56 protein-coding genes, 3 tRNA genes, 1 riboswitch and 1 other annotated feature are annotated in these 51,647 nt (G+C 47.1%); of the genes, 47 read left to right on the top strand and 12 right to left on the bottom strand.

The annotated features are described in order from the left end of the window. The first annotated feature begins 111 nt into the window (after positions 1-111). From DW835_RS15200 to DW835_RS15185, 5 genes are read left to right on the top strand one after another with little or no spacing between them, the layout of a single operon-like run. Complete coding sequence (locus DW835_RS15200) at positions 112-921, top strand: hypothetical protein (protein WP_118731393.1); 810 nt, start codon at positions 112-114, stop codon at positions 919-921. Between the two features lie 38 nt (positions 922-959). Next, positions 960-1,259 (top strand): Dabb family protein, encoded by a 300-nt coding sequence (locus tag DW835_RS15195; protein ID WP_172594715.1) that lies wholly within the window; start codon positions 960-962, stop codon positions 1,257-1,259. Positions 1,260-1,278: 19 nt separating this feature from the next. Beyond that, on the top strand, positions 1,279-1,452 hold the full coding sequence (locus tag DW835_RS18100; protein WP_182430329.1) for a hypothetical protein: 174 nt from the start codon (positions 1,279-1,281) through the stop codon (positions 1,450-1,452). A gap of 3 nt (positions 1,453-1,455) precedes the next feature. After that, entirely contained in the window at positions 1,456-1,986 is a 531-nt protein-coding gene (locus tag DW835_RS15190; RefSeq protein ID WP_347559395.1) for a GNAT family protein, read from the top strand. A 36-nt stretch (positions 1,987-2,022) separates the two neighbouring features. Then, positions 2,023-2,580: an NUDIX domain-containing protein gene (locus tag DW835_RS15185; RefSeq protein WP_118731391.1), complete on the top strand. Its 558-nt coding sequence runs from the start codon at positions 2,023-2,025 to the stop codon at positions 2,578-2,580. Between the two features lie 214 nt (positions 2,581-2,794). Here DW835_RS15185 and DW835_RS15180 read toward each other — a convergent pair whose 3' ends face one another. The 6 genes from DW835_RS15180 to DW835_RS15155 form a co-directional block, all read right to left on the bottom strand. Then, on the bottom strand, positions 2,795-3,625 hold the full coding sequence (locus DW835_RS15180) for a hypothetical protein (protein ID WP_118731390.1): 831 nt from the start codon (positions 3,623-3,625) through the stop codon (positions 2,795-2,797). Positions 3,626-3,824: 199 nt separating this feature from the next. Further along, on the bottom strand, positions 3,825-5,420 hold the full coding sequence (locus DW835_RS15175; protein ID WP_118731389.1) for an extracellular solute-binding protein: 1,596 nt from the start codon (positions 5,418-5,420) through the stop codon (positions 3,825-3,827). Then, positions 5,417-6,295, bottom strand: coding sequence for a carbohydrate ABC transporter permease (locus DW835_RS15170; RefSeq protein WP_118504078.1), 879 nt, complete (start codon positions 6,293-6,295; stop codon positions 5,417-5,419). The genes DW835_RS15175 and DW835_RS15170 overlap by 4 nt, the downstream gene beginning before the upstream one ends. Positions 6,296-6,312: 17 nt before the next feature. After that, positions 6,313-7,206 carry a sugar ABC transporter permease gene (locus DW835_RS15165; RefSeq protein WP_118504076.1) on the bottom strand — a complete coding sequence of 298 codons (894 nt, stop codon included), beginning with the start codon at positions 7,204-7,206 and terminating at the stop codon, positions 6,313-6,315. A 62-nt stretch (positions 7,207-7,268) separates the two neighbouring features. Then, the gene (locus tag DW835_RS15160) at positions 7,269-8,375 is read right to left on the bottom strand and encodes an ABC transporter ATP-binding protein (RefSeq protein ID WP_118504074.1); all 1,107 of its coding nucleotides are present in this window, start codon (positions 8,373-8,375) and stop codon (positions 7,269-7,271) included. A 29-nt stretch (positions 8,376-8,404) separates the two neighbouring features. Then, positions 8,405-9,154: an FRG domain-containing protein gene (locus DW835_RS15155; protein ID WP_022153391.1), complete on the bottom strand. Its 750-nt coding sequence runs from the start codon at positions 9,152-9,154 to the stop codon at positions 8,405-8,407. A 197-nt stretch (positions 9,155-9,351) separates the two neighbouring features. On the opposite strand from DW835_RS15155, the gene DW835_RS15150 reads away from it, so the two are divergent. The 9 genes from DW835_RS15150 (at position 9,352) to DW835_RS15115 (ending at position 16,494) form a co-directional block, all read left to right on the top strand. Beyond that, the gene (locus DW835_RS15150; RefSeq protein ID WP_118731388.1) at positions 9,352-10,890 is read left to right on the top strand and encodes an alpha-amylase family glycosyl hydrolase; all 1,539 of its coding nucleotides are present in this window, start codon (positions 9,352-9,354) and stop codon (positions 10,888-10,890) included. Positions 10,891-11,027: 137 nt separating this feature from the next. Beyond that, complete coding sequence (locus DW835_RS15145) at positions 11,028-11,690, top strand: epoxyqueuosine reductase QueH (protein WP_118731387.1); 663 nt, start codon at positions 11,028-11,030, stop codon at positions 11,688-11,690. A gap of 160 nt (positions 11,691-11,850) precedes the next feature. Further along, positions 11,851-13,617, top strand: coding sequence for an arginine--tRNA ligase (argS, locus tag DW835_RS15140; protein WP_117466683.1), 1,767 nt, complete (start codon positions 11,851-11,853; stop codon positions 13,615-13,617). Positions 13,618-13,625: 8 nt separating this feature from the next. Next, positions 13,626-13,726, top strand: a riboswitch (cyclic di-GMP riboswitch). Positions 13,727-13,821: 95 nt separating this feature from the next. Then, entirely contained in the window at positions 13,822-13,956 is a 135-nt protein-coding gene (locus DW835_RS18655; protein WP_255713338.1) for a hypothetical protein, read from the top strand. Next, the gene (locus tag DW835_RS15135) at positions 13,943-15,283 is read left to right on the top strand and encodes an ATP-binding protein (protein ID WP_118538356.1); all 1,341 of its coding nucleotides are present in this window, start codon (positions 13,943-13,945) and stop codon (positions 15,281-15,283) included. Before DW835_RS18655 ends, DW835_RS15135 begins: the two co-directional genes overlap by 14 nt. Positions 15,284-15,288: 5 nt before the next feature. Then, positions 15,289-15,456 carry a response regulator gene (locus tag DW835_RS15130; protein ID WP_145985593.1) on the top strand — a complete coding sequence of 56 codons (168 nt, stop codon included), beginning with the start codon at positions 15,289-15,291 and terminating at the stop codon, positions 15,454-15,456. A 215-nt stretch (positions 15,457-15,671) separates the two neighbouring features. Further along, positions 15,672-15,893: a hypothetical protein gene (locus tag DW835_RS15125; RefSeq protein ID WP_117466689.1), complete on the top strand. Its 222-nt coding sequence runs from the start codon at positions 15,672-15,674 to the stop codon at positions 15,891-15,893. Positions 15,894-16,007: 114 nt separating this feature from the next. Next, positions 16,008-16,232: a hypothetical protein gene (locus DW835_RS15120; protein ID WP_022153385.1), complete on the top strand. Its 225-nt coding sequence runs from the start codon at positions 16,008-16,010 to the stop codon at positions 16,230-16,232. Positions 16,233-16,242: 10 nt separating this feature from the next. Then, complete coding sequence (locus DW835_RS15115; protein ID WP_117466691.1) at positions 16,243-16,494, top strand: zinc-ribbon domain-containing protein; 252 nt, start codon at positions 16,243-16,245, stop codon at positions 16,492-16,494. A gap of 379 nt (positions 16,495-16,873) precedes the next feature. On the opposite strand, the gene DW835_RS18505 is transcribed toward DW835_RS15115, so the two are convergent. Beyond that, complete coding sequence (locus DW835_RS18505) at positions 16,874-17,155, bottom strand: transposase (RefSeq protein WP_118731386.1); 282 nt, start codon at positions 17,153-17,155, stop codon at positions 16,874-16,876. A gap of 88 nt (positions 17,156-17,243) precedes the next feature. On the opposite strand from DW835_RS18505, the gene DW835_RS15100 reads away from it, so the two are divergent. From DW835_RS15100 to DW835_RS15070, 7 genes are all read left to right on the top strand, one after another. Then, positions 17,244-17,972: a LytTR family DNA-binding domain-containing protein gene (locus DW835_RS15100; protein ID WP_117466695.1), complete on the top strand. Its 729-nt coding sequence runs from the start codon at positions 17,244-17,246 to the stop codon at positions 17,970-17,972. Further along, complete coding sequence (locus tag DW835_RS15095; RefSeq protein WP_118545576.1) at positions 17,965-19,251, top strand: sensor histidine kinase; 1,287 nt, start codon at positions 17,965-17,967, stop codon at positions 19,249-19,251. The genes DW835_RS15100 and DW835_RS15095 overlap by 8 nt, the downstream gene beginning before the upstream one ends. 409 nt (positions 19,252-19,660) lie before the next feature. Beyond that, positions 19,661-19,813, top strand: coding sequence for a cyclic lactone autoinducer peptide (locus tag DW835_RS15090; protein WP_117466699.1), 153 nt, complete (start codon positions 19,661-19,663; stop codon positions 19,811-19,813). Further along, complete coding sequence (locus DW835_RS15085) at positions 19,814-20,422, top strand: accessory gene regulator B family protein (RefSeq protein ID WP_118731385.1); 609 nt, start codon at positions 19,814-19,816, stop codon at positions 20,420-20,422. A gap of 282 nt (positions 20,423-20,704) precedes the next feature. Next, on the top strand, positions 20,705-21,283 hold the full coding sequence (locus tag DW835_RS15080) for a hypothetical protein (RefSeq protein WP_118731384.1): 579 nt from the start codon (positions 20,705-20,707) through the stop codon (positions 21,281-21,283). 67 nt (positions 21,284-21,350) lie between these two features. Further along, positions 21,351-21,650 (top strand): hypothetical protein, encoded by a 300-nt coding sequence (locus DW835_RS15075; protein ID WP_118731383.1) that lies wholly within the window; start codon positions 21,351-21,353, stop codon positions 21,648-21,650. 30 nt (positions 21,651-21,680) lie between these two features. Further along, positions 21,681-22,337 carry a hypothetical protein gene (locus DW835_RS15070; protein ID WP_117466709.1) on the top strand — a complete coding sequence of 219 codons (657 nt, stop codon included), beginning with the start codon at positions 21,681-21,683 and terminating at the stop codon, positions 22,335-22,337. Between the two features lie 140 nt (positions 22,338-22,477). On the opposite strand, the gene DW835_RS18090 is transcribed toward DW835_RS15070, so the two are convergent. The 4 genes from DW835_RS18090 to DW835_RS15055 all read right to left on the bottom strand — a co-directional run bounded on the left by DW835_RS18090 (position 22,478) and on the right by DW835_RS15055 (position 24,158). Beyond that, on the bottom strand, positions 22,478-22,633 hold the full coding sequence (locus DW835_RS18090; protein ID WP_176865097.1) for a hypothetical protein: 156 nt from the start codon (positions 22,631-22,633) through the stop codon (positions 22,478-22,480). 115 nt (positions 22,634-22,748) lie between these two features. Then, a tRNA-Met gene (locus DW835_RS15065) sits at positions 22,749-22,822 on the bottom strand. Between the two features lie 22 nt (positions 22,823-22,844). Continuing rightward, positions 22,845-22,917, bottom strand: a tRNA-Val gene (locus DW835_RS15060). Between the two features lie 125 nt (positions 22,918-23,042). Further along, the gene (locus tag DW835_RS15055; protein ID WP_118504061.1) at positions 23,043-24,158 is read right to left on the bottom strand and encodes a DUF362 domain-containing protein; all 1,116 of its coding nucleotides are present in this window, start codon (positions 24,156-24,158) and stop codon (positions 23,043-23,045) included. Between the two features lie 157 nt (positions 24,159-24,315). Here DW835_RS15055 and DW835_RS15050 point away from each other — a divergent pair, with 157 nt between their 5' ends. From DW835_RS15050 to DW835_RS14960, 19 genes are all read left to right on the top strand, one after another. After that, positions 24,316-26,040, top strand: a complete 1,725-nt coding sequence (locus DW835_RS15050; RefSeq protein ID WP_243037206.1) for a DEAD/DEAH box helicase — start codon at positions 24,316-24,318, stop codon at positions 26,038-26,040. A 110-nt stretch (positions 26,041-26,150) separates the two neighbouring features. Beyond that, complete coding sequence (locus tag DW835_RS15045; protein ID WP_118731382.1) at positions 26,151-27,758, top strand: hypothetical protein; 1,608 nt, start codon at positions 26,151-26,153, stop codon at positions 27,756-27,758. 159 nt (positions 27,759-27,917) lie between these two features. Next, complete coding sequence (gene ispF / locus DW835_RS15040) at positions 27,918-28,454, top strand: 2-C-methyl-D-erythritol 2,4-cyclodiphosphate synthase (RefSeq protein ID WP_118731395.1); 537 nt, start codon at positions 27,918-27,920, stop codon at positions 28,452-28,454. A 167-nt stretch (positions 28,455-28,621) separates the two neighbouring features. Further along, positions 28,622-28,975: a BlaI/MecI/CopY family transcriptional regulator gene (locus tag DW835_RS15035; RefSeq protein ID WP_347559394.1), complete on the top strand. Its 354-nt coding sequence runs from the start codon at positions 28,622-28,624 to the stop codon at positions 28,973-28,975. 267 nt (positions 28,976-29,242) lie between these two features. Then, positions 29,243-29,497 (top strand): type II toxin-antitoxin system HicA family toxin, encoded by a 255-nt coding sequence (locus DW835_RS15030; protein ID WP_118504022.1) that lies wholly within the window; start codon positions 29,243-29,245, stop codon positions 29,495-29,497. Beyond that, the gene (locus DW835_RS15025; protein ID WP_118731381.1) at positions 29,494-29,826 is read left to right on the top strand and encodes a type II toxin-antitoxin system HicB family antitoxin; all 333 of its coding nucleotides are present in this window, start codon (positions 29,494-29,496) and stop codon (positions 29,824-29,826) included. Before DW835_RS15030 ends, DW835_RS15025 begins: the two co-directional genes overlap by 4 nt. 67 nt (positions 29,827-29,893) lie before the next feature. Further along, positions 29,894-30,133, top strand: a binding site (T-box leader). Positions 30,134-30,178: 45 nt separating this feature from the next. After that, positions 30,179-30,898 carry a serine O-acetyltransferase gene (gene cysE / locus DW835_RS15020; protein WP_347559396.1) on the top strand — a complete coding sequence of 240 codons (720 nt, stop codon included), beginning with the start codon at positions 30,179-30,181 and terminating at the stop codon, positions 30,896-30,898. Between the two features lie 2 nt (positions 30,899-30,900). Then, positions 30,901-32,310, top strand: a complete 1,410-nt coding sequence (gene cysS / locus DW835_RS15015; RefSeq protein WP_118731394.1) for a cysteine--tRNA ligase — start codon at positions 30,901-30,903, stop codon at positions 32,308-32,310. Beyond that, entirely contained in the window at positions 32,295-32,735 is a 441-nt protein-coding gene (locus DW835_RS15010; protein WP_022312152.1) for a ribonuclease III domain-containing protein, read from the top strand. The genes cysS and DW835_RS15010 overlap by 16 nt, the downstream gene beginning before the upstream one ends. 27 nt (positions 32,736-32,762) lie before the next feature. Further along, positions 32,763-33,506 (top strand): 23S rRNA (guanosine(2251)-2'-O)-methyltransferase RlmB, encoded by a 744-nt coding sequence (rlmB, locus tag DW835_RS15005; RefSeq protein WP_118538386.1) that lies wholly within the window; start codon positions 32,763-32,765, stop codon positions 33,504-33,506. A gap of 27 nt (positions 33,507-33,533) precedes the next feature. After that, positions 33,534-34,151, top strand: a complete 618-nt coding sequence (gene sigH, locus DW835_RS15000; RefSeq protein ID WP_022312154.1) for an RNA polymerase sporulation sigma factor SigH — start codon at positions 33,534-33,536, stop codon at positions 34,149-34,151. Positions 34,152-34,387: 236 nt separating this feature from the next. Beyond that, entirely contained in the window at positions 34,388-35,779 is a 1,392-nt protein-coding gene (locus tag DW835_RS14995; protein WP_182430328.1) for an efflux RND transporter periplasmic adaptor subunit, read from the top strand. A 13-nt stretch (positions 35,780-35,792) separates the two neighbouring features. Continuing rightward, the gene (locus DW835_RS14990; RefSeq protein ID WP_118731378.1) at positions 35,793-38,855 is read left to right on the top strand and encodes an efflux RND transporter permease subunit; all 3,063 of its coding nucleotides are present in this window, start codon (positions 35,793-35,795) and stop codon (positions 38,853-38,855) included. After that, complete coding sequence (locus tag DW835_RS14985) at positions 38,848-39,483, top strand: TetR/AcrR family transcriptional regulator (protein WP_182427050.1); 636 nt, start codon at positions 38,848-38,850, stop codon at positions 39,481-39,483. The genes DW835_RS14990 and DW835_RS14985 overlap by 8 nt, the downstream gene beginning before the upstream one ends. A 77-nt stretch (positions 39,484-39,560) precedes the next feature. After that, positions 39,561-39,633 (top strand) — tRNA-Thr (locus tag DW835_RS14980). A gap of 191 nt (positions 39,634-39,824) precedes the next feature. Continuing rightward, the gene (locus tag DW835_RS14975) at positions 39,825-41,072 is read left to right on the top strand and encodes a hypothetical protein (protein ID WP_118731377.1); all 1,248 of its coding nucleotides are present in this window, start codon (positions 39,825-39,827) and stop codon (positions 41,070-41,072) included. A 71-nt stretch (positions 41,073-41,143) separates the two neighbouring features. Next, positions 41,144-42,013 carry a hypothetical protein gene (locus DW835_RS14970; protein ID WP_118550615.1) on the top strand — a complete coding sequence of 290 codons (870 nt, stop codon included), beginning with the start codon at positions 41,144-41,146 and terminating at the stop codon, positions 42,011-42,013. Between the two features lie 84 nt (positions 42,014-42,097). Then, positions 42,098-45,187: an AAA family ATPase gene (locus DW835_RS14965; protein ID WP_118731376.1), complete on the top strand. Its 3,090-nt coding sequence runs from the start codon at positions 42,098-42,100 to the stop codon at positions 45,185-45,187. A gap of 55 nt (positions 45,188-45,242) precedes the next feature. Beyond that, positions 45,243-45,929: an HAD family phosphatase gene (locus DW835_RS14960; RefSeq protein WP_118538396.1), complete on the top strand. Its 687-nt coding sequence runs from the start codon at positions 45,243-45,245 to the stop codon at positions 45,927-45,929. Positions 45,930-45,932: 3 nt separating this feature from the next. Here the strand turns inward: DW835_RS14960 and DW835_RS14955 are convergent, their stop codons facing one another. Then, the gene (locus DW835_RS14955) at positions 45,933-46,226 is read right to left on the bottom strand and encodes a cupin domain-containing protein (RefSeq protein ID WP_182430327.1); all 294 of its coding nucleotides are present in this window, start codon (positions 46,224-46,226) and stop codon (positions 45,933-45,935) included. A 161-nt stretch (positions 46,227-46,387) separates the two neighbouring features. Between DW835_RS14955 and DW835_RS14950 the strand changes: the two genes are divergently transcribed. The 7 genes from DW835_RS14950 (at position 46,388) to pgsA (ending at position 51,603) form a co-directional block, all read left to right on the top strand. Further along, positions 46,388-47,566 carry an ATP-binding protein gene (locus tag DW835_RS14950; RefSeq protein WP_117466748.1) on the top strand — a complete coding sequence of 393 codons (1,179 nt, stop codon included), beginning with the start codon at positions 46,388-46,390 and terminating at the stop codon, positions 47,564-47,566. 106 nt (positions 47,567-47,672) lie between these two features. Then, entirely contained in the window at positions 47,673-48,551 is an 879-nt protein-coding gene (locus tag DW835_RS14945; RefSeq protein WP_118504002.1) for a YicC/YloC family endoribonuclease, read from the top strand. A 17-nt stretch (positions 48,552-48,568) separates the two neighbouring features. After that, on the top strand, positions 48,569-48,847 hold the full coding sequence (locus DW835_RS14940; RefSeq protein ID WP_117466758.1) for a DUF370 domain-containing protein: 279 nt from the start codon (positions 48,569-48,571) through the stop codon (positions 48,845-48,847). Further along, positions 48,837-49,472: a guanylate kinase gene (gene gmk, locus DW835_RS14935; RefSeq protein WP_118504000.1), complete on the top strand. Its 636-nt coding sequence runs from the start codon at positions 48,837-48,839 to the stop codon at positions 49,470-49,472. Before DW835_RS14940 ends, gmk begins: the two co-directional genes overlap by 11 nt. A 28-nt stretch (positions 49,473-49,500) precedes the next feature. Next, positions 49,501-49,713 (top strand): DNA-directed RNA polymerase subunit omega, encoded by a 213-nt coding sequence (gene rpoZ / locus DW835_RS14930; protein WP_347559393.1) that lies wholly within the window; start codon positions 49,501-49,503, stop codon positions 49,711-49,713. Positions 49,714-49,718: 5 nt separating this feature from the next. Next, positions 49,719-51,047, top strand: a complete 1,329-nt coding sequence (gene rimO / locus DW835_RS14925) for a 30S ribosomal protein S12 methylthiotransferase RimO (RefSeq protein ID WP_117466752.1) — start codon at positions 49,719-49,721, stop codon at positions 51,045-51,047. 1 nt (position 51,048) lies between these two features. Next, entirely contained in the window at positions 51,049-51,603 is a 555-nt protein-coding gene (pgsA, locus tag DW835_RS14920) for a CDP-diacylglycerol--glycerol-3-phosphate 3-phosphatidyltransferase (RefSeq protein WP_117466760.1), read from the top strand. Positions 51,604-51,647 lie beyond the last annotated feature (44 nt).

Raw genomic sequence — 51,647 nt, 5'->3', positions numbered from 1 at the left:
AAGAAAAGTAAGAATAAGCCCCGGAGAAGTCAAGAAGCCGGGGCGTAGGAGAAAGAAAAGTAAGAATAAGCCCCGGGGAAATCAAGAAGCCAGTGTGCAGAAGGAGGAAAAGTGAAAACTACACGCGAAAATATACAAAACAGAATAGAAGAAATTAATAAGGAATTAGAAAAGATAACAAAATTGGACAAAAAATTTCCGCAAGGAGAATTGCAATGCTTCAAAAATGAAAACCGCTACAAATGGAAAGTAAAAGAGGAAAATGGAATACGCTATCTTCCGAAAACCGAAAGAAATCAGGCAGAAATACTGGCATTGAAGAAATACTATGAGTATAGAAAAAAGGAATTGGAGAGTGAAGCAGCGGGATGGGAAGCCTACTTGAAGAAGACAGACAAGATTAAAATAAACTCCGAACATCTATTAAATCATCCGGAATATGGAAAATTGCTGGCTAAGAATTTCAGACCATTGGATAAGGAACTAGAGCGGTGGCAGGAGGAACCCTATGAAAAATGTACAAAGCATCCGGAAAATTTATTGGTACAAGGAACGCATGGGAAGATGTTGCGGTCTAAATCAGAAGCAATTATTGACAGAGCACTATATCAAAACAAAATACCATTCCACTATGAAGAAAAACTGATTTTGGATGGAATAATGTTATATCCGGACTTCGTGATGCGACATCCCTTTACGGGACAATATTTCTATTGGGAGCACTTTGGGATGATGGATAATCCGGATTATTGCAATCATGCTTGTGACAAAATAAAGCTATATTGCCGACATGGTATCATTCCTTCGGTAAATCTGATTCTCACCTATGAAACAAAGCAGTGTCCTCTGAATGCAGACAAAGTAGAAATGATCTTGCAGGAATATTTTGGTTGTAGCAAATGGGATGCCGTGGTAGGATAAAACATATCAGTAATAGTAAAATAAGGGGGATATGCAAAATGAAGCACCTGATCATTGTAAAATTTAAAGAGAATATATGGAACCGGGAGGATGCGGCGAGCAGGGAGATGCTTGCGGACATCAAGAAGATCTTCAATCGGACGAAGCAGATAGAAGGCGTTCATACGGTGAACATTTATGAAAATGTGACGCCGAGACCGAACCGTCATGACCTGATGATCGAAATGGAGATGGATCCGGAGGCGCTGCCTGTGTACGATGCTTCTGCGACCCATCAGGAATGGAAGGCAAGGTACGGGAAGTATATTCAGACTAAGACCATTTTTGATTACGAATAAAAGTATATAATTTTATGAAATGGTGAAAACCAGAATAAAAGAAAATCAGCATGAAAGAATACCAACATCTGATCGGCAGGATAATCATTGTGGCAGCTATTGTGATTGCGGAAGATTGACCGCACATGCGCTGGAGCAGCTGGATGGAAGTATTGGTGCAGGTTTTAATACGATTGCAAGTCAGATCTATTAACAGATGACAGAAGGGCTGGAGGCAGCTATGGAAGAATTTGATATCAGAGAAGCTACGCCGGAAGATGCGGAGAAGATCATCGCATATTTAGCGCAGGTAGGTGGAGAGACAGATTATCTGTCCTTTGGAAAAGAAGGGCTTCCTATTTCGACAGAAGAGGAAGAGAAATTTATACAGAATATAAATAAGGAGGAACATTCCGTTCTCTATGTAGTATGGAAAAATGGAGAGATTATCGGAGATGCCAGTCTAAGCGGATTTTCCAGAAGGATGAGCCACCGCGCCGAATTCGGAATCTCTGTGGTCAAGTCGGAATGGGGGCAGGGAATTGGCAGTGCTCTATTGCAAAAGATTATTGATTATGCAAAAGAACATACGATAGAACTGATCAATCTGGAAGTTAGAAGCGATAATATACGAGCTATTCATGTCTATGAGAAATATGGCTTCCGGAAAATCGGGACCTCGCCGGCGTATTTTAAGATCGACGGGGAATACTACGATTTTGATCTGATGGTATTAGATCTTAGATAGGAAAGCTACAAAGAAACACAAAGGAGCCATAACACCATGGAATTTTTTGACATCGTAGATGAAAAAGGCATTCCCACAGGGGAGAGCATAGAACGCACACAGGCACATAAAAAGGGTATCCGTCACAGAACTGCCCATATCTGGATCATAAGAGAACAGGATGGGAAGGCACAGTTGTTATTGCAGAAACGCTCTGCAGAAAAAGACAGCTTTCCGGGGAGGTTCGATACTTCTTCCGCTGGACATATTCAGGCGGGGGACGAGCCGGAGGAATCTGCAATACGGGAACTTCACGAAGAACTGGGAATCCAGGCATCTAAAGAGGAACTGCAATTCGCCGGATGTTTTGATATTCAATACGAAAAGGAATTTCATGGAAAAATGTTTCGGGACAACGAGGTTGCATTCGTCTATATGTACACTAAGCCGGTAGATGCTGCGAAGCTTATCCTGCAAAAAGAGGAAGTGGAGAGTGTGGAGTGGTTCGATATGGAGGAACTGGATACCGCATTGCAGCCGCCTAGAGATCAGCGATTCTGCGTTCCCATGGAGGGATTCCAAATCGCGAAACAATGGCTGGAGAGCAGAAAATAAAGGTTGATCGCTTCGCATAGATAGTAGAGCCAGAGAAGGAGATCGCTGAGACGCTGATGGAGGCAGAAGAATTCCGACAGGCAGAGAGAAGATAGGTATGCGCAGGTGTACCTGGCAACAGATAAGTAAAGCATATAAGTGGACAATAAAAAAGAACTGTCTTCCTGGGAAGCCAGTTCTTTTTATTGCCAATATAGCTTAATATCTGATGAAATTACTTCACAGTCACGGAAGTGATGTGAGGGTTCACACCTTCGTACCAGTACAGGAAGCCTTCCATATCAACAGTGTCACCGATCTTTAAGTTCTTTACTGCGTTGTAAACATCGGTGGTGTTGTCGCACAGATAAGACTCAACGGTGAAGGTATAGGTCTGACCATTCAGAGAAACGTTGAAGTACAGGTCGTTACCGTCTTCACCGGAACCATCGTAGTTGTACAGGAAAGCAACGTCATTGCCGGTGGCATCCTGGCTGGCTTCTACAGTCATACCCTTGAAAGCTACGAACTGGTTCTGATAGTTGATCAGATCATCAGTACCTAACAGATCGGTAACATCGGTAACGGGAGCAATGTAGCTGCCCTCTTCGATCTCGAAGGTAGCACCTTCAGCGATCTCTACTTCACCGGACCACTCGGTCTTATAACCGGTTACTTTGATCTTGGTACCGGGTACCAGCTTTGCATAATCCTCTTCAGAACATACAGAATTGTAAATGAAGTAAGCACCGTCCTGATCCTGGGTGTACAGGGTAGCCTTGTCTTCCCACCAGGACTGTTTTGCCTGAACATAAGCCTCGATCACAACTTCGGAATCGAGATCAGCAGCCATGTACTCTTCGTAGGTCATAACACCCTCGGACTTCTCGTCAGCAACAGCTTCAGCAGCCTCGGTAGAAGCTTCTGTAGCAGCAGCTTCGGTAGCAGCCTCAGTGGTGGCAGCAGCGGTAGATTCAGCAGCAACGTCTGCATTGCTGTTTCCACATGCAGCGAGAGACAGAACCAGAGCCATAGCCATGGTTAATGCAAGTGTCTTCTTTTTCATAATAATCCTCCATTCCTGCGCTTGTGGCGCATATGGGTCTGTGCAGATACACAGACATCTCCTCAATTTATCCGGCGCATTCAGACACCGAACAGTTCCATTATACCTGAAATGCAAGATAAATCAAGATTTTTTGCAAAAAGAGCCCCATGCGCAGGATAATACCACCAGATATTATCTTACGAATGGGGCTGAAAAATTACTTCTTTCTGTTTTTTAAATATTCCCGCCCTACATACAGGAGGATCAGAACCCAGGTGACTACAAGTGTGCTTAACAGGATCACGGAAGCCCGGGGCATGGCACCCAGTTCCTTTTTACCGAAGGAGGCATCACTTCCCTGACCGAGACGGTACAGGCTCTCCACATCGCTGTAAAGCTTCTGCATGTAGGCATCGTCCACAGTTTCTTTTCTGCGGGTGGACTTCACCACGTTTTCAATCAACTGTCCGGAAGCATCACGTAAGGATGCGGAACCGTTAAATACCGGTGTAACGAAGGTGTTGTCTACGTTGTCAAGCAACAGCTTGGAAGCCTCAATTTTCACCGCATAATGCGTACTGTTATCCGCACCGCATTCGGACAGATACTCCTGATACTCTGCGGAGTTCTGTGCTTTAGAGGTTACAGGTACATAGCCTTCTGTCTCGGAATAAGCGATCTGCACATCGTTGGTGAGCAGATACTGGGCAAACAGCCAGGATGCCAGTACTTCCTGGGAGTCTGATTTATTGAAGACGCAGACGGAAGGACCCTGGGAGATCATTTCGGGTTGCTCCGGGTCAAACTGGGGAATCATCCGCACGGCGGTCTCAAACTGCACCAGAGAATCCTCGCTGATATCCGACAGCGGAGCGTCCGTACCCATCCAGGTGGCTCCGGCAGTGGAATCAATGGCGAAAATACATTGCCCGGCATTCAGGAAGTTCGCAGGATAACCGGAGATCTTGAAGGTGGAAAAGGCACCGCTTTTTACATGTCCGGCAATATCGTACAGGAGATCCGTGGTGGTATCGTTGAAAAGTTCAATGTTGCCGTCAGCTGTGGAATATCCCGCGTTCTTTTGCTTTAACATCTGGATCATCATGTTGTCGGTGGACTTGTAGATAAATGGGATCAGTACATTCTGCCCGTTGACCACATAGGTGCCGTCCGCATTTTGGGCGGTGGCAGCCTCGGAGACTTCCCAGATGAAGTCCCAGGTCAGTACATCCGGCAGAGTATATCCAAGATTTTCCACGTAGGTCTTATTCACGTAGCAGGCCTCGGTGGAACGCATGTAAGGAACGGCATAGTAATGACCGTCGATGGAGCATTCATTCAAAAACTGAGGAATGACTTCTTCTCTGGCAGGACCGTCATAGGCAAGATCTGTGCCGCCCAGACCGTATTTTTCATCGGCAAACAGGTCATCCAGAGGAACTACAGTATTCTGCCCGGTGAGGTAGGTGGCAATGTGATCCGGGTAGGTGATACAGACATTGGGTGTCGTATTGGTGGAAATATTGGTAATGACATCGTTGTAAATTTTGCCGTAATCCGTGTATAGATTCAGGTTCACCGTGATATTGGGATACAGGGCTTCAAAATCCGCAATGGCTTTCTTGTAGATTTCCGTCTGGGTTTTGTTGGTATCATTTTTCGCCCAGAAGGTGATCTCATAGTTCCTGGAAGTATCGAACTCCTCAGGAACAGTGAATTCCGGCAGGCCTTTCGAACCATGGCAGCCGGTCAGGGACAGAGACAGAGTGCCCACGGCACATAATAATGCCAGTTTTTTGCTGAATCGACTCATCCTTTGGTACCTCCTCTGGCAACGCCTGCCATGACTTTTTTACGGAATACGAGGAACAACACCACCAGAGGGACGGAAATCACGACCACCGCAGCCATCATGGCGGGGATGTTCTCTCTGCCGAAACCATTCTCACGGATCTCCTGGATGCCGTTGGATACCAGATAGTAATCCGGATCATCGGTGATCAGTCTGGGCCACACATAGGAGTTCCAGCATTCAATAACCTTTAGGATCACGATGGTGATCAGCGTGGGCTTGCAGATGGGCACCATGACCTTGCGCAGATATCGCAGATCGGAAGTACCGTCTACCTTGGCGGCATAATACAGCTCGTCCGGAATCTGTGCGAAATTCTCCCGCAGCAGATAGATATAAAATACGCTGGTCACGGAAGGCAGGATCAGACCGGTGAAGGTATTGCGCAGATCCAGATTCGTGATGGTGGTGAAATTCGTAATGACCACCAGTTCATTGGGAATCATCATCAGAGATAAAAATAACGTAAAGATCAGATCTTTTCCGGCAAAGTTCAACCTTGCAAAAGCGAAGGCTGCCAGGGTGATGACCACCAGCATGATGGCAGTGGTGACCACGGTGAAAAACAAAGTGTTCCACAGGTATCTTCCCAGAGAAACAGTGGTAAAAGCGTCCACGTAGTTCTGCAAAGTGGGAGACAGGGTGAAAAACTTCGGAATATATTCTGCATTATAGGAGCCGTAGCTTTTTACGGAGGTCAGTACCATCCAGTAAAAGGGGAACAGTACGATCAGTGCCCACAGACACAGAAAAAGGTAGACGATCCCATTGCGGATATTGCCGCGGATCCGGGTGCGTTTCTCGATTTTTTCATAATCAGATGTAACATCAGACATCACAAAGACCTCCTTTCTTATACATAGTGGACATGCTTTTTGCTGACCAGCAGATTGATGCAGGTGATGGTCAGGACGATGGCAAACAGCAGGATCGCCGCTGCGGAAGCATAGGAAGGATAGCCGCCGCTGTCACCGTAGAGCATATCGTAGACGTAGCCGACAATGGTATTCATCTCTGCGGCATTTAAGTTCGTGCCGAACAGCGCCACGGCATCACTGTAGGCTTTGAATGCGCCGATAAAGCCGGTGATGATCAGGTAGAATACCATGGGGGAGATCATGGGCAGTGTGATCTTGGTGAACATCCGGAAACGGGAAGTGCCGTCCACTCTTGCCGCATTGTAGTACATGGGGTTCACACTGGCGAGAGCACTGGTCAGGATCAGAATCTTAAAAGGCATAACGATCCAGATGGTGTAAAAGCACAGCACGAACATTTTCGCCCAGTAGGGTCCGTCGATGAAATCCACGGAGCTGCCGCCGAAAAACTGGATCAGCAGATTGATCAGACCGTCGGAGTAAGGGGTCTTTTTGAAAAGAATCATGAAGACCAGACCGACCGCCAGAGTATTGGTTACGTAGGGCAGGAAAAATATGGTCTGGAACAGATCCCGCAGCGGTTTGACGGAGCTTAAGGCAGCGGAGATCAAAAGCGCCAGTCCGGTGGAGACCGGAACGGTGATGATGACCAGAATGAAGGTATTTTTCAATGCCTGTAAAAAGTACGGATCGTGGAGCACATAGGAGTAATTGTACATGCCTACGCCATAAAAGGTCTGGGATGCGGAATTGTAACCCTCTTCAAAGGAGTACACGAATACGTCGATCAGAGGATAGATCATAAAAGCACCCAGAAACAGGAATGCCGGCAATAGATAGAGCCAGGCTTTCAGATTTTGTTTTTCCATAAGAAACCTCAATTCTTTCTGCAACCCATGAATAGCGTCGGACTACAGAATCGGATAAAATATTAAAAGCGGATGCGTTCTTCGGTGTCGGTGCAAAAGAGGAATACTTTTGCGGGTTTTAAGGCGAAATGCACTTTTCCGGTGGGAAGAGATTTCCCTCCGTCGGCATCAATAATGGAACGGATGGTAGCGTTCTGGGACTTTTCATGGGTGGAAACAATGCTCACATCCCGGCCCATGACCTCCAGACGCACCAGATCGCAGGAGAGCGGTCCGTCCTCTTTTAATACAAAACCTTCCGGACGAATGCCGACATGCACAGTCTGATCCGCTACCCCGGGAGCAGGCAGAACAGCTTCGGAGCCGATGTATAACTGTCCGCTCTTCACTTCACCGTCAAAGACATTGATGGGAGGTGTGCCGAGGAACTTCGCAACGAACAGGTTCACGGGATCGTCGTATACGTTCTGGGGCTTGCCGATCTGCTGCACGATACCGTCCTTCATTACGACGATCATATCGGAGATGCTCATGGCTTCGTCCTGATCGTGGGTAACGAAGATGGTGGTAATCTGCGTCTCCTGCTGGATCCGGCGGATCTCTTCTCTGGTCTGGAGACGAAGTCTGGCATCCAGATTGGAAAGAGGCTCGTCCAAAAGCAGGACTCTGGGGAGCTTGACCAAGGCTCTGGCAATGGCCACACGCTGCTGCTGACCGCCGGAGAGCTCGTTGGGCTTGCGTTCTAACAGGTGGTCGATCTGTACCAGCTTTGCCGCTTCCAGCACTCGCTTGCTCATTTCCTCTTTGGAAAGTTTGTCGGCACCCTTCAGGTTCTCTAAGGGGAACTGGATATTTTTCTCCACGGTGAGATGGGGGTAGAGGGCATAGTTCTGGAAGACCATGCCGACACCGCGGTTCTCGGGAGGAAGTCCGGTGACATCATCTTCTCCGAAAAAGATCTTGCCCTCGGTGGGCTTCAGCAGACCGCAGATCAGATTCAGTGCCGTACTTTTGCCACAGCCAGAGGGACCTAAAAGTCCGATCAGCTTGCCGTCGGGGATCTCGAAGTCGAAGTCATTCACGGCAATGACATCCTCGCGGTTCTTCCTGCCGCGGACAGGACCGCGGGCGGGGAATTTCTTGGTCAGATGCTGTAATACGATTTTCATGTGTATATTTCCTTTCTTAATTAATGAATCTAAATCCCATAGGAGTCCTTCAAATCGCTGGATATATGATCCAGGTCGGGGTATACGAAGCTCTCGGAGATGCCGAATACCCGCAGGCTTTCAATAAAGTATTGTTTCCGCCCGGAGGGGATAATGATCTTATACAGCATATTTTCATCGCAGATATCTTCCAGACGTTCCAGAGAGTTATGTACGGTGAAGTTGGAGTACTGGGAGTACATGCGGAGGTTATTCTCTGTGGAGCTGCAAGCCAGGATCTTGTTTTTCAATTCCGGATTGTGGTGGTTGTGTTTGAAGGCAGGCAGCAGCATTTCCTGTGTGGTGTCCGCATCAATGGGATAGATGCAGTTGCCGAATCCTTCCTTCTCGTTCAACAGCCCCGGTGTTAGTACCCAGACACAGGCATCGGTGTCCGGAGTCTCTCTGTAAGTTTCCGTGGCGAAAAATACGGCGATCAGGGGAGACTGGGTCCAGTCTAACATTCTCGTGGGCAGACCGTAGTGCTGCATCAGGGAGACCCAGCCGGCGTAATTATGTTTGTCGGGAGGATTGTCCAGGATCTGTCTCGCCCGGATATAGAAATCATTGGCAATATAGCGTTCGGAGTCCAGTCTTTTCTGGCTTCGTTGGATGGAAGGGATCAGAGTCAGATCCGCATTCTCTTCCCCGCGGAACCAGAGGCGGACGCCGTGCTTTTGGCGTAACGTACTGACGAACTGCAGGAGTTCATCGATGGTGCTTACTTTTTGTGTTAACATGATAGACCTCGTTCTTATTTTATCCTAGTTGGATGCCTACGGATTGTTTTGTGCTATTCGCATATCGGGGCATCAAGCTACTTTATTATAGATGGTTTTTCGCAGTTGTACAAGTAGCCATTCTGTGATATGGTAAAAGAAAGAATACGGAAAACGTTTTTTATAATAAAAATAAAGCACACAGGAAGGAGTACACTATGGCAAAATGGCTTGATAATGCAATCTTTTATGAAATTTATCCCCAGTCTTTTCTGGATACCAATGGTGACGGTATCGGCGATTTTCAGGGTATCATAGAAAAACTGGATTATATTAAAGAACTGGGATGCAATGCGATCTGGATGAATCCCTGTTTTGCATCACCCTTCGGAGATGCAGGCTATGATGTGGCGGATTACTATCAGGCAGCTCCCAGATACGGCACCAATGCGGACCTGAAGCGTCTGTTTCACGAAGTACACAAGCGGGATATGCATATCCTGTTAGACCTGGTGCCGGGACATACATCTGTGGCACATCCCTGGTTCAAGGAGTCCTGTAAGGCAGACCGCAATGAATTTACCGACCGTTATATCTGGACCGACAGCACCTGGGGACAGCTTGAGAACATGGGAAGTCTGTGCGGTATCTCCGAGAGAGAGGGCTCTGTGATCGTGAACTTTTTCGCACACCAGCCGGCGCTCAATTACGGATTTTATAAAAAGACACAGGACTGGCAGCAGGATCCCGATGATCCGGGGCCTAAGGCAACGCTTGCAGAGATGGAAAATGTCATGCGGTTCTGGATCGGCATGGGCTGTGACGGTTTCCGCGTGGATATGGCAGGTTCTCTGGTGAAAAACGATGAGGACGGCAAGGGAAACATTGCTCTGTGGAGAAAGGTAAGAACGTTCCTGGATGCGGAGTTCCCCGAGGCAGTGCTGGTATCTGAATGGGGAGAACCGGACAAGTCCCTGCAGGGCGGCTTCCATATGGACTTTTTACTACATTTCGGACCGTCTCATTATAACGATCTGTTCCGCTGCGAGGAGCCTTTCTTCTCCGGAAGAGGTAAGGGTGATGTGGCAGCCTTCGTAGAGAAATACAAGGAAAATTATGAAAAGGCACAGCGCAAAGGTCTGATCTGTATTCCCTCCGGCAACCACGATATGGATCGCCTAGCGAGAAGCATTCATGGGGAGGAGTTAAAGGTGGCATTTGCATTCCTTCTGTCCATGCCCGGTGCACCGTTCCTGTATTACGGTGATGAGATTGGTATGCGCTATGTGGAAGATCTGCACTCCGTAGAGGGCGGTTACGGACGTACCGGCTCCCGCTCACCCATGCAGTGGGATCATACCACCAACGCCGGTTTCAGTGCGGCACCGAAGGAAAAGCTTTATGTCAAACAGGACGAAGCCACTGACCGTCCCACGGTGGAGGCGCAGATGGCAGATCCGGATTCCCTGTACCATGAGATCCAGAAGTTAATTAACATCCGTCAGGCGCACAGCGCCTTGCAGAGCCGCGGAGAGATTGAGTTCGTCTATGCTGAGGCTGATCAGTATCCGTTGGCCTACCTGCGCAGTGACGACAAGGAGAAGATTCTGATCATTATCAATCCGGCGGACAGAGAGGTCAGCTTCGACGGAGACTATGCGGTAAAGGAAGCTTTGTATACCTTAGGTGGGGAAGCTGCATTTGCAGGCGGAAAGGTTACTGTGCCCGGAGGCAGCGCCGGATTTTATCTGCTGTAGTTCGTGGAATGTATTTTAAAAGAAGTGGATGATCAGTCTGGCGTAGCGGAGGAGCTTTCGAAAAAATGATTGCGGCATCTCTAAAAAAATATGCTATAATGAGCGTAATGCTAGAGTATAAATGAAAAGAGAACCGTATGAATCAGGTAAATTATCAGAAAGAATTAGAGAAAATTTTAAATACTTTACATGAGAAGGGCGAGGCAGCGTCGGATTACCGGCCGCCCCGCCTGTTTCTGCATAGCTGCTGTGCACCCTGCAGCAGTTATTGTCTGGAATATTTGTGCCGTTATTTTTTGATCACGGTATTTTATTACAATCCCAACATTTCCTTTTCGGAAGAATACCAAAAGCGCGTGGCGGAGCAGAAGCGTCTGATCGACGCTTATAATAAAGAAGAAAAGGGCTGGCCCATCGACATCGTGGAGGGAGATTATGAACCGGAGCGTTTTTATGAGATGGCGAAGGGCTATGAGAACTGTCCCGAAGGGGGAGAGAGGTGCCTGCGCTGCTTCGACCTGCGGCTGCGCAGGACTGCGGAGCTGGCGGCAACTGGCGGTTATGACTATTTTGCCACGACCCTGACCATCAGCCCTCTGAAAAATGCAGCGAAGATCAATGAGATCGGGCAGGCACTGTCCGGGGAATATGGTATCCCCTGGCTGCCCTCGGATTTCAAGAAAAAGAACGGGTATAAGAGATCCATCGAACTGTCCGCAGAGTATGAGCTGTACCGGCAGAATTACTGCGGCTGTGCCTTTTCCAAGGCGGAGCGGGAAGCACAGATTGCAAATGCGTAATTGCGTCTTGCGGGATGAGGAATTTTAGGATATAGTAGAAATATTGAAAACAGCGCAGAAGCGTGAGAGATAGAAATTGTGACTGCACAAGATATTCCGGTACATTACAGGAAGTAACGGAATACCGGCAGATTACTGAAAGGTATGAGGATTGACTGACATGAAGAAATTTTTAGAAATGCTGACAGAGGAAATGCAGCAGGCATTTACCGCAGCAGGCTATGACGGAAGCTTAGGAAAAGTAATGCTTTCCAACCGTCCTGACCTGTGCGAATATCAGTGTAACGGCGCCATGGCGGGAGCCAAGCTGTATAAAAAAGCCCCCATCATGATCGCAAACGACGTGGCAGAGCAGTTAAAAGACAGCAAGGTATTTTCCGAAGTGGTGGCAGTAGCCCCCGGATTCCTGAACCTGAAGGTCAGTGAGGCATTTTTGCTCACCTATTTACAGGGCATGGAGGCAAATGAAAAATTCGGTCTGGAGAAGCCCGAACATCCCAAGAAGATCATTATCGACTACGGCGGCCCCAACGTGGCAAAACCTCTGCATGTGGGACATTTACGTTCCGCAGTGATCGGTGAGAGCGTAAAACGCATCAGCCGCTATGTGGGACATGAGGTTATCGGTGATGTGCATCTGGGTGACTGGGGATTACAGATGGGTCTGGTCATCACCGGTTTACAGGAGAGACAGCCGGAACTGGTATATTTTGATGAGAACTACGCCGGGGAATATCCCGAGGAAGCTCCGTTTACCATCAGTGAACTGGAGGAAATCTATCCCGCAGCCAGCGCCAAGTCCAAGGAAGATCCCGAGTACAAGGCAAAGGCCATGGAAGCAACCTTCAAATTACAGAGCGGTGTCAGAGGATATCGTGCTCTGTGGAAGCACATTATCAATGTGTCTGTGAACGACCTGAAGAAGAATTATTCCAAATTAAACGTAGAATTCGATCTGTGGAAGGGAGAGAGCGATGTCCATGACATCATCCCGGAGATGGTCGCTTATATGAAGGACAACGGCTATGCACACTTAAGTGAGGGTGCGTTGGTAGTGGATGTCAAGGAAGATACCGACACCAAGGAGATCCCTCCCTGCATGATCTTAAAGTCCGACGGGGCCTCTCTGTACAATACCACAGACCTGGCTACTATTATGGAGCGTATGAAGCTGTATCATCCCGACGAGCTGATCTACGTGGTGGACAAGCGTCAGGAATTGTACTTCGAGCAGGTATTCCGCTGTGCCCGCAAGACGAAATTGGTAGAACCCGAGACCGAGCTGAAGTTCTTGGGCTTCGGTACCATGAACGGCAAGGATGGCAAACCCTTCAAGACCAGACAGGGCGGTGTTATGCGTCTCGAGAACCTGATCAAGGATACCCAGGATGAGATGTACAAAAAGATCAAGGAAGGCCGCGATATGGAAGATGCCGAGGCGAGAAAGGTAGCGGACGTGGTAGCTATCTCCGCGTTAAAATACGGTGATCTGTCCAATCAGGCATCCAAGGATTATGTTTTTGATATCGACCGTTTCACCTCCTTCGAGGGAGATACCGGCCCCTACATCCTGTATACCATTGTGCGAATCAAGTCTATTTTGAATAAATACAAGGAGCAGGGCGGAGACCTGACCGCTGTAAAATTACAGCAGCCCGGTAATGCGTCCGAGAAAGAGCTTGCCATGGAACTGGCACAGTTCAATACCATGATCGCTACCGCTGGAGAAGAACTGGCACCCCATAAGGTATGTGCCTATATTTACGATCTTGCCAATGCGTTCAACCACTTCTACCATGAGACCAAGATCTTAGGTGAAGAGAATGAGGAGCGTAAGCAGGGACTGGTAGCACTTTTAGTGCTGACCAGAGATATCCTGGAGACCTGTATTGATATGCTGGGATTCGAAGCTCCGGAGAAAATGTAATAAAAATAATATCTATTTAGTAAACCCGCTGAAAAACGGGGACACAAAGCCAGATGGGTCTAAGGTCTGAACATAGAGAAAAATCAGACTATGACAGCCGGTTGCAGCAGATTCCTGAGTGTAGGGGAGTATGTTTATCGTGAGCCGTCTGTCAGTGCACATTTTTGGCAGACGGCTTTTATTGTGCCGTAGAAGGGGAAAACGATGTCTTTAAACTATGAGCAGAACGAAAATGACATCCTGAATAAATTATTGCCGGAATATAGACAGCATTCTGTACAAAGAAAAAGCAATCCAGAAGCAGTTACAGGACACATTGGAGAAAGTGAAGCTGAGTAACGAGATCATTTCCTCCATCGCCAGAACTTACCAGTATATTTCACGGATCGATATTCAGGCAGATTATTTCGAAGAGATCAATAACCGGGATACCGAGCATCTGAAGTTCACGAAATCGGGAAAGCTGTCGGAAAGCAATGAAAAGGTATGCAGACAATACGTGGCGGAGGAGTATCAGGAGGCATTTTTCAAATTTGTGGATCTGAAGACCCTGCCGGAACGCATGAAGAATGAAGAGACGTTAGTCCTAGAATACCGGATGAAGGATGGCGACTGGCACAGACTCCGTTTTGTGGAAAAAAAGAGAGACGAAAACGGTGTACTGACCCATGTGCTCTGCCTGATCCGCAGCATCAGCGATACCAAGAAGTGGGAACATGAACTGATGTATCAGGTGGAGGAAGCCAGGAAGGCAGCAGCTTTGAAGGCCCGTTTCCTGTCAAATATGAGTCATGATATCCGGACACCCATGAATGGCATTATCGGCACGCTGAATCTGGCAAACCGTTATCCGGATGATCTGGAGGTACAGAGAAAGTGCCGGGAACAGATCATGACTTCATCGAAGTATCTGGTCTCTATCGTGAATGATATTCTGGATATGAACAAACTGGAGTCGGGAGGTGTAGTGGAACAGGAGATTCCGTTTAATCTGGCAGAACTGCTGAACCGGGTTAACCTCGGCAAGCAGAAGCAGGCGGCAGAAAAGAATGTGGAATATATTGTTGACTGGGAACAGAGTGATATCCGCCATATGGATCTGGCAGGGAATCCGATCTATGTGGAGAGACTGCTGACCAATATTTCTGATAATGCGGTTAAATTTACCGGACCGGGCGGCAGTGTGCGTGTCTGGTGTGCAGAAAAATATGCGGACGAGGAGCGGGTAGTCTATGAATTCGGCTGTGCCGATACTGGTATCGGCATGAGTGAAACCTTTCTGGAACATGCTTTTGAACCGTTCACGCAGGAGAATGAGACCAGCAGATCCAGGTACGAAGGCACAGGACTGGGACTTGCCATTGCAAAGAAAATCGTGGACAGGCTGGATGGAGACATTGCCATAGAGAGTAAAAAAGGCGTCGGAACTACTGTGACCATGACACTTCCGTTCAAAATCGGGGAACCGGTGGAGAAGGAGAAGAACGTAAACTATGAGGAAATCCCGGTGGAAGGTCTGCGGGCGCTGTTAGCAGAGGACAATGAACTCAACATGGAGATCACAAAATTCATGCTGGAGGATTACGGGATCCACGTAGAGTGCGCTGCAGACGGAGAAGAGGCGGTACAAAAGTTCAAAAATCTGAGCTGGGATATTACGATGTGATCTTCATGGACATTATGATGCCGAAGCTAAATGGCTGGGATGCCACCCGCAGGATCCGGTCCATGAAACGGTCGGATGCCGGAAATGTCCCCATCATTGCCATGAGCGCCAATGCCTTTGCGGAAGACATTATCAACAGCCGATGGATGAAAAGAAGCTGTTGGAAACAGTGAAGGAATGCATTATGTTCCGGGACCATTCCTGAAGAAACAGCATAGAAACAGCCTAGAAAAGGGCAGAGGATATCCTCTGTCCTTTTCCTATATTAGGATGACTTATCGTGCAACATTACGTACTGAAAATGGTGGGACAACCGGATATAATAGCTACAAAGACAGGAGTTTTTTCTGTGAAGCATGTGGCCTACATTATGGAAAGGAGAAAAATTATGATTTCATTTATATTGTGTCTGTTGCTGTTAACCATTTTATTCGGAATCGCATATAAGATTACCGGGGCAATTTTAAAGGCCTGTGTGTGGCTGCTGATCCTGTTGCCCATCGGCCTCATCCTGTCGGGCGTGGGAGTGATCTTCTGCTGTACAATCATTTTAATACCGGTAGGGATCGGAATTATCAAGGCCGGGATCCGGATGATATTGCCGGGGTAAAGAAATAAAATGATAACAGACTGCCTGATGTGTGGTAAAATAAAGTTATCGCATATCAGGCAGTTTCATTATTATTGATATATAGTATTGATAAATCAGGAAAGGTGATGGCATATGGAGATCAAAAGTATACTGATCAAAGATACAACGAGAGAAGAGCGGATCCGCATTATACAGGAGGGTTTGAACCAGTGCGGTGGAGCCTGTGACTTCTGCAACGGTTGTGATAATCTGGGCGGTGGTTCCGTGGATACATTTTATGAACCGTACATTAACGGGGAGAAGGAACTGCGGCAGCTGAATGAGGAATACAGAAGCAACATGGGACTGGTGAGATAGGAGACGGGCTATGTTTTTCATACCGTGTATTAAGTGGAATAAGCACTATTATGTGCGGACAAGCTGCTGTAATACGCTGTATGAACTGGATCCGGAGATGGGAAAGGCCATTGCCCGGGGAGAGCAGGTACTGATTCGCCCGGAGCATTTGCAGAGAATTTCAAAAGTGACCTATGGGTATAACTATAAACATTGCAATTACTGTGGGTATGAGACAGCAGAAAATTTTGAGTATTGCCCAAAGTGCGGTAAGAAATTTTAAAAGCGAGAGGGGACGTGAATCTGTCTCGATTTCAAAAGGGAGTGTTACTCACAAGGACCATTGTCTTTCCAGGCACCTTTCCATTTTGGTTTTTCTGTGGAACGTTTTGGTAGATTCATAGTGTTCATCAGGCGGTCCACTCTGCCGAGACTGATGTTTATGCCATAATCACGTTCTAATACACGACGGATCTTGTAAGCACCAAGAGAGTTATCGTAATCAGTATAGATTTGTAAAAGGTGCTTACGAATCAACGGATTTTCTTTTGTACGAGGTGCTAAATCTGAATAAAAGTGCTTGTAATAAGTACTGCGATTTATGCGAAGAACTCGACAAAGAGTTTTGATATCGTATTGATGACGCAGCTTATGCACGGCATCTAATCGTTGCTTGAGTGTGGCGTGAATATGGCAATCGCTTTTTTTAGTATTTGGTTTTCTTCTTCCAGCTGAGCCATACGTTTTTGAAGCTCTTTCACCTGCTTTGCAGTAAGAACTTCACCGTCATCAGTTTCAACAGTTGAATACTGTTTGACCCATCTGGAAAGAGCAGTTTGAGATATGCCGTACTCTTTGATAAGAGAGGCCTGAGTTTTACCATTGTGGTAAAGCTCAACGAGGGTTCGTTTGAAATCCTCATCGTAATGTTGTTTTGTGGACATAAAAGATACCTCCTTTTGGTGTCTATGTTAATAGTAAGTCTATTTAACCAATGTGTCCACTTTTATAAGTATAATGCAGGTAGTACACATGATAAGAATTGCTGTTTGTGATGATGAAAATGTAATTGTGAATCAGATAGAGCATATAATTTCTGAAGTATGCAAGCGGGAAAGCATTCCCGTGAATATTGATGTTTTTTACAGTGGTAGGGAACTCAAAAGGCAGGTTACATCAGGAACAAAGTATGACATCATCTTTTTGGATATTCAGATGAAGGGTGGCGATGGCATCACTGCGGCTGAAAATATACGGAAGGTGGATGATAATGTACTTCTGATTTATGTATCAGGCTATGATAAATATATGATGGAATTGTTCCGGTTGGATGTATTTGGATTTATAAAGAAACCAATCGATGAGGAGATATTGACAAAGACATTTCTGGAAACTTATCAGAGAGTCTGCAGTAAAATGGTCTATTTTACCTTTTCTTATAAGCATGAAGAATATAAAATTCTATGTAAAGAGATTTTATACTTTGAAAGCAATGCCAGGAAAGTTACAATATATACGCAAAACGGGGAGCATTACACATTTAACGGGAAACTGTCAGAGATAGAACAAAAAATGTCAGATGGGAAAATACCTTTTTTGAGAGTACATCAGTCTTATCTGGTAAATTATTATTTGATTAGATCAAGGACAAAAATAGAAATAACGTTGGTAAATGGGAAGAAACTGCCTATAAGCGAAGAACGGCAGAAATACTTTAACCAACAATATAGCCATCTTCTGGGAGGGGAAATCAATGTATAATCAAATAGAAGATATTCTATTAAATATTTCTATTGTTATCGCAACCGTATGGATTGTAAAAAGATTTTGGGGAAGCTTTTTTGAAGAAAAGCAGAATAGTATACTTTCTGTTTCTCTGTGGATTGTTTATTGCATATTCCAATTTTTCTTTGGTTATCATAATGGGCGCCTGCAAATTTTTGCAACCATTCTGAACATTTTACTGATTCTGTCCATAGCGATGGTTGCCTACCAAAGCCGTGGAAAGGAAAAATACTTTTTATTGGCTACATTCTATGCAGGCTGGTCGTTGATTGAGGTCTTTGTCTTTTCCCTAATCAATAGCTTTGACATAGGGGAAAGCCAGCAAAGGGATATTATTGGGTTGGTATTATCGAACATCCTGATGATCCTTTCTGTATATGCACTGTCGATGGTGGCAGAAAAAAGAAAGGAGAGTCCGGTACCGGGAAAATATTATTTTTTTCTCCTGTTGGTGCCAGTGGGAAGCATAGTCATTGCAATCAATGAATTTTGCTCAGAAGGAAAGTCCTTTTTTGCTGTTATCACTATCAGCATTCTTATCTTATTTAATGTCATTATTTTTGAATTGTATGTAAAAATAAATAAAGTTTTTGCTTATGAAAAAGAACATACAGTTTATGCCCAGCAATTTGATATGATCGAAAAAATTACGGTATCGCAAAAAAAGATGTTGGAGGAATTTTATGAGGACAGGCACAATCTGCTGAATAAACTTATTGTTTTAAAAAACAGCGTTGAAAACAGTGATAAAGAGTCTGTAATCAGAAACCTGAATCAGATTATCAAAAACAGCAATATTTCCGAAAACATTTCCAATACCGGCAACAGTACCATTGATTGTCTGATTAATTTCAAATATGCCGTTGCTAAGGAATACGGGATTACATTTCAGTTAAAAATATTTATTCCAGAGGAGCTTTCCATGGAACCATGTGATATTGGCATAGCACTGGGAAATGCACTGGATAATGCAATAGAAGCTGTCCGGGACTGCAGGCAGCACCAAAAGGTGATAGAAATATCCATGGGAGTGAAAAAGCAGGCGCTGGTCATGCTGATAAAGAATCCATATGAGCATGTCTTAAAAAACGACAGAAGCGGAAAATATCAATCCACAAAAACAGAAAGCGGCAGACATGGATATGGATTAAATTCCATAGCAAGAATTGCAGAAAAGTACCAGGGCGAAATTCTAGTGGAAGCACAGGATTCTGTATTTTGCCTGACCGTTGTTATGAATTTGCCGGAAAATTGACAGCTATTGCCGTATTTTTGACATATTAGGGATTATTTTGAGGGGAATATGATACCTGACTTTGGGAGTTGAATCTTAAAATATGGTGCTAAGCCACGGATTAAAACCTGTGGCTTAGCATTTTTTCTGATGTCTCCGTCGTTTAAAAAGTAGGAACTTAACGGCAGGCCGATAAGTGCTGAAAATTCTTTTATAAATTTAGAACCCCGTGCAAGGTTGATATACTTTCGGTCTGATATTTTACAACTCGGAACTCATGGATAAAATTAAAGATATCCTAAAGACGGATGACCGTTGTCATGAATCTACTGGAAAATTGACAGCTATTGCCGTATTTTTGACATATTAGTGATTATCTTGCGGGGAATATGATATGATTACAAAATAGTTCATTAAGGGGGTATACATAATGAAGAAAAATGAAAAGAAAACTGTATTAGCAAAAGCATTAACATCCGTTGCTGATGGAATGTTATCAAAAGCTGCAAACAGCAGATGTGCACTCATATACCATCAGCCTAAACAGCCGGAAGAAGTGAGGAAATTCAGGAAAAACAAATAAATGAGAAAAGTAGCAAAGTTGTTGACAGATTATGTTATCAAAAAGAGCATGGTTGATGAAGCAGATCGGGAAGTCTATGAATATGGATTTGTCATAACCTTGGAAGTTGGGTTGTTTTTGGTTGCAAGCTTGTTCATCGCACTGAAACTCGATATGGTCTTAGAAGGGATATTTTTCTTTGTGATTTTCTCACCATTGCGTTCCTATGCAGGTGGTTTGCATTTGGAAAAATTCTGGATATGCTTTGTTTTGTCATGCTTAACATATATTACTACTCTGCTTGTAGTTAAGAATCTCTGTTTACATGAATTTGTTTCACTTATTGTATTATTCGCCCTGGAAGTATTTGTGTATGTGTTATATCCAGTTGAGAACAGAAACAGGGAGATAAACGAAGAAGAGAACAAGTGTTTTAATATAAAGCTGATGAAATATTTATGCTTGGATTTTTTTATCGGAATAGTTTGCACTATATTTGAAAAGGATAGCTACTTCTTGGAGCTAAATATAATATTTTTAATAGTTGTAATCACAATGCTGATAGGGAAATGCAGAAATCATTTGAAAAATGTATGTAAAAGCTATGTTCCAGGAAAAGGTCTCTGGTAGCTGGGTCAATGTGGAATCATGGGAAGATTCGAGCAATACCATAACAGCATCTGGCTTGGAAATATATCTGGTTTCCAGAGGTACATATCGAGTTACAATGACGTGTAGTGTTAATGGAGAAATTAAAACGGCAACATCGGCAGAAAAGAATTATCAGTTTGTAGAAAAATGTAATGTGTATTGCAGGTGGGGAAATCTGCTTTGCAACTATGGATGGGAGTGGTGCCCATGAAGAGTCTATAATGGCGAGAAATTTGAGAAGTGAAACGGAGGAGATTTTGAATGAAAATATTGACAAAAGTTATGGATTTACTTGCATTATCGGTTATCTTGTCTTTTATGATTTTGATGTTTTCAGGATGCCAGATGGCTTCCGGTACTCTTTCCGAAAAGGAAATTACTGTGTTTAACACAGAATTTTTCAATGGTGACATAACGAACATGAACAATATGCTGTTATCCAGCGAGTATAGTCAACCAGATGAAATTAACTTGTTTGAGTTATTTTATAATGGCGTTGGAGGAGCGTTTGGCGAAGTATCGGAGGATGAACTGTCAATGCTGACAGAGTTATGTAGTGATGCCCCGTATTTGGATATCATAAAAATCACAGCAAATGAAATGGATGCTTTTTTGCAGGAAAAAATGGGAATAAGTCTGGCGGAGACAAAAAAGACAGGCTTGGACAGTTTCTATTATTTGGAGCAATATGACAGTTACTATCTGATTATGGGAGACTCGAATTTTGATTGGTGTATGGTTACTTCCGGAACTTGGGAGTCAGATAACAAACTCATACTGAAATACGAAAAAGAGTATGAGGGGGGGGCAATGGGTGGTCATTTTACAAAAGACGGATGATGGTTATTTGTTTATTTCTAACCAGAAGGCAGATTAAACAAGTTCAGACGAGAAAGAGAGGTATTTTATGAAGAGAAAAGAGGAAGCAATGAAAAAGTATATAATGTATAAACCATCATCTACAACTTATGATTATATTTGGGGTGCCTTTTTCTCAAGCTGTAGTGGTAATGGAACAAAAGATCATTCTACGCAGCCTGCTTTGAAAGCTTTAAGTTGCACAGATATTGCAACTGGTGCGGGAGGACATCGTTACGGGCTATGTCAAATGGGTGCCGCATTGCGTGCAAAAAATGGTGATTCCGCATCGAATATTTTGTTGTATTATTACACTGATTGCAGGATCATATCCTGCACATTAAAATAGAAAATGTGCCAGAAAGAGATTAAGACGAGTATGGGTAAGATGAAAAATAAGGTTTTGCCGGTCTCTGTTCTTGTGTTGTTTATGCTGATGTGCATCAATGCGTGTGGAATATCGAAATCCAGGGATAGTGCTGATATGGTCTCAGAGCTTAATAACAGGATTATAGAAAAGGTAGCAGAGAATTACGAAGAAGGTAACATCAGTGCATTAGATATTGTTATAGTTCGGATTGATTTTGGTTCTTTCTCGCAAGATAATGCCAGTGAAATATTCGTGTTATGCAAGATTTTGAATACCCCTCATGTTGCAGGATTGGATAAAACGGTGGGTATCCTTTTAGATGCTGATTCATTAGAAATGGTAGCATATAAGGAGTTTGCGGCTGATAAAGTAGTTATAAACTGTATTCAAGCGAGTGACGGACAAAGCAGAATATTGGTATCAAAAACCACAACATATCAAGGAATATCAACACAGGAAATTCAGCTTTTAGCTGTCGAAGGCAGTCAATGGGTAGAAATTCCGATAGATGCGCTAAAGATCATTGGAGATGAATCTTTTTATTATATGGATATAGTAGATGATTTGATTATTGTGGCATCTGAGGATAAATTGATAAGTTCTGAAGAAATCGTAGCAGTATTAAAGTGGAACCCTGAGACAGAGCAGTTTGTTTTGGAACAGTAACGGGTTTGGCGGTGTGCAAGTCCAAATTATTAAATAACAATGTGCATAAAGAAAAGCGGAAATCTGGCTATATTAGATGAAATCACCATGACCACTAATTCCTTTGTCTATCAGAATGCTGAAAGCGGTGATGCTAAAGTTTAATTTTTATTTAAAACCGTATTTTCCAAAGAGGGAAGAAGTTCGGCAACCGTAACTTTTTCCACGGAGTCAGCTTTCGTACCTTTTGTTTTAGGCTTCTTAACCCTGGTTTTAAGAGGAGAAAACCGGCGCATTTTAAACTCTGGTTTAACCATTATCACCGTCAGAAATCCAGAAGTAAACAAAAGTAAACATATTATTTGATACTTTGAGAAATCAAAAAAATCGGAAACGCTGTATTTATCAGCATTTCCGACCCTTTTAACCTAATAGCGAGAGGGGGATTCGAACCCTCGACACTGCGGGTATGAACCGCATGCTCTAGCCAACTGAGCTATCTCGCCATATGACCAACCGAAGTTGGAATGGAACCTATAGGGCTCGAACCTATGACCCTCTGCTTGTAAGGCAGATGCTCTCCCAGCTGAGCTAAGATTCCATTTCGTTGCTCTCGCAATCGACTTGTTCAGTATACAATGTGAGTCACACTTTGTCAACACGTTTTTTGATATTTTTGTAAAAATTTTGTATGCAATTAGAACAATAATAGCAAAGAGCAGGAAATTACAGGGCTTTCTTTACACTGATAGCCTTCATAGGACACATTTCCTGACAGCAGAAACAGGAAATACAGCCCTTTCTGCGAAATTTTGCCTTGCGGTTTTCTATTTTGATCACATGAGCCGGACAACTTTCCGCACATTTTCCACATCCCACACATTTTTCCGGTGTCAGCTGGGGATACGATTTCAACAGTCGGGAAGCTACGAACATGAAAGGTTTACGTAAAAATTTCGGCACACCGTTGGTAAAATCCAGTTTGATGGTATCCGGCTTCTGAAAAGGAGACAGTCCTTCCGGAACCGTATCACCCACAAGAGTCAGATCCTCCGGATGTGCCAGCCCTCTTTCTAATGCCTGGCGCAGCATGGCGATCTCCGTTGGCTCTAATCCCATGAGTTTTGCGGCAAAACAGTCCTGTGTATAAAAATCTTTTGCTGTCAGCAGCATATGCAGGGGATGCGATGTGCCGCCGGTAGGTCCATTGCCCTCCATGGCATCGATGGCGTCGATGACGGTGAGCTGTGGAGCCACGGTCTGTGCCAGCTCCAAAAGCATATTGGAGAAATCCTCTATCTCGGGCCAACGGTAGTGCATCTGGGGCTTTTCCAGTCCAGGAATAGTGCCGAAGAGATTCTTGATACCGCCGGAATAACCGGTCATGGCATGGGTCTTTAATTTACAGATATTAATGATGTAATCAGCTTCCACAATGGGAGTGATCAGGTGGAAGCTGTGATTCTTAAATCCTGTCGGACAGTTCACGGTCTGTGCAGAAAAGTCCATGTTCAGTGTAGCCCCTTCGCCCAGCGTATCCATACCGCATACATGATATACATGCTTCATGGCCTCGGCATTGTAGAGACCGCCGGAACTTTCCGCAATGGTAATATGCTGAATACCCTGTTCTCGCAGCCATCGTACCACCGCCTTTACCACCAGCGGGTGTGTAGTGGCTGGAAAATCAGGTGACTTTGCCATGACGAGGTTGGGTTTGATGACGATCTTCATCTCCGGGCGCAAGTCTGCGGCGATGTTCAAAGCCTCCATACTTTTGCAGATGGCGGGATAGATCAGTTCTTCGTTATATTCCGGTACGATGTGTAATGTCTGTATCATAATGACCTCTAAAGTGGTTTATTTTCTATATAGTACATGAATTTACTTGTTTTTTCAATGCTTCCGTGCTATACTACGAAATGTTGTTGAGATTTGATGGAAGAAATCAGAAGCGCATCGCAATGATTTCTTTTTTTGTGCTAAAAAGGAGTATTTTGTGAGTTATTTTTTGGAAAATGAAGAAGTGGAAAAAGTAGAAGAGGTAAAGGAGCAGGACGGTATCGCATCGATCGAGCCGTTGTTGGATAACCGTATCGTCCGTGCGATTCGTGAGATGGGTTTTGAGAAGCTGTCTCCGATCCAGGAGCAGGCGATTCCCTATTTATTACAGGGTGAGGACATTATCGGACAGGCACAGACCGGAACGGGCAAGACTGCTGCATTCGGCATTCCGGCGATCCAGCACATCAATCCCGATGTGAAGAAGTTACAGACCATTATTTTATGTCCTACCAGAGAACTGGCAATCCAGGCCGCGGAAGAACTGCGGAAAATCGCTAAATACATGCATGGCATCAAGGTGCTTCCCGTTTACGGTGGACAGGATATCAGTCGTCAGATCGCAGGATTGCGGGGCGTGCAGATTATCGTGGGAACCCCGGGACGCGTCATGGATCACATGCGCAGACATACCATCAAACTGGATCTGGTGAACATGGTGGTATTGGATGAGGCAGATGAGATGCTGAACATGGGCTTCCGTGAGGATATGGAGCTGATCTTGGGACAGATTCCCGGAGAGCACCAGACGGCACTGTTTTCCGCTACCATGCCGAAGCCGATCCTGGAGATCACGGACCGGTTCCAGAAGGATGCAAAAATAGTAAAAGTAGCGGCAAAAGAACTGACGATTCCGTTGGTATCCCAGAAATTCTACCGTGTGAAAAATCAGGACAAGGATGCAGCCTGTGTAAGGCTGTTAGAGTACTATCAGCCGAAGCTGACCCTGATCTTCTGTAATACGAAGAAAAAGGTGGACGAACTGGCGGATCTGTTGAAGCAGCAGGGCTTCCAGGCAGAAGGGCTGCATGGCGATCTGTCCCAGGCGCAGCGTGATGTGGCCATGAACCGTTTCCGTAACGGCGGAGCCAGCATTCTGATCGCTACGGATGTGGCAGCCAGAGGTATTGATGTGGATGATGTGGAAGCTGTCATTAATTACGATATTCCGCAGGATATCGAGTACTATGTGCACCGTATCGGCAGAACCGGCCGTGCCGGAAGAAAGGGCAGATCCTTTACCTTTGCCAACAGTAGGGAGATCGGTAAGATCCGCGAGATCGAGAGAGTCTGTCATACCACCATTACCGAGAAAAAGCTTCCCGGCGCAGCAAAGGTTCTGAAAGCGAAAGCGGATAAATATCTGAACAAGGCGTGGGAACTGCATGAGCACGAAGACGTTGAACTGATGAAGAGCTTTTTACAGCGGAAAATGGAAGAGGAAGGCTGCGATGCACTGGATCTGGCGGCAGCCATGCTGAAATATCAGGTCGGCGACAAGGGCGAGGAGATCGCCGCAGATGATTATGTACAGCGCCGCGGACGGTTCGGAGAGAAGGGACGTTTCGGCAGAAACGATGGCGAAGGCCGTGGTTTCGGCAGAGGAGACGGAAGACGGAGGTTCAGCCGCGAAGACGGGGACCGCAGAAGATTCGGCCGTAGTGACAGAGACCGCAGAGATGATGGCAGCACCGGTTCCGGAGAGGACAGAAGACGTCGCAGAGACGAGAACCGCGAGGACGGAAGAAAATGGAGCGGCCGCGACAGAAAGGCAGCGGACCGTAAATACTCCGGGGACAGAGCGGAGAGAGAAGCGAAAAAGAGAAAGAAACGGGAAGAGCCGGGCATCGGTAACAGCTTCCCCAAGAGAAAAAAATCTTAAGTAGATGAGGAATTTTATGTATTTGCCGCAAAAGCCGCAGTTGTGCTTTCGCGGCAAATCGTGTATAGTTAGGAAAGAATAGATAGGCATAATTCAGAAAGGTCTGCGGTATGAAAACACTGAAAAAACAGATACCTTATATCCTGTTGGGGGCCACACTTCTGCTCCTTTTGGGACTTAATATTATCAGCCAGGATCACTGGCTGGATTCCGATATGGCGGCAGAGATGATCTTTTCCCGGATCCTTGCGGGGGAGCATCAGATGATTTCAACGACGAACTGGTATTATTCCACGGAGTTCCGTGTGCTGTATACACAGCTGATCATGGGACCGCTGTTCCGGATCTGCAACAACTGGCATGTGATCCGCACGATCACGAATCTGGTGTTTTACGGGCTGATGCTGGCTTCCTATTATTATTTTATGAAGCCGTTAAAGGTATCCAGAGGGCTTACGGTGTTAAGCTCCTGTCTGTTGCTTCTGCCTTTTTCCGAGACCATGATGACACACATGCAAATGGGCAATACCTACATGTCCCATGTGATTCTGGTGTTGTGGTTCTTCGGTATGTATCTGCGGCTGTGCAGTGGAGAATACAGTACAAAACGCAAGGTCAGCCTATGGATCTTCTATGTACTACTGGCTATTGTCTGTGGAATGTCCGGCGTACGTTACCTGCTGGCATTACAGTGCCCGCTGGTACTGACTTCCTTTTTCTATCTGTTGAGTGGAGAGAAGTTCCAGGGTTTCCGGGGAGAGATGACAAAGGAGCGTTTTCGTGCCTTGCTGCCTACGACCCGGATGAGATATTTTCTCTACAGTGTAGTGGGAGCGTTTTTCACAGTAGCGGGCTACGGCATTAATGTGGTATGGATCAGCCATAAATATGTGTTCCAGACCTACGGTGCCACGAATTTCATTGCTCTGTACCACGGGGTGCTGTTTGACCGGATCCAGAATGCAGTAGGCTGTCTGTTAATGCTTTTTGGTTATATTCCGGATAAGGGATTTTTATCCCTGCGGGGTGTTGTGACGATGGCAGCCTTTGTGATGCTTGGCATCTACGGATACGTTACGGTCAAAAGCGGGAAAATGCAGCGCATCACGGGATTTCGCAGTCTGATCACACTGTTTTTGAAAGTCAGTTTTGTACTGAATCTGTTTGTGTTTATTTTTACCACCAGTACCATGGTGCCGCGGTATTATATCACGATCTTCATTTTCGCCCTGCCGGTATTGTGCTTTTATCTGGAAGAGGAAAAAATGCCCTTTGACAGATTGGCGGTGACGGCACTGCTTACCGTCTGCCTGCTCCTTGGAACGGGGAAAACAGTGATGTCTTTCCTGACGGTGGACAAGAACGAGACGAAGCGTCCCGTGGCGGAATTCCTTGCGGGGAACGGATATGATTTCGGCTTCGCTACTTATAATAATGCCAATATCATCACGGAGCTTACGAATGGTGAAGTGGAGATCGGCAATATCGGAGATCCCGAGCACCTGGAGTATTTCAAGTGGTCTTCGCCTATGAAATATTATGAGGAAGGGTATCATGCCGGGGAGACATTCCTGCTCCTGACGTCGGAGGAATGCGCGGAATATGCATCGGCGCCTGCGCTGAAACAGGGCAATAAGGTGTATGAGGACGGCAGTTATACGGTCTATGTATTTGACAGTACGGAGGATCTGATGGACTGTGCTGTGGCGAGAAAATAATGACAGAGATTTCGTATATTGCAGACGACATTGTTGGCACCCGGCACTGGCCGCAACGGGACAGAACGGTTTGGGGACTGGCTGGTTGGAGAATCGGGTAAGACACAGGGATGTCAGTACTTTTTGAAAAAGGATAACGTCTGCGGAAAGGTTGTAAGTATGAGAATCGGAATGGGATATGATGTACATCGTCTGGTGGAGGGAAGAGACCTGATCATTGGCGGTGTGAAAATACCTTATGAAAAAGGACTTCTGGGACATTCGGATGCGGATGTCCTGCTCCATGCAATCATGGATGCGCTGTTGGGAGCAGCGGCGCTGGGGGACATCGGGAAACATTTCCCGGATACAGATCCGGCATACAAGGATATTTCTTCCATAAAATTGCTGGAAAAAGTGGGCGAGCTGCTGGAAGAAAATCATGTGTTTATCGAAAATATCGATGCGACGATCATTGCACAGGCACCGAAGATGCGCCCGCATATCGATACCATGCGGGAAAATATCGCGAAAGCCCTGCTGATCGATGTGGGACAGGTCAATGTGAAGGCTACCACGGAGGAAGGACTGGGATTCACCGGCAGCGGAGAGGGAATCTCCTCTCAGGCAATCTGTCTGGTGACTACGCCGTTTGATCTTACGGCACAGGCGATGCAGGGCGGCTGCGGAAACTGCAGCGGATGCCCGAAGAGCTGATAATTTCGGAAAATAAGAACTTGACAAATGGGTCGATAGGATATAGACTTTAATTAGAACAAGGTCTGTATACTACCGACCTTTTATAATGTGATGAGTGCAAAAAAGCCAATAGGATTGCATAATTGGCAAGGGCTGGATTAAGAAGGATACAAGGAGGAATGGGAATGTATCAGATGACGGAGACAGAATACAGATTTGCTGAGCTGATCTGGGAGGAGGAACCCATCGGTTCCGGAGAACTGGTAAAACAGTGCACAGAGAAGTTCGGCTGGAAGAAATCCACTACCTATACGTTTATTAAAAAGCTTTGTGAGAACGGTATTTTCAAAAATGAGAATGCCATCGTATCTTCCGTATTGAATAAGGAGGAATACCACAGAGCCCAGGGGGAGGCTTTCGTGGAGAAGGCTTACGGCGGTTCGCTGCCGAAGATGATAGCCGCATTTATCCAGAGCAAGAAGCTCAGCGCAGCGCAGATCGCTGAGATCGAAGCTATGATCGAGGATTATAAGAGCTGACGGAGAAAACAGCTGCGGCACCGGAGGGGCAGTGGGTGCTTTTGGAAGAATAAAATACTATTGTGATTACAAAGGTTCTATGCTAATATAAATGGCATAGGGCCTTTTTCTATTATCAGATCTGTTTTCTATTAGAATCCAATGTCGGAGAAATTTTCCAATCCATTGAAATTAGGTAGAAAATATGCTTTTAACTTCATTCTTGCAACTAAAAACAGTTGCAAAAAACGAGCAGAAAAAATATAATATAATTAACAAGGGGTACAAATGGGACAAAAGGAAAAACTAATTGAACAGTTAAAAAGCAGACCGAAGACATTTACCTTTCATGATGCGGAAGTTTTATTGGATTATCTGGAATTTACGAAATCCAATAAGGGGAAAACCAGCGGTTCCAGAGTGATGTTTACCAGTGAGGAGCATGGGAGTATATTACTACATAAGCCGCATCCGCAAAAGGAATTGAAAGCATACCAGGTCAGACAATTATGTGATCTGTTGGAACAGGAGGGATTGATTTGAAAAATACGATGGAATATAAAGGGTATATCGGAAGTGTAGAATTTTCAGAGGGAGATGGTATCTTTTTCGGAAAAGTAATGGGAATACGGTCTTTGATATCTTATGAGGGAACCGATGCCAGGAGTCTGGTAGAGGATTTTCATGGGGCGGTAGATGATTATCTGCAACTGTGTGAAGGACAGGGGAAAGCTCCGGAAAAAGCATACAAGGGAAGCTTTAATATCCGGATCGCGCCTGAGACTCATAAGCAGCTTGTGATCCATGCAACTGCATGCCAGATGTCACTGAATGAATATGTGAGGGAAACGTTGGAAAAAGCAGTGATGTAGAAAACTCCGGGGTTGACAAACCCCTCATTTTTGCATATCTTATTTAGTAGGAATTATCATATATGTAGTAAAGGCATGGAGCAGGAAAAGTACTTTTCGGTGGGACGCCAGAGAGAAGCTGTTAGAAGCTGGGAGCGGCTTTCGTCTGAGGAAAAGGAAGTGCGCCTGTGAGCTGATCCGGGGAACGTTAACAGTAATCAGTATCCGGATCCGGTGAGCACCCGTTATGTGCATGGCGCCATAGGCGCCGGAGTGAAGGGCATCGTCCCTTAAGTAGAGTGGAACCGCGGATAAATTCGTCTCTAAGAGAAGAGTTTGTTCGCGGTATTTTTTTCGAGGTGAGAACATGGGCATCATCAAAAATTTAAAAGAAGAAGTCCGTATTATCAAGGAACGCGATCCGGCGATCCATTCCTCCATGGAGGTTCTTTTGTATCCCAGTTTCAAGGTCATGCTCCATTACAGACTGGCGCATAAGCTGTATCTGAGCGGACATTATTTCTGGGCGCGGTATATCTCCCAGCGGGGCGTGCGCAAGACCGGCATCGAGATCCATCCCGGTGCACAGATCGGCAAAGGATTTTTCATCGATCACGGTAACGGTGTCATCATCGGTGAGACCACCATTATCGGCGACAATGTGACAATGTATCAGGGCGTGACCCTGGGCGGTACCGGCAAGGAGCACGGTAAGCGTCACCCCACCATTGGCAACAACGTCATGATCAGTGCGGGAGCGAAAGTCCTGGGGTCCTTCACCATCGGAGATAATTCGAAGATCGGTGCCGGAAGCGTGGTCTTAAGCGAAGTGCCGCCCGGATCTACGGTGGTAGGTGTGCCGGGACGCGTGGTGAAGCGCAACAACGCAAGTCTCCCCCAGGAGACCATGAACCAGACAGACCTCCCTGATCCGGTGCGGGAGGATATCACGGTATTGCAGCGTGAGAATTCCGAACTGACCAACCGGGTACTGGAAATGGAAGATGAATTAAAGCAGCTGCGCAGGCTGGTGGTAATGAGCGAAGAAGCGAAAACTGATAATACAGTTAAGACAGGAAAGGATAAATCATGAGTATTCAAATCTACAACACTTTAAGCAAGAGAAAAGAAGAATTTAAGCCCCTGGAGCCGGGAAAGGTAAAAATGTATGTCTGCGGACCTACCGTATACAACCTGATCCACATCGGCAATGCCCGCCCCATGATCGTATTTGATACGGTGCGCCGTTACATGGAATACAAGGGTTACGAAGTAAACTATGTATCCAACTTCACAGACGTGGATGACAAGATCATCAAGAAGGCCAATGAAGAGGGTGTGGAGCCCAGCGTGATCTCCGAGCGCTATATCGCAGAGTGCAAAAAAGACATGGAGGGAATGAATATCAAGCCCGCTACCAAGAACCCTAAGGCTACCGAGGAGATCGGCGGCATGCTGGATATGATCCAGACTCTGATCGACAAGGGGCATGCGTATCCCGCAGCGGATGGTACGGTATATTTCCGGACCAGAAGCTTCAAGGACTACGGCAAGTTGTCTCACAAGAACCTGGACGATCTGCAGGGCGGTAACCGTTCCCTGTTAGTCTCCGGTGAAGATCAGAAGGAAGATCCCCTGGATTTCGTATTGTGGAAGCCGAAGAAAGAAGGCGAGCCTTACTGGGATTCCTGCTGGTGTCAGGGCCGTCCCGGCTGGCACATCGAGTGCTCTGTTATGAGTAAGCGTTATCTGGGTGAGGAGATAGATATTCATGCCGGTGGCGAAGATCTGATCTTCCCTCATCACGAGAATGAGATCGCACAGTCCGAGGCAGCCAATGACAAGCCTTTTGCAAGATACTGGATGCACAATGCCTTCCTGAACATTGACAACCGCAAGATGTCCAAGTCTCTGGGCAACTTCTTTACTGTTCGTGAGATCTCCGAAAAATATGATCTGCAGGTACTTCGTTTCTTCATGCTGTCCGCACATTACAGAAGCCCGCTGAATTTCAGTGCCGATCTGATGGAAGCAGCAAAGAACGGCTACGAGAGAATCGTTACCAGCGTGGATAACCTGAAGTTCCTGCTGGAAAAGGCAGCAGATGCCGAAATGTCCGAAGAAGAGAAGCGGTTAGTTACCGAGGCACAGGGCTTTGAGACCAAATTCGATGAAGCTATGGACGATGATTTCAACACTGCGGATGCGCTGGCAGCTATCTTCGAGCTGGTAAAATTCGTCAACTCCAATGCGAAAGCAGATAGCAGCAAGGCATTTCTGGAGGCTCTGAAACAGGAAATCGTGACTCTGTCCGATATCTGTGGGCTGATCGTAGACAAGAAAGCGGAAATGTTGGACAGCGATATCGAGGCACTGATTGAAGAGCGTCAGGCAGCCAGAAAGGCGAAGAATTTCGCAAGAGCCGACGAGATCCGTGACGAGCTGTTAGCCAAAGGCATTGTGCTGGAAGATACCAGAGAGGGTGTAAAATGGAAGAGAGCATAACCCTTCTTACGAAAATAAAGGAAGCATTTGCCTGCGAAGGACAGGATGTCCGGGCGTATTCTCCGCTGACCCTGGCCTATATCGGAGACGGGATTTATGAGCTGGTGATCCGCAGCGTGGTGGTGGAGAGAGCTAACCGTTCCGCCAATGATCTGCATAAAAAGACGACACGTTATGTAAAGGCACCGGCGCAGTCTGCCATGATCGAGGCACTGCTTCCGGAACTGACGGAGGAAGAGGAAGCGGTGTACCGCAGAGGACGCAACGCCAAATCATACACCACCGCGAAAAACGCTTCCGTGGCAGATTACCGCAGAGCTACCGGTTTTGAAGCATTGATGGGCTATCTGTACCTGACGGGACAGATCGACCGGATGTTGCAGTTGATCAAAGACGGCATCCGTCTGGCAGGCATGGAACTGTAATAAAAATTCACAATAGAAAGGACAAACATGGGATATCAGGAATTTACCATAGAAGGCAGAAATGCCGTGATCGAGGCCTATCGTGCGGGCAAACCCATTGACAAGTTATTCATTCTGGATGGCTGTCAGGATGGCCCCATGATGACCATTAAAAGAGAAGCAAAAAAGCATGATACATTAGTAAAATATGTGACCAAGGAGCGTCTGGACCAGTTATCCGAGACCGGAAAGCATCAGGGAGTCATTGCCTATGCGGCAGCTTATGAATACGCGGAGGTGGATGATATTCTGGAAGGCGCAAGAAAAAAAGGGGAACCGCCTTTTATTTTCCTGTTGGATAACATTGAGGATCCCCACAATCTGGGAGCCATCATCCGTACCGCCAATCTGGCCGGAGCCCACGGAGTCATCATTCCGAAGAACCGTGCGGCGGGACTGACCGCGACGGTGGCAAGGACTTCCGCCGGAGCATTGAATTATACGCCGGTAGCCAAGGTGACGAATCTGGCCAAGACCATTGAAGAATTGAAAAAGGACGGTCTGTGGTTCGTGTGTGCGGATATGGGAGGCACCACCATGTATGATCTGAATCTGAAAGGCCCGATCGGTCTGGTCATCGGTAACGAGGGCGAGGGCGTAGGACGTCTGGTGAAGGAAAAATGCGATATGGTGGCATCCATTCCCATGAAGGGGGATATCGATTCCCTCAATGCTTCCGTGGCAGCAGGCGTACTGGCTTATGAGATCGTGCGTCAGAGATTACAGGCGTAATATAGGAGTGGAAAAAAAGGGGAAAGCATGGCAGAGCATTTCAAATATGAAGAGATGACGGATGAAGAACTCATCGACCAGCTGCGGGAAGGTGACAGACAGGTGATGGATTACATCTGCGACAAGTATAAAAATCTGGTGCGAAGCAAGGCAAAATCCATGTATATTCTGGGCGGAGACAGCGAAGATCTGATCCAGGAAGGGATGATCGGGCTGTTCAAGGCAGTGCGGGATTATGACTGCGGCAGAGATGCCAGCTTTTATACCTTTGCAGATCTGTGTATCAGCAGACAGATGTACACGGCAGTGCAGGCTTCCAAGCGCCTGAAGCACTCACCGCTCAACAGCTATGTATCTCTGTATGAGCGAAGCAGCGAGGGCACGGACAATGAGGAGAAAAATCTTATTGAGGCTCTGGCGGCCAGAACCCAGATGAGTCCGGAGGAACTGTTCCTGGACAAGGAGCGGGTGGAAGATCTGGAGAGAGCTATTGAGACAGAACTCAGCAGCTTTGAAAAACAGGTGCTGGATTTGTACCTGACGGGAATGAGCTATACCCAGATCGCCAAGGTGCTGGGAAGAGACGAAAAGTCTACGGACAATGCCTTACAGCGTCTGAAGAGCAAAATCCGGAGACTGGTGTGATGCAAAATAATGAGAGAAGAGAACACATTCTTGAAAAAATTTTTCAGGAATGTGTTTTTTATAGTTTTTTAATAGAATCTGCAGAGTTGGAATATTGACTTAAAACCTGGCATAGGAGTATACTGCAAATGCTGACCGACCGGCCGGTCGGTTAATAAAGCAAATACATATTCATAACTATTCAGAAAGGCGAAAAGATCATGCACAATACATGGAAAAGAAATTGCAGCGTCGGAATGGCGTTGTTGATGGGAGGCAGTCTGTTGCTCGGAGGCTGCGGCAGCAATGGGGCACAGGATGCTGTGGAGACTTCTGCGGTAGTCGTGGATATGAAGCAGGCCCAGACCGGAAAACTGACCTTGCAGAACAGCTTTGTGGGAACGGTTTCTCCCCAGGAGATGGTCTATGTCATTCCCTTTGCTTCCGGTACAGTGACGGATACTTATTTTGAGGTGGGAGATCAGGTCAATGCCGGGGATGTTTTGTTCAAAATCGATGACTCTGCAGCAAAACTGCAGTTAGAACAGGCACAGCTCAGTGCGGCCAATGTAAGGCAGCAGGCAGACAGTGCCCTGACCACCCAGCAGGAATCCGCCAATATCCAGATGGATAGCAGCAGAGTGCAGGCACAGTCCGGGTATGATCAGGCACAGATCGCGTATGTCCAGGCGAAAAATGCCTATGACCAGAACTATGATGATCTTTCAGATCAGATCGACGCATGCAATGCAAATATTACACAGCTGGAGAATGCCATAAAAGCAGCGTCATCCAGTGTGAGCGGCGGAAATGCGTCAAGTGTTGTGCAGATGAAGACGCAGATCGAGACACTGAAAGGAACGAAGAAACAGCTGGAGTCCAGCAGAAATTCTCTGGTGGCTGGATTACAGCAGGCGGAATCCGCTTACAATGCAGCAAAGAGCAGCATGAATATTGTGGATCGTTCCCAGGCATTGTCCCAGGGACAGGCACTGGAGGATACGAAGAAGCAGCTGTCCACCAGTGAACAGCTGGCAAATGTGGGCGTGGAAAGTGCGGAACTGGCATTATCCTACTACACTGTCAAGGCTCCCATCTCCGGTACGATCCAGAGCAAGGGAGTGGAAGTCAACGGCATTGCCGGAAGCAGCAATCCTGCGTATACCATTGCCAATGAAAATATGATGACCGTGACTTTTCAGGTCAGCGAAGCTGTGAAAAATACACTGACCATGGGGCAGGAAGTGACCGTGGAGCGGGGAACCACCAGCTACGCCGGCAGCATCACCGAAATCGGTGTGGCAGTGAATCAGCAGACCGGCCTGTTCCAGATCAAGGCAGCGGTAAATGCCAATGGCAGCGATCTGCCCAGCGGTGTATCCGTGAAGCTGACTACCGATACCTATCATACGAACGACAGTGCGGTGCTGATCCCTTATGATGCAGTGTACTATGATAATACCGGTTCTTATGTATACTTAAGTGTGGACGGCAAGGCCGTGAAGACCTATGTGACCACAGATCTGTTTGATGATACACAGATTTCTGTTACTGAGGGAATACAGCCCGGAGATACCGTGATCACCAGCTGGTCTCCCAAGCTGATGAACGGTGTGGAAGTCACCGCACCGGTGAAGGCAGAAGAGTAGGGGAGGCAGCAGAATGAATTTGACAAAGCTAGCTCTGAAAAGACCGGTATCCTGTTTTCTGGTGATCCTGGCACTGGCAGTATTCGGCATCAGCTCCATTTTCGGATTCAAGATGGAACTGACTCCCGACATTGAGATGCCTATGCTCATCGTCATGGCTACTTATCCCGGTGCAGACCCGGAGAGCGTGGATGAACTCGTGGCATCCGTTATTGAAGATTCCGGTTCCACTCTGAGCGGTGTGGATTCCGTGAATTCTTATTCCTTTGAAAATTATTGTATGGTGTTGTTTACCTATGAATACGGTGTGGATATTGATGAATGTCACAACGATCTCCGTGCGGCCATGGAGACGGCGAAGTTAAGTCTGCCGGATGACGTGGATCAGCCTACCATCATTGAGATGAACATGAACAGTATGGATGTCATGACGATCTCCGCAGTGGAAGTCGGCGATGTGGATCTGTTAAAAGTAGTCAATGAATCCGTGGTACCGGAACTGGAATCTCTGTCCAGCGTGGCACAGGTATCCGTCACCGGTGGTTCCGAGGATTATATCAAAGTAGAACTCAATGAGACCCTGATGAAGCAGTACGGTCTGACCATGTCCAGTGTGGCACAGATGCTGGGAACCGTAGACTTTACTTATCCTGCAGGCAGCGTGACCCAGGGCAGTCAGGACATCAGCGTGGCGACGTCCATGGAGTACAATACGGTACAGAAGCTGCGGGAAGTACCCCTGATGACCACCAAAGGACAGGTCATTACCTTACAGGATATTGCAAATGTTACCACAGCATCCAAGGATGCTTCCAGTATCAGCCGTTACAACGGACAGGACAATGTCAGCATCGGCATTAAGAACAAAAGTAGTGCCGGTACGGTAAATGCCTGCAAGGATGTGAAGGAAAAATTACAACAGATCCAGGCGGAGAACCCGGCCATCGAATTTGAAGTTACTTATGATGCCAGTTCCTCCATTATCAGCTCCCTGACCAGTGTAGCCGAGACCCTGTTATTGGGTGTCGTATTGACCATGGCGGTGCTGTTCCTATTCTTTGGCGATTTCAAAGCCAGTCTGATCGTCGGAGCCTCCATGCCCATTTCCCTGTTCCTGACCCTGATCCTTATGAGTATGATGGGATTCTCCATGAACATCGTAACACTGGGCTCTCTGGTCATTGCCATCGGTATGATGGTAGACTCTTCCATCGTCGTAATCGAGAGTTGTTTCAGAAGACAGAAGAGTACGCCGGATCTGAAACAGGCAGCCTTAGAGGGAACGAAGGAAGTGATGGCTTCTATTATCGCTTCCACCATTACCACCATCGTGGTATATCTGCCGCTGGCCACTATGAAGGGTCTGTCCGGACAGATGTTTGAGCAGCTGGGATTCACCATTGTATTTGCCATGCTGGCATCCCTGATCGCAGCTATGATGCTGGTACCGTTGTTCTACACAGTATTTAAACCGAAGGAAAAAGAAAACCTGCCCATCGATAAGCTGTTGAAGAAATTTACCACATGGTATCAGAAGATCCTGCGGAAGCTGATGAAGCGCAGAAGGACCGTCGTTGGTGTGGCTGTGGCTCTGATGATCGGCACGGTTCTGCTGGCAGGAACGCTGGACATGGAGCTGATTCCTGCAGCGGATGAAGGAGTCGTGGCGGTTACGGTGAATTTCCGTTCCGGTACTACTCTGGAAAAAGAGGATGAAGCACTGAAGCTGTGGGAACAGATCGCTGAAGAGGAACCGGATGTGGAATTCTATTCCGTATCCATCAGCGGCTCCAGTGCAACCCTTACTGCAGATCTCATCAAGAAGAGAACTCTGACTACAGCACAGGTAGTAGATAAATGGAATGAGATTGCAGCCGGTATGACGGATATGGATGTTACGGTAACATCTTCCGGCAGCAGTATGAGCTCCATGATGAGCACCAGCAGCTATGAGATCGATTTACAGGGCAGTGACAGGGCAGAACTGGCACAGGCCGCAGAAGACCTGCAGGCAGAGATCGAGAAGATTGACGGTGTCGTAAAGACAGAAAACTCTCTGGCCAACTCTACGACGTTGGCCAAGGTAGTGGTAGATCCTCTGAAGGCAATGCAGTACGGGCTGACACCCATTCAGGTCGGCATGACCATACATAACGTATTAAGCGGTATGAATCCGCTGACAATCACCAATGATGGTTCGGAGTATGCGGTATGGCTGGAATATCCGGAAGGAAGCTATGATGATCTGAACCTGCTGATGGATCTGGGACTGGATACTTCTTTTGGCACCGTGGTACCGTTAAGAGATATTGCAGAGATCAATTATGCACAGAGTCAGGAGACCATCATGAAGCAGGACGGTCTGTATCAGGTCAGCGTGACGTCCACTATGACCTCCGAGAAGATATTTGATGCCCAGAATGCTATCAACGATCTGGTGGATCACACGGTATTCCCGGATTCTGTAACCCCGGCAGACAGTATGATGACGGGAATGATGAACGATGAGTTCCAGGCATTGTTGCAGGCAATTCTGGTAGCTACATTCCTGGTATTCCTGGTGATGGCAATGCAGTTTGAATCCCCCAGATTCTCCTTCATGGTCATGATGTGTATTCCTTTTGCACTGATCGGATCCTTCCTGCTGTTGTTCATTACGCAAAGTACCATTAGTATGGTATCCCTGATGGGATTTCTGATGTTGATGGGTATTGTGGTAAATAACGGTATTCTGTTCGTGGATTCCGCAAATATGCTGCGGGAAGAGGGAATGTCCACTGAGGATGCGCTGGTGGCTTCCGGAAGTACCCGTCTGCGTCCTATCCTGATGACGACATTGACAACGATCCTGTCCATGATCCCCATGGGACTGGGACTGGGCGATAACGGTGTCATGATGCAGGGAATGGCACTGGTTATCATCGGCGGTCTGACGGCTTCCACGATCCTGACCCTGATCCTGATCCCGACCTTCTATCTGATCTTCGATAAGCGGGGCAGACAGGAGAGAAGAGCGGCTAAGAAGCTGGCAAAATCTCAAAGATCTGGAAAAACGGGGGATGCGGAAAATGAGTAAAATAACCGGATTGGAGGCACCGAACCAGGTGCCTCCCAAGGTGACCGCCATGTACCGGGCAGTCAGCACACTTTTGCGGGAGGACAAGGATATCTCGGAAATGAGCGTGTCCATGATCACCGGGCTGGCGGGCATTGGCAAGGGAACTGCTTATGAATATTTTGATTCCAAGGAAGAGATCATTGTCTGTGCCCTGTTGTATGAAATCCGTACAGTAACGGAGCAGGCTTCCCATCAGATTCAGACCTGTCCGGATCTGGAGACCCAGATCCACAGAATGCTTTTGTTGGTGGAAGAACATTCCCAGTGTGTGGATGCCATCATGGCGTTTCTGCATCTGCTGACGGATCATTCCAAGGAGGGAAATCTTCTGCGACAACGGATAGCGGAACAGAAGGAAAACGGGCCGGTGGATCTTTTGGTCCGCCAGATCATAGACAGTGCACGGGCGAAAGGAGAACTGCGGGAGGACATTCCGCTGTCTTATATTACCAACGCGCTGTTAGCTCGGATGATTTCCTATCTGATGTACCAGTGCCACCATATCGGTAATGATATGCCCCCAGAAGAGATGCGCAGACTGGTCACCGAAAGCATAATGAATGAATTGTGCAAAAAAAATATATAATTTAAAATAATTCTATTGACAAAGTGAGATACCTTTGATAGAATGTAACATGGTGATTGCGTTAGCAGTCACGTGATGCTGCTGTGGCTCAGTCGGTAGAGCGTCGCATTGGTAGTGCGGAGGTCACGGGTCCGATTCCCGTCAGCAGCTCTTTTGAAAAGCGTGGAAACCTTGAAAATACAAGGTTTCCACTTTTTTTGTGTGCCTGAAAGTTTACAGACGATGGTAGACAACCAGAATAAATCAGATGTACACTTGCACGGGCCAACGATTCAGCTTACAATATAAAATAGTAAATTTATGTTCGGACACAAACTAACCCGGTCAGATGAGGAAAACGTATGGAGGAACTGCACAGAGTATGTAAAAATTTCACACGTCATGACAAGAAGACCCGTACGATCCTGCTGTGCGAGATGCTGGAGTACACGAATGTATTTTTGGAGGCGGCATTCCGGGCGGAGGGGTATTCCTTCGAGACTTTAAAGAACCCGGTGAAGGACCGCACTCTGGCACTTCGCTATATCAGTAGCGACTATTGTTATCCGACGGTATTGATCCTTGCACAGTTCCTGGAATATCTGGAAAGCGGGGAACGGGATCCGGAGGAGATCACCTTCATGGAGCCCCAGGCGGGCGGTGCCTGCAGGGCCGGAAATATCTACAATCTGCTCCAGAGAGTGCTGTACCGCATGGCAGAGCAGGGACAGCTGGAGTATGCCCAGATTCCCGTAATCTCCCTGAACCTCATGGGGGAAGAAAAACATACAGGCTTTCACATTACTCCGTCACTGTTGTCCGGTGGGATTGCTGCCGCATGCTATGGCGATCTGATCATGTGCCTGTACCAGCAGGTGAAGCCCTACGAACAGAATCCGGGAGAGACGGACCGCATCCGCAGTCAGGTGGAAAAGAAACTGTGCGAGAGCATTCGGAGACACAGGAACGGACGGCACACCAGAGAGAAGAATTACCGGTATGCCTGCGAAGTATTTTCGAAGGTACCGGTGAAACCCGGGAAGAAAAAGAGAGTTGGCATCACCGGTGAGATCTATATGAAATATTCGAAACTGGGAAATGACGATATCGAAAGTTTTCTGCTCCGGCAGGGAATGGAGCCTTACAGTGGTGGTTTCGTCAACTACTGTCTGTATTTGGTGGATACAGAGCGGTATAAGGCAGAAAAGTACCAGCACAATCCCATCATGGCGAAAGCCTGTGCCTTTGTGCTCCACCGGTTGTGTGAGGCACAAAAACATCTGCTTACGGTGATCGGGGAGACAGACCGGTTCCAGACGGATCTGCCGTTCCCGGAACTGAAGGAGAAAGTGCAGGGGATTCTGGCGGAGGGCTGCAATACCGGAGACGGCTGGCTGATTGCCGCAGAGGTGATACAATATGTGGAAAAAGGCTGTGGCAGTGTGCTGATCCTGCATCCCTTCGGATGTCTGGTCAGCCATGTCTGCGAGCGGGGAATTTTGCAGCGGCTGCATGCCCGTTTTCCGGATGTCAGTATCCAGACCATAGAGTATGATTACGACCAGAGCAAGACCCTCAGGGAGAGCCGCATTCTTTTGGCAATTTCCTAGGTTGGCAGCAGGTGCAGAACGTGGTACAATAAAACAGAAACTATTGCAACGTGTATTTTCAGGAGGGGAACGTGAAGATAAAATGCGACTGGTGCGGCAGCTGGATCAACGATTTTGATCAGGTCTGCCCGAACTGTGGCGGTGTCAACAACAATTACAACCGCCATGCCAACGGTGTACCACAGACAATCGAGGAACTGAAAGCCTGGGCAAAGGAGATGAACCTTCCGCTGGAGGACATGCGGACCTTTATCGGAGAGGATTACAAGGGCGCGAAAGCCTTCGGTATTTACAAGGATGAGACCGATGGCACCTTCGTAGTCTATAAGAATAAAGAGGACGGTACCCGGGCAGTACGTTACAAGGGAACCGATGAAGCCTATGCGGTCAACGAACTTTACCAGAAGATGAAGGAAAGAGTGGTAGTGCAGAAAGCACACCAGCAGCCGAAAGCTGCGGCACCTGCCAGCCGCCCAACCAAAGATTACACCGCCTATAATAAGAAAAGAGCCCGGAGCAAAAAGATAGAAAAAACGGTTCTGACAATTTTCTGCCTGATCATGGCAGCATTGTCTCTGGTGGCGATTTTTACAGGCGCCTATTCTATCTGGCAGATTGACAACAGACCGGATAACGGCTATTACACCTATGAGGATCAGAACTATTACTATTATCATGGGAACTGGTACGAATGGGAGAATGATTCCTGGCGCTATGCACCGGATGAATCCTGGATGGAAAGCGATTACGAGAGTTACTATGATTCCTACAGCTATGACAGCGATGCGGAATATGAGGATTTTGAGGATTCGTCCTATTACACTCCTTATGAGTACAGCGATGATAATAACGATAGCTGGGATGATGACAGCTGGGATTCCGGATGGGATTCCAATGACAGTTGGGACTCAGGATACGATGACTGGGGCTCTGACTGGTAAAATGTGATTTAGAATACATACAAAGGAAGTCTTCGACAGGCTTCCTTTGCTTTTTCTTTTTTATGGTTTTGAACAGGAGAGAATATGAGCAGTTTACCCGGCATTACGAGGCAGGATGAGGAAAAAAGATTACAGCATACGTTAGAGATCGCACAGCGCAAGGTGGATGCCAACAGGCAGAGTGTACAGGCTCTGGCGGAAGAACTGCATGCCATGCAGGAGGAATTCGACGAGAACGACAAGGAAGCCCAGACCCTGTGGCACAATGCGGATGCCCGCTTCAAGTTCGTGAATCAGGATCTGCGCCGGGCGGAACAGGCGAGGAAAAAGCCCTACTTTGGCAGAATTGATTTCCGGGACAAAAAACTGAAAAAAGACGAGGTCTACTATATCGGCAGAAGTGTCATTGCGGATAACCCGGCAGAACCGGAGGTCATCGACTGGAGAGCACCCATTGCCAGCGTATATTACGATGCCGCTCTGGGGGATGTCTCTTATTCCGTAAAGGGGGAGGGAAAATACGACATCACCCTGTCGCGGAAGCGCACCTATGAGATCGAAAATGATGAGCTGAAGGACTTCTACGATTCGGATGTGGTGGCCAACGATGAACTGCTGACAAAATATCTGGCGCGGAACAAAAAGGCGGTGCTGGGCGAGATCATTGCCACAATCCAGCAGGAGCAGAACGAAGTCATCCGCAAAAAGCCCCAGCACAACATGATCGTACAGGGAGCGGCGGGCTCCGGCAAGACCACAGTGGCCATGCACCGTATTTCCTACATCCTGTACAACTACGATCAGGAGTTTGCACCGGAAGATTTTTATATTGTGGGAAGCAATCAGGTGCTCTTAAACTATATAACGGGAGTGCTGCCGGAACTGAATGTTTACGGGGTCTCCCAGATGACCATGGAGCAGTTGTTCGTAAGGCTTTTGTACGAGGACTGGGACAAGTCCTGGCAGATCAAGCCGGTGGTAAAAGGTGTGACCCCGGCGGTGAAGGGAACTCTTGGCTGGTTTAAGGAGCTGGAGAATTTCTGCCTGCGTTACGAATACCGCGCGATACCCAGAGAGGACGTGGTGATCGAAAAGACTGGCAAAGTGCTGCTGGACCGGGCCACCATTGCACGCTTATTGAAAGAGACAAAGGATCTGTCCCGGGCGGACAAAATCAGCAGACTGACGGATTATCTGATGGCACGGCTGGAAAATGAGCTGAGCGGAAAATATTATTCCTATACCCAGCCGGAAAAGCAGAAGCTCAAGCATTATTATGAGACCTATTTCGGAAAAAGGGAATGGAAGGGCTCTGTGGCGGAACTCTACGAACAGTTCCTGAAGGAAGAGCAGGAGAAAGATTTCACGGTCGAGGTGCCGGAAGGTGGCTACGATGTCTATGATCTGGCGGCCATGGCCTACCTCTACAAGCGCATCAAGGAGGACACGGTGATCCGGGAGGCGGGGCATGTGGTCATTGATGAAGCCCAGGATTTCGGCATGATGGCCTATGCGTCTTTAAAATATTGTCTGAGCAAATGTACCTATACGATCATGGGAGATGTGGCCCAGAATATTTCCGACCGCTACGGTCTCAACGACTGGACGGAACTGCGGAAATTGATGCTGCCTGGAGAGTTTGATTATTTCGGCATTTTGCAGAAAAGCTACCGTAACACGGTGGAAATCTCGGAGTTTGCCACGGACATTCTGTATCACGGAAGCTTTCCGGTCTATCCGGTGGAGCCCATCATACGTCATGGGGAACCGGTCACGGTGAAAAAATGTGTGGATTTTACAGAGCAGGTGACACAGGCGGAGCAGATCATCAAAGCATGGCAGAGCAAGGGGCTGGATACCATTGCCGTAGTCTGCATTGACGAAGCGGAGGCGGAAAAAGTAACAGCAGCCTTACAGGGCAGCGTGGACCTGAATACCGGAGATGCGGGAAAATGGGAGATCGGCGAGGGCGTCATGGTACTTCCGTTAAAATACACCAAAGGTCTGGAATTCGATGCAGTACTGATCTTCAACGCTTCGGAGGAAGATTACCCGGTGGAAGACGGGTATGTGAAGCAGCTGTACGTGGCAGCCACCCGAGCCCTGCATGAACTGACGGTGCTGTACCGGGGGAAACTCACCGGACTGATCGCAGATCCGGTATCCCCGGAGCAGAAGCAGAGAATGCGCCTTGCCGCAGATGCCCAGAAGAAGCCGGTGAAAACGGTGGTAAAACAGGCAGAGTCGGAGAAGACAAAAGAAGAGATCTACAGACAGAGGGCACAGGAAGCGGAAAAGGAACGTGTGGCCAGAGAGCGTTACGGCCCAAAGAAGATCATCGTGACAAGAAACAGTCAGGGGACAACAGACGGCGCTACACCGAAGAAAGCAGGAAAGTCAGGGGGACCTGAATCGAGGCGGACGGGACAGCCGTCACCTGCGAAAGTATACGGGGCAGGAAACGGCAATGCTGGCAGAGCAACCGGCAGACAGGAGCCGCGGATGGTAGAAAATAACGGCGAGTACGGCGATATGCCGGATGCCAAAACACTGATGCCCGCCGGACATTCCAGGATCGACTGCGCTGTGCGCATGGTCATGAAGGGCAAGGGCTATGTGGATCTTTTGAGTAGCTACGGAACCTTGCGGATCACACCCCTTGCGGTGGATATGTTCCGGATTTGTTTTGCCAAAGGGCAGTGTCGTGAATTCCCGAAAGCGGCGGTGACGGCAGCAGGAGACCTCAGATGCACGGTGCGGGAGAATCCTTCCCTGGTGGAAATTACAGCGGGATATGCCCAGATCCGTGTGGATAAAAAGACGGGAGCATTGACATTTTTAAATACACAGGGTAAGATTCTGCTGACGGAACGAAGCAGAGAACCAAGGCAACTCGGAGAGAAAAAGAACTGGAGCTTTTTTGAATGGAAAAAGGACGAGGCTCTGATTGCCGGAGGGATTGGGGCACCGAAACCTTTGAAGATAGGTAATTCCGCTGCTTATTTTTCCTACGGAAGGGCGGATGACAGATATCCGGGGCTGGCTTCGTCTAAAGGATATGAGATGATCTTCCCTGCGGGAAGCAGGGTATTGTGCTGCAACATAGCCATGTACGGAACTTATATTTCCATGGAAGAGACAGATATCATCGATTACTATTTACGCGCAAAATGATGGGGATCATCGGTATGGGTAACAATCTGATGGTGCTCTGGATGTGAGGAGAATTATGAAGACAACAATAACCGCAGTGATATTTGATATGGACGGTGTCCTCTTTGATACCGAGAGGATGTATATGGAGTGCTGGAGAGAAGCGGCGGAGCCCAGGGGCCTTAAAAATGTGGACGAGATTTCCAAAGCCTGTATCGGAAGGACACTGCAGGGCACGAAGGAAGTGTTCGAGGCAGCGAAAGCAGAGCAGGGCATCGATGTGTCTTTTGAAGAATTGCATGAGGATTGCAGCCGGAGATTTCAGAAAAAGGAAGAACGGGAAGGCCTTCCCGAGAAGCCGGGCGTGCATGAGATCCTGGAATATCTGAAGGAGAACGAAGTTCCGGTGGCACTGGCTTCCTCTACGAGAAAGGCGGCTGTCATGGAGCATCTGAACAGAGCGGGCATCACTGGATATTTTCAGAAAATTGTCTGCGGGGACATGGTGGATCACGGAAAGCCCGCACCGGATATTTACGTGAAGGCTTGTGAAGAAATGGGCGTAAAGCCAGAGCAGGCAATGGCGGTGGAAGATTCTTTTAATGGAATCCGGTCTGCGCATGCTGCGGGATTATTTACGGTCATGGTGCCGGACCAACTGCCACCTACAGAAGAGATTCTTACCATAGTAGATAAAAAGTGTGACAGCCTGACCGAACTTCAGACACAGCTTCCGGAGCTTCTGGCGGTATGTGGGGACTGAGGATCATTCTGCTGCGGCATGGAACCACAGTACCTTACAGCAGTCACAGGAGGGATCCCGTCTGATCACATGATCTGTGTGAGCAGGTACCATAAAGGCGGTACCGGGCAGCAGAGGGATTTCTTCGCCATCGATGAGAGCATATCCTTTTCCGTCCAATACGAAGAAGCCTTCCTGATCGTCATGCTTTTGCGGCATGTGATATTCTGTGTTGCGATAGAGGGATACGCCCATACGACACCCTTTTACACACCCCTGGTCTTCATCTAACAGAGTGTGCCCGGTGCGTTCGGGCATTTGAGCTATAATGGAATCTAAAGTAGTATAAGGAATCATTTGTGTGCCTTTCTATGGATGTAATGTAACGATTCAGTTACCATATTTTTAATAACAGTGTAGCAGACTGAGAGAGGAAAAACAATAGACTGCCTGTTCTGGCAGAGTAAAGGAATATAAAAATGGAAGAAAAAGAGACAATACAGCCCATTGAGATCACATGGGAAGAACTACAGTCCCGGGACCTTGACCGATACATCCTGGTGGATACCAGAGGGGATGAAGCAGTAAACTATGGAATGATTCCCGGAGCCATTGCAATCCCCGAATGTGAACTTATAGACAGACTGGCGGCGGCAGCAGGGGATAAAAAAGTAATTTTGTATTGCAGCCGTGGACAGAACAGTAAGGTGTCCGCAGAGTATTTCAGAGAACAGGGAATGGAGGCCTACAGCTTACAGGGCGGCTATACCGGATGGCTGCTGAACCTGATGCAGAAGGAACAGCCCGGAGAAAAGGAAAATGAACGGGCAAGGGAAATTGAGAAGAGCATCCGCAAAAAGTTCCACAAAGTCCTGTTTTCCCGGTTTGCCAAAGCTATCAACGAATACGATATGATTCAGGAAAACGACAAGATCGCTGTATGCATTTCCGGCGGTAAAGATTCCATGCTGATGGCAAAACTGTTCCAGGAGCTGAAACGCCATAACAAGTTCCCCTTTGAACTGGTATTTTTAGTGATGGATCCCGGCTACAGCGAGGCAAACCGTAAGATCATTGAGAACAATGCGAAGCTGATGGATATTCCCATCACCATTTTTGAATCCCAGATATTTGATGCGGTGTATGACATAGAGGATTCCCCCTGCTATCTGTGTGCGAGAATGCGCAGAGGCTATCTGTACAGTCATGCGAAAGAGCTGGGCTGCAACAAGATCGCTCTGGGACATCATTACGATGACGTCATCGAGACGATCCTGATGGGAATGCTGTACGGTGGACAGGTACAGACCATGATGCCGAAGCTTCACAGTACGAATTTCGAGGGCATGGAGCTGATCCGCCCTATGTACCTGATCAGGGAGGATGACATCAAGCACTGGAGAGATTACAATGATCTGCATTTTATTCAGTGTGCCTGCCGGTTCACTGACACTTGTACCACTTGCCGTACCGATGGCAGCAGTCCCTCCAAGCGTATGGAGATTAAGAACCTGATCGCTTCGCTGAAACAGACTAACCCTTTTATCGAGGGGAATATTTTCAAGAGTGTGGAGAATGTAAACTTACGTACGATCATCGCCTACAAAGAGGATGGTGTGAAGCATCATTTTCTGGAGCATTACGACGAGTGGAAATAGTGTAAATAGGGCACCTGCACTTGACGGAAAGGGCATATTTATTCTATAATAGAATGAAAACCGTAAATTGCGGAAGGCATTACACGCCCTTACAACAGGAGAAGCTATGATCAAGAGTATGACGGGATTTGGCAGATGTGAAACTGCCGAGAATAACAGAAAGTTTACCGTAGAGATGAAGTCTGTGAATCATCGCTACCTTGATGTGAACATCAAAATGCCGAAGAAGTTGAATTTCTTTGAATCTGCGATCCGCAGTGAACTGAAGAATTATATTTCCAGAGGTAAAGTAGATCTGTTCATTACCTACGAGGATTTTTCCGAGAACACATCCAATGTCCGTTACAACAAGGAACTGGCGGCGGAGTATCTGGGATACCTGAAGCAGATGGCCAGTGATTTTGACTTAGACTGCGATATCCGAGTGTCCACTTTGTCCAAGTATCCGGATGTATTTGTGATGGAAGAACAGGACATCGATGAGGAAGAACTGTGGAAAGAACTGCAGAGAGCCCTGAAGGGTGCCTGCGAGATGTTTGTACAGACCAGGATCACCGAGGGCGAGCATTTAAGAGATGACTTAATTAGCAAGCTGGATGGCATGCTGAAGCTGGTGGATTTCATTACGGAACGTTCTCCCCAGATCATTGCTGAATACCGTCAGAAGCTGGAAGACCGTGTGAAGGAACTGCTGGGCGATACTACTGTAGATGAAGGAAGACTTCTGACCGAGGTGACGATCTTCGCAGATAAGGTATGCGTAGATGAGGAACTGGTGAGACTGCGCAGCCATATCGAGACCACGAAGAGTACGCTGATGGCCGGTGGCAGTATCGGAAGAAAGCTGGATTTTCTGGCACAGGAGATGAACCGCGAAGCCAACACCATCCTGTCCAAGTCCAACGATCTGGAGATCTCCAACTGTGCGATTGAGCTCAAGACCGAGATCGAAAAGGTTCGTGAACAAATACAAAATATTGAATAGCCACGAAAGGTGATACCATGAACCGATTGATCCATATAGGATTTGGCAATATTGTAAATACGGATAAGATCATCGCCATCGTCAGCCCGGAGGCCGCACCTATCAAACGACTGGTGCAGAAGGCCAAGGAGACCGGACAGGCAATCGACGCCACACAGGGACGGAAGACGAAAGCGGTACTGGTCATGGAGAACAGTCAGGTCGTTCTGTCGGCACTGCTTCCCGAGACAATCGCGGGAAGAGCACAGGCGCTGTGGCCGGAAGAGGAAAAAGAGGACAGAGAAGATGCAGAATAAGGGAATATTGATGGTGATCTCCGGATTCTCCGGAGCCGGCAAAGGAACACTGGTGAAAAAGCTGTTATCGGAATATGACAATTATGCGTTGTCCATTTCCATGACTACCAGACAGCCCAGAGAAGGCGAGGAGGACGGAAGAGAATATTTCTTCCGTACCAGAGAACAATTTGAAGAAAATATTGCAAAAAACGGATTTATCGAGTATGCTCAGTATTGCGGCAATTATTACGGAACACCGAAAGCATATGTGGAAGAGCAGATGCAGGCAGGCAGGGATGTGATCTTAGAGATCGAGATCCAGGGAGCCATGAAGATCAAAGAGCAGTTCCCGGAGAGCCTGTTACTGTTTGTTACCCCTCCCAGTGCAGAAGAACTGCAGAAGAGACTGGTGGGCAGAGGAACCGAGACAGCAGATGTCATTGCACAGAGACTGTCCCGGGCTTATGAGGAATCAGAAGGCATGGATGCCTATGATTATATAGTAGTGAACGATGATCTGGATGTGTGTGCCGCAGAAGTACAGAAGTTTGTGGAAGCGGCGAAAAATGAACCGTCCCGTCGTAGAGAATTTATCAAAGAGATCAGAGAGGAACTGAAAGGTTTCGCGAAAGGAGCAAAATAAAATGTTACATCCCTCTTATACCGATTTAATGAAAGTAGTAAACAGCGAGGTAGAACCCGGTGAAGCACCTGTAGTCAACAGCCGTTATTCTATCGTTATGGCAACTGCCAAGAGAGCAAGACAGATCATCGCAGGTGACGAGCCTCTGGTAACTGCCAAGGTGGATAAGCCTCTGTCTATCGCAGTAGAAGAGCTGAATCAGGGTAAGATTAAAATCCTTGGTGATGATGAGGAAGCATAAGACGCATGAAGATATTGTTTGTATCCCTGGGCTGTGACAAGAATCTTGTCGATTCCGAGAAGATGCTTGGCATGCTCCAGGAAAAAGGTTATACCTTCACGGACGATGAAGCAGAGGCAGATGTAGTAGTAGTAAACACCTGCTGCTTTATCGGTGATGCCAAGGAAGAAAGCATCAATACATTACTGCAGATGGGAGAACTGAAGGACAGCGGACAGGTCAAAGCACTGATCGCAGCAGGTTGTCTGGCACAGCGTTACCGTGAGGAAATCCAGAAGGAGATCCCGCAGGTGGACGCCATTATCGGAACCACTGCTATTGATGAGATCGTAGCTGCCCTGGAGGAAATCCTTGCAGGCCAGAAACAGAATCATTATGAAGATATCAATGCCGCCCCTGTGACAGAGACCAACCGTGTTGTCACTACAGGCGGACATTTTGCGTATCTGAAAATTGCAGAGGGCTGTGACAAACACTGTACCTACTGCATTATTCCGAAGGTCAGAGGCAATTACCGCAGCGTTCCCAAGGAGAGTCTGTTAAAAGAAGCCACAGAGTTGGCGGACAAGGGCGTACGGGAGCTGATCCTGGTAGCACAGGAGACCACGCTGTACGGTATGGATCTGTACGGTAAAAAGGAACTGCCCAGACTTTTACATGAGCTGGCACAGATCCCCGGTATCTATTGGATCCGTATTTTATACTGTTATCCGGAGGAGATCACGGATGAGTTGATCGATGCTATTGCAGCAGAACCCAAGGTCTGCAACTATCTGGATATTCCCATTCAGCATGCTTCCGACAATGTGTTAAAGCGCATGGGAAGACGTACCGACCAGGCAGAACTTCGTGCTATCATCGGTAAGCTTCGGGAGAAGATTCCCGATATCTGTTTGAGAACGACTCTGATCAGCGGATTCCCCGGAGAGACTCAGGAGGATTTCGAGGAACTGTATCGCTTTGTTAACGAGATGGAATTCGATCGTCTGGGCGTATTCCCTTATTCCCAGGAGGAAGATACTCCCGCAGCCACCATGGAAGATCAGGTGCCGCAGGAGGTCAAGGAATTTCGCAGGGATGAACTGATGGAACTGCAGCAGGCCATCGCTTTTGACAAAGCGGAGGATATGGTAGGTCGTATCCTGACTGTAATGATCGAGGGCAAGGTAGCGGACGAAGAGACCTATGTCGCAAGAACCTACAGAGATGCCCCTAATGTGGATGGCTATCTGTTTGTAAATACTTCAGCGAATCTGATGACCGGAGATTTTGTCAAGGTTCTGGTCACCGATTCCAATGAATATGATCTGATAGGAGAGATATACCATGAGTAAGATGAATCTGCCTAACAAGCTGACTATTTTCCGTGTGATCCTGATCGTGCCGTTTATTATCCTGTTGCTGGGAGGCCAGGCCGGATGGTTCGGCGATAATACCTTCGTGACGGATATGATCGCGTTGGCTATCTTCATCATCGCCAGTCTGACGGATCTGATCGACGGTAAGATCGCCAGAAAATACAATCTGATCACAGATTTCGGAAAGTTCATGGATCCGCTGGCGGATAAGCTGTTAGTATGTTCCGCCATGATCGCACTGATCGAGATGAACCGCATCCCTTCCTGGGTGGTCATCATCATTATTGCCAGAGAGTTCATCATCAGCGGTTTCCGCCTGATCGCTTCCGACAACGGTGTAGTCATCGCCGCAAGCTACTGGGGCAAGTTCAAGACCACCTTCCAGATGGTTATGATCTGTCTGATGATCGCCAACTTCCCGCAGTTACAGATCCTCACCGATATTATTATGTGGATCGCACTGATCCTCACCGTAGTATCTCTGATCGATTATCTCGTGAAGAACAAAGATGTTATGAAGGATACGAAGTAAATAGAAAGTTAGTTAAATACATTGGCAAAATCCACGAACTCCCG

This window comes from Clostridium sp. AM34-9AC (genome assembly GCF_003480225.1).
In the GTDB taxonomy this organism is placed as follows: domain Bacteria; phylum Bacillota; class Clostridia; order Lachnospirales; family Lachnospiraceae; genus Acetatifactor; species Acetatifactor acetigignens.
This window is presented reverse-complemented; position numbering and strand designations above follow the sequence as displayed.

Excerpts from the sequence above, each read along its gene's own strand:
- DW835_RS15195 (WP_172594715.1), top strand. The coding sequence starts at position 960 with ATGAAGCACCTGATCATTGTAAAATTTAAAGAGAATATATGGAACCGG.
- DW835_RS18100 (WP_182430329.1), top strand. The coding sequence starts at position 1,279 with ATGGTGAAAACCAGAATAAAAGAAAATCAGCATGAAAGAATACCAACA.
- DW835_RS15190 (WP_347559395.1), top strand. The coding sequence starts at position 1,456 with ATGACAGAAGGGCTGGAGGCAGCTATGGAAGAATTTGATATCAGAGAA.
- DW835_RS15185 (WP_118731391.1), top strand. The coding sequence starts at position 2,023 with ATGGAATTTTTTGACATCGTAGATGAAAAAGGCATTCCCACAGGGGAG.
- DW835_RS15180 (WP_118731390.1), bottom strand. The coding sequence starts at position 3,625 with ATGAAAAAGAAGACACTTGCATTAACCATGGCTATGGCTCTGGTTCTG.
- DW835_RS15175 (WP_118731389.1), bottom strand. The coding sequence starts at position 5,420 with ATGAGTCGATTCAGCAAAAAACTGGCATTATTATGTGCCGTGGGCACT.
- DW835_RS15170 (WP_118504078.1), bottom strand. The coding sequence starts at position 6,295 with ATGTCTGATGTTACATCTGATTATGAAAAAATCGAGAAACGCACCCGG.
- DW835_RS15165 (WP_118504076.1), bottom strand. The coding sequence starts at position 7,206 with ATGGAAAAACAAAATCTGAAAGCCTGGCTCTATCTATTGCCGGCATTC.
- DW835_RS15160 (WP_118504074.1), bottom strand. The coding sequence starts at position 8,375 with ATGAAAATCGTATTACAGCATCTGACCAAGAAATTCCCCGCCCGCGGT.
- DW835_RS15155 (WP_022153391.1), bottom strand. The coding sequence starts at position 9,154 with ATGTTAACACAAAAAGTAAGCACCATCGATGAACTCCTGCAGTTCGTC.
- DW835_RS15150 (WP_118731388.1), top strand. The coding sequence starts at position 9,352 with ATGGCAAAATGGCTTGATAATGCAATCTTTTATGAAATTTATCCCCAG.
- DW835_RS15145 (WP_118731387.1), top strand. The coding sequence starts at position 11,028 with ATGAATCAGGTAAATTATCAGAAAGAATTAGAGAAAATTTTAAATACT.
- argS (WP_117466683.1), top strand. The coding sequence starts at position 11,851 with ATGAAGAAATTTTTAGAAATGCTGACAGAGGAAATGCAGCAGGCATTT.
- DW835_RS18655 (WP_255713338.1), top strand. The coding sequence starts at position 13,822 with ATGTCTTTAAACTATGAGCAGAACGAAAATGACATCCTGAATAAATTA.
- DW835_RS15130 (WP_145985593.1), top strand. The coding sequence starts at position 15,289 with ATGGACATTATGATGCCGAAGCTAAATGGCTGGGATGCCACCCGCAGG.
- DW835_RS15125 (WP_117466689.1), top strand. The coding sequence starts at position 15,672 with ATGATTTCATTTATATTGTGTCTGTTGCTGTTAACCATTTTATTCGGA.
- DW835_RS15120 (WP_022153385.1), top strand. The coding sequence starts at position 16,008 with ATGGAGATCAAAAGTATACTGATCAAAGATACAACGAGAGAAGAGCGG.
- DW835_RS15115 (WP_117466691.1), top strand. The coding sequence starts at position 16,243 with ATGTTTTTCATACCGTGTATTAAGTGGAATAAGCACTATTATGTGCGG.
- DW835_RS18505 (WP_118731386.1), bottom strand. The coding sequence starts at position 17,155 with ATGTCCACAAAACAACATTACGATGAGGATTTCAAACGAACCCTCGTT.
- DW835_RS15100 (WP_117466695.1), top strand. The coding sequence starts at position 17,244 with ATGATAAGAATTGCTGTTTGTGATGATGAAAATGTAATTGTGAATCAG.
- DW835_RS15095 (WP_118545576.1), top strand. The coding sequence starts at position 17,965 with ATGTATAATCAAATAGAAGATATTCTATTAAATATTTCTATTGTTATC.
- DW835_RS15090 (WP_117466699.1), top strand. The coding sequence starts at position 19,661 with ATGAAGAAAAATGAAAAGAAAACTGTATTAGCAAAAGCATTAACATCC.
- DW835_RS15085 (WP_118731385.1), top strand. The coding sequence starts at position 19,814 with ATGAGAAAAGTAGCAAAGTTGTTGACAGATTATGTTATCAAAAAGAGC.
- DW835_RS15080 (WP_118731384.1), top strand. The coding sequence starts at position 20,705 with ATGAAAATATTGACAAAAGTTATGGATTTACTTGCATTATCGGTTATC.
- DW835_RS15075 (WP_118731383.1), top strand. The coding sequence starts at position 21,351 with ATGAAGAGAAAAGAGGAAGCAATGAAAAAGTATATAATGTATAAACCA.
- DW835_RS15070 (WP_117466709.1), top strand. The coding sequence starts at position 21,681 with ATGGGTAAGATGAAAAATAAGGTTTTGCCGGTCTCTGTTCTTGTGTTG.
- DW835_RS18090 (WP_176865097.1), bottom strand. The coding sequence starts at position 22,633 with ATGGTTAAACCAGAGTTTAAAATGCGCCGGTTTTCTCCTCTTAAAACC.
- DW835_RS15055 (WP_118504061.1), bottom strand. The coding sequence starts at position 24,158 with ATGATACAGACATTACACATCGTACCGGAATATAACGAAGAACTGATC.
- DW835_RS15045 (WP_118731382.1), top strand. The coding sequence starts at position 26,151 with ATGAAAACACTGAAAAAACAGATACCTTATATCCTGTTGGGGGCCACA.
- ispF (WP_118731395.1), top strand. The coding sequence starts at position 27,918 with ATGAGAATCGGAATGGGATATGATGTACATCGTCTGGTGGAGGGAAGA.
- DW835_RS15035 (WP_347559394.1), top strand. The coding sequence starts at position 28,622 with ATGTATCAGATGACGGAGACAGAATACAGATTTGCTGAGCTGATCTGG.
- DW835_RS15030 (WP_118504022.1), top strand. The coding sequence starts at position 29,243 with ATGGGACAAAAGGAAAAACTAATTGAACAGTTAAAAAGCAGACCGAAG.
- DW835_RS15010 (WP_022312152.1), top strand. The coding sequence starts at position 32,295 with ATGGAAGAGAGCATAACCCTTCTTACGAAAATAAAGGAAGCATTTGCC.
- rlmB (WP_118538386.1), top strand. The coding sequence starts at position 32,763 with ATGGGATATCAGGAATTTACCATAGAAGGCAGAAATGCCGTGATCGAG.
- sigH (WP_022312154.1), top strand. The coding sequence starts at position 33,534 with ATGGCAGAGCATTTCAAATATGAAGAGATGACGGATGAAGAACTCATC.
- DW835_RS14995 (WP_182430328.1), top strand. The coding sequence starts at position 34,388 with ATGGCGTTGTTGATGGGAGGCAGTCTGTTGCTCGGAGGCTGCGGCAGC.
- DW835_RS14990 (WP_118731378.1), top strand. The coding sequence starts at position 35,793 with ATGAATTTGACAAAGCTAGCTCTGAAAAGACCGGTATCCTGTTTTCTG.
- DW835_RS14985 (WP_182427050.1), top strand. The coding sequence starts at position 38,848 with ATGAGTAAAATAACCGGATTGGAGGCACCGAACCAGGTGCCTCCCAAG.
- DW835_RS14975 (WP_118731377.1), top strand. The coding sequence starts at position 39,825 with ATGGAGGAACTGCACAGAGTATGTAAAAATTTCACACGTCATGACAAG.
- DW835_RS14965 (WP_118731376.1), top strand. The coding sequence starts at position 42,098 with ATGAGCAGTTTACCCGGCATTACGAGGCAGGATGAGGAAAAAAGATTA.
- DW835_RS14960 (WP_118538396.1), top strand. The coding sequence starts at position 45,243 with ATGAAGACAACAATAACCGCAGTGATATTTGATATGGACGGTGTCCTC.
- DW835_RS14955 (WP_182430327.1), bottom strand. The coding sequence starts at position 46,226 with ATGCCCGAACGCACCGGGCACACTCTGTTAGATGAAGACCAGGGGTGT.
- DW835_RS14950 (WP_117466748.1), top strand. The coding sequence starts at position 46,388 with ATGGAAGAAAAAGAGACAATACAGCCCATTGAGATCACATGGGAAGAA.
- DW835_RS14945 (WP_118504002.1), top strand. The coding sequence starts at position 47,673 with ATGATCAAGAGTATGACGGGATTTGGCAGATGTGAAACTGCCGAGAAT.
- DW835_RS14940 (WP_117466758.1), top strand. The coding sequence starts at position 48,569 with ATGAACCGATTGATCCATATAGGATTTGGCAATATTGTAAATACGGAT.
- gmk (WP_118504000.1), top strand. The coding sequence starts at position 48,837 with ATGCAGAATAAGGGAATATTGATGGTGATCTCCGGATTCTCCGGAGCC.
- rpoZ (WP_347559393.1), top strand. The coding sequence starts at position 49,501 with ATGAAAGTAGTAAACAGCGAGGTAGAACCCGGTGAAGCACCTGTAGTC.
- rimO (WP_117466752.1), top strand. The coding sequence starts at position 49,719 with ATGAAGATATTGTTTGTATCCCTGGGCTGTGACAAGAATCTTGTCGAT.
- pgsA (WP_117466760.1), top strand. The coding sequence starts at position 51,049 with ATGAATCTGCCTAACAAGCTGACTATTTTCCGTGTGATCCTGATCGTG.